Below are 57671 nucleotides of genomic sequence, written 5' to 3'. Positions count from 1 at the left end.
TTGCCTCCGGGGCGATGGAGCTGTCAATTGCCTATGCGAAAGAACGCAAAGCTTTTGGGAAAAGCATCGCTGAGCACCAGGCCATTCAGTTCAAACTTGCTGACATGGCTACTGAAATTGAAGCTGCCAGGTTGCTTTGTCTCAGGGCGGCGCAATTAAAAGATCAGAAGGCAGATTTTAGTCAGGCAAGTGCGATGGCCAAACTTTTTGCATCCGATGTAGCTATGAAGACGACGGTGGAAGCAGTGCAGATTCATGGCGGTTACGGTTACGTGAAAGAGTACCATGTGGAGCGGCTTATGAGGGACGCAAAAATCACGCAGATTTACGAAGGGACGTCAGAAATTCAGAAAATTGTAATTTCCAGAGGGTTGCTCAAAAAATGAGTTCCTTTTTAATTCATATTTGAGCTAGGTATTTTGTTATTAAATCATATTTGTATTAGTTTTATACAAATTCATTGTTAATTTTTTCTATTGCCACCCGCTCTCGCAAATTGTAAGATTCATGGAAGAGTATAATAAAATTATTGAATCTCTTAGTATCAGATTTATTAAGGCACGCCACACCAATGTAATTCAATCTGTTACAGTAGAGAATTTTTATGACGTTGAAAACACCATTTTTTTGGTTCACAAGGGGGTTTTGAAGTTTGGTAAGGACAAAGAAGAGGTGAATGCCGGCGAGGTGCTTTTCGTGCCGGGCGGTAAAATGGCGTCTATTACTTATGGCTCAGGAAAGGCCATCAGCTTGTCTAATGACGACTTTTTGAACAACAAAGAGAAGTACCTGGAGAGCGTGAAGGGTTATAGCCAGGAGGAAGAAACGAGAGATAATTTTAGCTACATCACTTTCGAAGCAAAAGTATTTGACACAGTCAACTTTTTTGCTTCACTTGACATACCGCCGTTTGTGATGAAAGACCCTATGATGGGTGCTTTGATCCAGGACATTGTTGTTGAGCACTTTTCCGGAAAGCTGGGCAGGGATAGAATTGTGAAGCTTGAAACGGATAGATTGGTGGTGCAGGCCATCAGATATATCATTCAACACAACCTGTATGTGGAGCAGCTGGCTACCAATAGCAATTACTTCAAGGATCCTCGCCTGATAGATATCTTTGCCTATATCAAGGATAATCTGGGTGACGACCTTTCCAATAAGATTTTGGCCAATGTTGCCAATGTTTCGGAGGATTATGTGGGGCAGTACTTCAAAATGCTGACCGGCATTAACCCGCAGGACTACATCGAGTACCAGCGAATGGAAAAGGCAGTTAACCTTTTGCGAACCTCAAAGAAAAGCATTAGAGAAATAGGTAAGGATGTGGGATATAAAGACACGGCGTATTTTTGCCGTCGTTTCAAAATGATGTTTGGAATCCCTGCAGGTAAAATGCGAAGGAGAGAGTCTTTAATTAATGTTTAAAGGCTTTTGATTGAGGTGATGAATTCTTTCCGATACTTCAATCAATAGATTTGGGTTTTCCTCCACACTGTTGCCCAGAATAAGCATGTCGGCTCCAGCCTGAAGGGCCTGTATGGCCAAATGAACCGAGCTGATTCCCCCACCGACGATTAAAGGCACATTAATATTTTTCTTGACGGCAGTAATTACTTTGGGTGGAATAGGTGCCTCTGCCCCGCTGCCAGCGTCCATATAAATTGTTTGTAAGCCGAGCATTTCGCCGGCCATTGCTGTAGAAACAGCGATGCTTACCTTGTCCGTGGGAATGGGCGTGGTGTTGCTGATGTAGCTCGCAGCCGTAGCATGGCCGCTGTTCACCAGCATATACCCTACTGGTATTACTTCAAGGTGTGTTCTTTTTAAAATGGGTGCAGCTATTACATGCTGGCCTATCAGATACTCCGGGTTCCTTCCTGAGATCAAAGAAAGAAAAAGAATGGCGTCGGCATTGGAGTCTATTTGATAGTAGTTGCCTGGAAAAATGATCACCGGAATGCTGGAATTCGCTTTGATGAGCTGGATGATCTGGCTAAAATTATTCTTGGTCATCAGGCTGCCACCCACAAGAATATAGTCAACCTTATTTTCTACACACATGTTAATCACCCTGAGGCAAGCGCTGTTGTCCGACACCTTGTCAGGGTCAATTAATATGCCCAGGGAACGTTTACCTTCGTTGCTCTTCTGTGTCAGTTGACTCAGTAGGTGGTTCATTCGTCAGTATTCTTTTTTGAATATAATTTAAGCCAAATTGAAGTAAAACTCCCCAAAGAGCCGCCATGCTTTTATTGAGTGTCAATTTTAAAAATGATTTTGGCGGTTTTTCAACTAGTTCTACAGGCTGGTCAGGGCTTTTTTTTTAAGATCCTCTGTTCTGGAAGAGGATGTGATAAGTCTGGCTACCTGGTAGCCTGCAAAAAGGACGCCGCCAATAATCAGCCCGGTTTTCAGTGCCCGGGATACATTTTGCTCAACAGAGTCGGTTCCGGTTTGGAGTTTCTTTTTTGCCTTTCGCTCCATCTCCTCAAGTTGTTCCTTCCGTTTGGTAATTGCCGCTTTACTCATCTTCTTCAATTGATTTTTCTGTGAGGGCCTCCTTCTCTTTCATCGCTTTGGTGATCTGATTTTCAACAGCGTCCTTCAATTTGCCGGATTGGAGCAGATACACGAAAAAAAGCAACGCAAGAAGATAGAAGCACGTAACTGCGCCATACCCAAGGTAGGCACTGCTCCAAAGATAGTTTAAAAAAGTGCTCAGCGTAATACTTCCAAAAAACATGAAGAACATAAACACCGTGAGAATCAGAAACAGAGCTATCAGCTGAGCGAGAATTCCGGAGAGCTCTTCGATCATATTGAGTTTGACAAGCTCTATTTTTATCCGCACATATTCAGTGACGGAATCTATCAATTCATCTATTTTCAAAAACTTTGACAAAAATACCTCCTTTGGACTAAGTGTTCAAGGTATGAAACTTTGATCAAACGGTTAAGGTTCCTCGATAGGCTTTTTGTCTATTAGCTCCACGGGAGGAGAAGCTGTTTGTGTAAACGATCTATGCGCCAGAATGAGGCTGTAGGGAATAATGAAGAATGTGAGCAGTATGTAGGCAAATCCCACGATGCGATACCTCAGCGTAAATTTTCCAAGGAGCTCAGCCATTTTAACAGGAATCCTTCGGATGACAGGGAAGGGCAGGAATATCAGGACACCGATTAAGTTGAACAACAGGTGGGCAATTGCCACGGCAATGGCTTCTTCCGACTTGAACAGCGCTGCAATAATGGCAGTAATGGTTGTGCCAACATTGGCGCCCAGGATGAAGTTGAAGGCTTTTTGTACGGAGATTTTGCGGGTAGCCGCCAAAGGAACAATAAGAGAAGTGGTGATAGAACTCGACTGGATACCTGCCGTGAGAAGAGTTCCCCAGCCAAAGGCCTTAAGGGGATTGTTAAAAACAATATTTTCAAAATTCACCTTTGACTGACCAATAAGTCTCTTGTAGATGATATTCGACAGCAGCTTGATGCAGCCTATCAGCACCAAAAATGAAAGAGTGAGAAGAATAATGGGCTGCGATATCCAAAGACTTACCCAGTGGCTAATGGGGTCAAACAGCAACGTGTTGATATTAAATATTGGGCCGCTCTTCGAAAACAAATCGCCAGCGCTCAGAGAGGAGGCTATTTCACGGGAGAGGCGGGAAAGTAGGTGGTATTTGAGCTCTAGTGGAAAAAGAATGATGGTGGTAAGGATGTTGAAAATATCGTGCACTGCCCCAGCAGCAATGGCTTTCCTGAACTCATTTCTTTTTGTGATATAACCAAGCGATACAATTGACGACGTAATAGTAGTGCCAATATTGGCCCCCATGATAATGGGAACGGCATCCTCAAATGAGATTGAGCCAACAGCTACGGCCGCCACAATCATGGTGGTGCTTGACGAACTGCTTTGTATAAGCGCCGTGATCAGAAGGCCAATAAACAGGCCAACGAAGGGGTCAGAAGTGGCGGCCAGGATGGATTGGGCGGCAGTTTCAGTAAGCTGGTTGAAGGCCTGCCCCATCATATTGATGGAGAGGAGAAAGATGAAAACGGTGATGAGGACGTACCCGATATTACGGTACAGGTTTTTCGCAGAAGTCTGCTTTCCCTCGTCTATGTTTAAAACTTTCTTGACGGTCATCCAATTGAAGAGTTGTTGCCAGAAGAAGCAAGCCGCAAAGTTATCAAAAACTAATTGTTCAATCAGTTAGCGATATGAAACTATTGTTAATTCACCTTTTGCCAAAATAGCCAAACCGAGGCTGTAAGGGAATTTGCGAATGACCGGATTCGCCTATATTTTATTGAAAACAGTAAATGTCTGGGTGGAGATATTAGCTGTCATTCAAAATAGGTCGGTTTCAACCATTTTATCAGTGACTTTGCTCCCCACTTGAGCAAGGGAGCTTTAGCATCAATCTTTGTTATGTTAAGAAAATGTTATTAATATTTCTAAATTGTTAACTAAACGACTGTTTGTTAATATATAGTTATCAATTTCTTAACATTGCAGCTCTTCCTTATTGAAAGCAACTGACCTAAGATTCATGCAGAGAGTGACCAACATTGTGTTAGCCTTCTTATTAGCCTTCTCGTTCATTTTATCAGATACTGCCAAAGCACAGAACATCACCGAAAGCAAATTCGGAAGTGGAATTTCAGTAGTTGCCAGAGACTCTTCATTTTCGATGAAGTTTAGCACGAGGTTTCAGACCTTGTATGAGGGAGTACATGACCTGGAGGCAGATAAATACAGAGACAATTTATTGATAAGAAGAGCAAGGTTGAAGTTTGATGGGTTTGTTCATAACCCAAAAATTCAATATAAGATTGAGCTTGGCCTGAGTGGTAGCGACATTGGAAATAAGGACGTTGTATCTGAATCAAATTATGCGCCGTTGCAGATTCTCGATGCCCTGGTAAGATACAACTTCTATGGTAACTGGAGCTTGTGGTTTGGGCAAACAAAGCTTCCTGGCAACATAGAGAGGGTGATTTCTTCGCAAGCACTTCAGTTTGTTGACAGGAGTTTTCTCAATTCACGCTACAACCTAGATAGGGATAGAGGTGTGCAGCTACACTACAGTGGTAAGCTTATTAACCTGAAAGGTGCCGTCAGCATTGGGGAGGGTAGGAATATTTCCGAAGACAATGCGGGGGGGTATGACTATACGTTGAGGGCGGAGTGGTTTCCGTTCGGGCAGTTCAATAAAAAGGGAGACTATATTGGAAGCGATTTGAGCAGAGAGTCAATACCTAGGCTAATGCTTGGTGTCTCCTACGATTTGAACGACCATACTAACAGGGAAAGAGGTCAGTTGGGTAAAGTTTTAGGCGATACACGGACATTGGAGGCTGTGTTTGCTGATTTGCATTTCAAGTACCGTGGGTGGTCGTTGATGTCGGAATACGTTGTTAAACGAGCACCTGAAGGAGCTGTGGTTATGGATGGGGCATTTTATACTGGCACCGGCTTTAATGTTCAAACGGGATATTTACTCGAAAATAACTTCGAACTGGCGCTTAGATTTACAGAAGTGTTGCCAGCAAAGGAAACGATGAGAGCTGACGTTCATCAATACACTCTCGGCGTCTCAAAATATATTGTTGGCCATTCTCTTAAAATACAGTCGGACTTGACAAGGATAGAAATTGAAGGAGAGGATGGTTCAATAATGTACCGTGCGCAGGTTGAGGTCTCCTTTTAGCCTGATAGCTTTCATCGTCAATGGCTTTCAAGATTCAAAAGGATTTGCAAATATCATAAAATAAAAGCCTTAACACTTTCTTAACAGTGGTAACAAAAACTATATTTAGCTTTGCCGGAACTTTCAAATTAAGCATACACCTGCGATGTCGTCCAAACCGTCTGATAGTATCACTACACAAAAGCTAGGCAAAGGAGCTTTTAAGCTGTTTAGTGTGTCAAAAAAGGAGAGAAACTATCTTTATTTTTTGCTGGCCATTACGTTTGTCTGCGGCATGGTGTATCCCTATCAGGAGGTGGCTATGTGGGTTGCTTTTGCTTTGGCTGGCTATTCAGCTATTGCTAACGATAGTATTCAAACCATTGGCACTTTTATTTCTTCAAATTCCCATAGGAAGTGGTATCATCTGTGGCTTTTCATGGGACTGATTTTCCTTGTTACCGTTACTTATAGCTGGATTACCTATGGGGGCGACGTATCCTATCAGCGGTTGAACACAAAAGGCCTTGAGGTAGCACCTACATCCTTTAGCTTTCTTCAGGTTGCCGCTCCGGTAATCCTGCTGGTTCTTACAAGGCTTCGCATGCCAGTGTCTACTTCGATTCTGCTATTGAGCGCCTTTTCAACTAAAGCCAGCTCCATCGGAGGTATATTGTCTAAAAGCCTTGTTGGTTATGCCCTGGCTTTCGTCATTGCTATTATTGTATGGACGCTAACGGCACAGCTATTTGATAAATATGCCAAGAAAAAGCCAGCTCACTGGTGGGCACCGCTACAATGGCTTACCAGCGGAGCGCTGTGGTCCGTCTGGATCATGCAGGATGCTGCAAACATTGCGGTTGTCTTGCCAAGGGCGTTGAACACGGTAGAGTTTGTTGCATTTGCGTCATTTATATTTCTTGGGCTAGGCGTGTTGTTTTACCTCAAAGGGGATAAAATACAGTCGATTGTGGAAGAAAAGGCTGACATTACTGATGTGAGGGCGGCTACCATAGTCGATCTTGTTTATGCGTGCTTGCTCTACTACCTGAAGGTTGTCAATACGATTCCAATAAGTACGACATGGGTATTCATCGGACTTTTAGGGGGTCGTGAGTTGGCGATCAACTACATGAAGAAAAGCAAGTCAAGCCGCAGAAAGGGAATAAGAAAGAGCTTGAAGCTAATAGGTAAAGATGCCCTTTATGCGGGTATTGGCCTGGTGATTTCGATCCTCCTCGCTTTGTCAATCAACGACGACATGAGGAAGGAGTTTTTTGACCTGATTGGCTGGTAACTTTAAACAGCCAGCTCTTTCAAAGCCAGCCAGGTCATAAGCCCCACACCAAGCTCTAGAGCACTTTCATCTATATCGAACGTGGGAGTGTGGACGCCGGAAGTGATGCCCTCAGCTTCATTTCTGGTGCCAAGCCGATAGAAACATGAATCGACGTGGTGGGAGTAGAAGGCAAAATCTTCGGCAGCCATCCAGATATCCAGGTCCACAACTTTGTCTTTTCCCAAAAATTCTTCTGCCCATGATTTAGAACGATTGGTTAGTTCCTCATCATTGGCAAGAAACGGGTAACCTTTCATGATATTAAAGTCGCAGGTGGCGCCCATTGACTCGGCAATTCCTTCGGCCATCTTTTTCATCTTCGCATGGGCTTCCATTCTCCATTCCTCATTGAGCGTTCTGAACGTCCCCTTTAGTTTGACCTCAGATGGAATAACATTGGTAGCCCCTTTGCCCTCAATATCGCCAAAAGAAAGTACCGAGGGTATCTTTGGGCTGGCCATTCTACTGACCACTTGCTGCAATGCTGTGATTATGTAAGCTGTTACTACAATAGGGTCTACCAAAGTTTCAGGCATGGCTGCATGACCCCCTTGTCCTGTCACTGTCACATATATTTCGTCAGCGCTGGCCATGTACATGCCAGGGCGAAAGCCTACCGTGCCCGCAGGCAACAAGGGCATCACATGCTGACCGAAAAGACTTTTTGGAGAAGGGTTGGTAAGCACGCCCTCCTTGATCATTAAGCTGGCGCCACCCGGTAGTTTCTCTTCTCCCGGCTGAAAAATCAGCTTAACGGTTCCCTCAAATTCACCTTTCAGCTCACAGAGGATTTTGGCAACGCCGAGGAGCGAGGAGGTATGCACATCGTGGCCGCAGGCATGCATAACACCTTCGTTTGTCGACTTATAGGACGCAGCGCTCTGTTCCAGGATCGGCAAAGCGTCAATGTCGGCCCTCAAGGCAACAACTTTTTTGTCGGGATTATTCCCCTTTATGATAGCCACAGTGCCAGTGGTAGCCATTTCGTCGAGCTGGTCGATAGGAAGCTTTCGAAGGAATTCTCTGATGTAGCCTGCTGTGTTGTACTCCTCAAAAGACAGTTCAGGATTGGCATGCAGGTGTCTTCGTGCGCCAATAACCTCTTTCGAAAGCTGACCACTGAGCGTTTTGATTCTGTCTTTTAGATCCATTTATTCTACGGGTATTTTTTCAGGAAGGAGGAGTGCGTTGGGGAATACCTCCCGAACCTGCGCATATACCTGATTGGCCTCTAACCTGGAATAAAACTTCCCTATTTTTACCTTAAAGTTGGGCTGGACGTAAACAACCTGGGAGGGAATGTCCAGTCCGATCGAATGAAGCTGTGCCCTTGCATTATTAGCCTGGTCTCTGTTTGGGCCTGAATACACCTGAACCGTAAAGCCGTCAATTACTCTCTTCTGGAGGTTTTTTTCGGCTATAAACATAACGACACTGTCGAGTTCTTGGGTGATGTCGTATTGTGTCTTCAGTGGTTCTGAAGAAATCGGCGATTTGCTTGTTTCTGTAGGTTTAAGTGGGCTTTCGTCAGTGGTAATGACCGGATGTAAAATAGACAAGTCTTCAGAATAAGAGTCAGTGGTGCCAGAAGAGGGAACCACCTTTTTTGAACACCCATACAGGATAAAAACTCCAAGTGCTAAAGAAACGACTCTATTCATAGCTGGTTAGTCTTCAATATTGATCACAACGCATTTGTTATTATTCACATCCTGTTCCACTGTTTTGTACTTCACCCCTTCTTTTAAAGTTCCATCAGTGTACTGCACAGTCACCCGATCGTTTCTTCCAGCCACTTTTTGCGACTTCATTGGTTCTGGTCGGGTAACGGCAGGCCTAGAGCCAACTGGTTGTCCTTCTTTTCCTTCCAGCAAAGAACGTGATTCTTCCTTACTTTCTTTGTAGTCACTTTTTGTGCGGGTTTGACGAGCTTCTCTTACCTGACTTGGATCCTGGCTTGGTATATCGGCTTTGATAAGGAATGACATAGTTTCCTCATTTACCTTGGCAAGGAATACTTTGAACAATTCGAAGGCTTCGAATTTGTAGATCAAAAGTGGGTCTTTTTGCTCGTATACCGCATTTTGAACAGATTGCTTCAAATCGTCCATCTCACGAAGGTGCTCCTTCCAGGTTTGGTCGATGAGTGCCAGCGTGATCATTTTCTCCATGGCGGCCACCATCTCCTTACCCTCAGTATCCACCGCTTTCTTTAAGTTCACCACAATGCCGAGTTGCTTCTTCCCGTCCGTAAATGGCACGAGAATATCCACCACGGTGGCTCCTTTATTATCAAGGGTATGCTTAAGAACCGGAAGCGCTTTTTCTCTTATAGTGTTTTTTCGGGCTGTATAGTGTGCCAACACTTCGTCGTAAAGTCTTGCAGCAAGTGCATCGCTTTTGATACCGGCAAACTCGTCCTGACTGATACGCATATCGAGGCCAAAGGTGCTAAGAACATTCAGTCTAAAGCCATCATAGTCTTGAGAGGCAGTGGCTGATATGGCCAGATCCTCAGACGTATCGTACATCATGTTGAGGATGTCAAGCTGTAGTCTTTCACCGAACAAGGCATTCTTCCTTCTTGTATAGATGACCTCTCTCTGCGAGTTCATTACGTCATCATATTCCAGGAGGCGCTTACGCATGGCAAAGTTGTTCTCTTCTACCTTCTTCTGCGCTCTTTCAATCGACTTGGTAATCATCGAATGCTGGATTACTTCACCTTCTTCCAATCCCATTCTGTCCATCCACTTGGCAATTCTGTCTGAGCCGAACAAACGCATCAGGTTGTCTTCAAGAGACACAAAGAACTGCGAAGACCCAGGGTCACCTTGTCGGCCTGATCGGCCTCTCAACTGCCTGTCTACCCTTCTTGATTCGTGTCTTTCCGTTCCTACAATAGCTAAACCTCCAGCCTTTTTCGACTCTTCGGTCAGTTTTATGTCCGTACCACGTCCCGCCATGTTGGTGGCAATCGTCACGGTAGAAGGATGGCCTGCTTCCGCCACAATTTCTGCTTCCCGTTGGTGTTGCTTGGCATTCAGTACGTTGTGTTTAATCTTGCGGATATTAAGCATGCGGCTTAGTACCTCCGAAATTTCAACAGAAGTAGTACCCACCAGCACGGGTCTGCCTGCCTCAGTCAGCGCAACAATTTCATCGATAACAGCATTGAACTTCTCACGCATGGTCTTGTAGACCTTGTCTTCCATGTCTTTCCGGACGATTGGCCTGTTGGTCGGAATAACGACCACGTCAAGTTTGTAAATCTCCCAAAGTTCACCAGCTTCGGTTTCGGCAGTACCAGTCATACCTGCCAGCTTGTGGTACATTCTGAAGTAGTTCTGTAGCGTGATGGTCGCATAAGTCTGCGTGGCATCTTCCACCGTCACATTTTCCTTGGCTTCGATTGCCTGGTGAAGACCGTCTGAATAGCGACGACCTTCCATCATGCGGCCGGTTTGCTCATCCACAATCTTTACTTTCCCATCAATCACCACATACTCAGTGTCTTTTTCGAAGAGCGTGTAGGCTTTTAGCAACTGGTTGACGGTGTGGATGCGCTGCGCTTTAATTTGGTAGTCTTTGATAACCGACTCTTTCTTCTTTAGAATATCGATTTCAGCAAGAGAGGTGTCACCCTCAAGCTTGGCAATTTCCATCCCAATGTCAGGCATAATGAAAAAATTGGGATCTTCACCATCGCCGGTAATCATATCGACGCCTTTTTCAGTCAGCTCGATAGAGTTATTTTTTTCCTCAATGGTAAAAAGCAAAGGCTCATCTGCTTCCGGCATCATTCTTTGATTGTCAGCCAGGTAGATATTCTCCGTTTTTTGAAGAACATTTCTTATGCCTGTTTCACTGAGGTATTTGATCAAAGGCTTGTATTTGGGAAGCCCTCTGTGAGCCCTGAACAGTGACAAGCCGCCATCTGTCTCGTTGCCCTCAGCAATTTGTTTTTTGGCGTCATTCAAAAACTGTGAACATAGCTTGCGTTGAGATTCAACCAGCTTAAATATTCTGGGCTTCAGTTCGTAAAACTCATGCTCATCTCCCTTAGGTATAGGACCGGAAATGATAAGTGGTGTTCTTGCTTCATCCACAAGAACAGAGTCAACCTCATCCACCATGGCGTAGTGGTGTTCCCGCTGAACCAATTCCTCCGGGCTTCTGGCCATGTTGTCCCGCAGGTAGTCAAAGCCAAATTCGTTGTTGGTGCCGTAGGTAATGTCGGCGAGATAAGCGTTTCTCCTTTCCTGTGAGTTGGGTTGGTGCCGGTCAACACAGTCAACCGTCAGCCCATGAAACTGGAACAAGGGAGCGTTCCACTCTGAGTCACGCTTGGCCAGGTAGTCGTTTACTGTAACAATATGTACGCCTTTGCCTGCAAGGGCGTTCAGGTAGGCAGGCAAAGTAGCCACAAGGGTCTTTCCCTCACCGGTCGTCATTTCGGCAATTTTACCTGAGTGCAGTACAACACCACCAATGAGCTGCACATCGTAGTGCACCATGTTCCACTCTACCTCAGTGCCTGCAGCGAGCCATTTATTGGACCACTCGGCAGTGTCTCCAGTGATTTTTATGTGGGGCTTGGTAGCCGCCATCTGCTTATCCATGAGAGTGGCCTTCACCACCAGCTTCTTGTTCTCAGCAAGTCGCCTGGAGGTTTCCTTCACTACGGCAAAAGCTTCCGGCAGCAGTTTAAGCAGCGAATCTTCAATTTTCTTGTTCTTGTCTTTTTCGAGTTGATCTATTCTTTTGAATACGTCATCTTTCTGGTCAATATCCAAATCCGGTTCGTCGATTATCCTCTGATGCAAATCGTCAATTTCCTTCTGGATAGTGGCATTCCCCTCTTTGATGAACGCTTTGAACTGACTGGTTTTGTCTCTCAACTCATCGTCAGAAATACTCTTAAGTTTCTCAAATTCTTTTTTGATTTGCTCAACAAGCGGAAGGACTTCCTTAATATCTCGCTCTGATTTTGTTCCAAAAAGTTTGGCTACCCCTTTGGTGAATATATTCAACATTTCGTCGTTTTTTAAAACCTTAAAATTAACCGCTTTTTCCTAATCGATACTAATTGCCAAGGTGTTTCTTGACAGATTTACACATCAATGAGGCCTGAGTAAACGGGTGTGGCCGGGCCCTTCAGGAAAATATCACTAAAGCCACCCTCCTTAACCGCAAAACTGACCTCGAGGGTTCCGCCCAGGGTGTGAACTATTACCGGGCTTTTATATCCTTTGAGTGATGCGGCGAGCGAACAAGCTGTGACTCCAGTGCCGCACGACAGCGTTTCGCCTTCTACCCCTCTTTCATAAGTCCTCACAAAGATTGCATTGCCATCCTCTAACTCTACGAAGTTAACATTGGTACCCTTGGGGGCATAGGCCTCGCTAAAGCGAATAGCTTTTCCTTCCGGCACAACAGGGAAGTTTTTAACATCTTCATGGAAGGCAATATGGTGTGGGGATCCCGTATTGATGAAAACGCCGTCAGTAAGTTCTTCAACGCTGTCCACATCATAAAGCTGCACAGAAACAATGTCTTCTTTGATGGTCGCTTCATGAGGCCCGTCGGTAGACATAAAAGTAGTTCTGTTGGTGGCCATGCCAAGAGACTTCGCAAAGTGCACTGCGCACCTGCTACCGTTCCCGCACATGCTCTGCGAGCCGTCGGAATTGTAGTAGACCATTTCAAAGTCGTACTCGGGATGATTGCGTATCAGAATGAGTCCGTCTGCGCCGATGCCAAACCTGCGATGGCAAAGGGTTTCTATAACGGTCAGGTCATCAGGAAATTGGAGCTCCCTGTCATCGATGAGAATGAAGTCGTTACCTGTGCCCTGATATTTGTGAAAACGAATTTCCATAGCATAAAACTAATAGCAAGTAAACGAAAAAAGCCAACCCGAGAGTTGGCTTTTCAGCTATTTTATTTAATCCCTTAGGACATTTTTTCTTTGATCCTTGCGGCTTTTCCTTTTCTACCACGAAGGTAGTAAAGACGGGCTCTGCGAACTGATCCCTGACGAACCAATTCAACTTTCTCAACGCTTGGAGACATAATCGGGAAAATTCTTTCCACACCAATACCTGAAGATACTTTTCTTACAGTAAAGGTTTCCCCATTCGTGCTGATATTCTTACGTTGGATAACGGTACCCTGAAACTGCTGGATACGCTCTTTGTTACCTTCCGTGATCTTCACGTGTACATTTATAGTATCACCAGCCTTAAATGCGGGCAGTGAATTTCTCTTCTCCTGGTACTCTGCTTCAACTAGTTTTATCAACTCGCTCATGACTGTCTATTTAAGCCGTATTCTGAAACGGACTGCAAATATACGACTATGTTTTTAAAGACAAATAATACAATCAAATAAAAATCTTCTTTTGGCAGTTATTGTGCGGCAAGTGCTGGCTTATAGCTGTCAATATTCTCCTTGGTGATAATTTCGAGGGGCAGAAGGGCCTCTTTGGGTGGTGTGGTCTTAAACACCAGGTGATTGATAAGGTGGCTGATAGACAAGGCAGCTTGCTTGCTTGGGTTTTGATTAATCAGGAAGTTGATATACCCCTCTTTCAGAAATTGAAGGTTCTTTTCCAGTAAATCATAGCCAACAATTCTACAGCCATTTTTGCCGGTCGCTTTCATAAATTCCACCACCTGATAGGCTTTGGAGGTGCTTATGTAAACCCCGTGCAACTGGGGGTCGCTAAAGAGTTTCCTGAGATCCGTTTCGAAGGAGGTGTTCTCCGGGGCCTCAAGGTTGATAGTGTTTACCTCCACATTCAATCCCGACATCGAAGCTACATATTCTCTGAAGCCTTTTTCCTTGTCCAAAAGGTGGGCAGAATTTGGCAAATCCTCGTGAATATGTAGGATCGCCAGTTTTTTGCCAGTGGCCAGTCCGGGCGAAATCAGTTCAGCGGCCAGCCGCCCGCTTTGATACAGATCTTGCCCGATGAATGACAAGGGGTGTGGATGCTCAATATGAGTGTTGAACAATATGTAAGGCACCCCATTTTCATGAAATTTTTGGAAAAAGGGCAGCGCTTCCTTATAGAACAGTGGCGCAACTACCGCTCCGTCAGGGTTTGAAGCAATGGCCTTTTCAAACGCTTGATTGTAAGATTCTTTATTGTGGAGGTCGTAAAAGTAGTAGTCAATAACAAGCCCTTGCTGCTGCCATTCCTGCTCGCTTTGTTGCAGTCCTTCATGCGATTGCACCCAGAAAGCGTCAAGCTTGGGGTCGGGTAGCACGGCGGCGACCCTAAACGTCCTGTTGAGACCAAGGCTTCTGGCGATGAGGTTGGGCTTGTAGTCAATATGGTCAAGGATAGCATGAACTTTCTCAAGTGCCTTATCGGATACTTTGCCTCGCTTATGCAACACCCTGTCCACAGTGCCCACTGACACTCCGGCAAGGCGGGCGATATCTTTGATCCGTATATTTTTGTTTTCCATAAAAAATCGAGACCTCTAAATAATCAAAAAAATAAAAGATTGTCTGTATTAATATGGGATAATGTGTTTGCGGGCGAATGTCTACAGTAGATTTGGTCTTCGCTCTTTCGTTCGCTGCACCGACTGCTCGTGCCTCCAGTCGTCGATAAGTGCGTCGTTTCCTGACAGCAATACATCCGGCACTTTCATGCCTTTGTAGTCGGCTGGTCTGCTGTAAACCGGCGGTGCAATCAGGTCATCCTGAAAGGAGTCGGTAAGTGCGGAGGTTTCGTCGTTTAGCACGCAAGGAATAAGCCTGATCACTGCGTCGCACACAATGGCGGCAGCAAGTTCTCCGCCCGACAGCACAAAATCGCCAACGCTGATTTCTCTTGTTATCAGGTGCTGACGCACTCTTTCGTCAACTCCTTTATAATGCCCGCAGAGCAAAATCATGTTCCCTTTCATAGCCAGGCCGTTGGCCAACCTTTGGGTAAGCAGCTCCCCATCAGGACTCATATATATAACGTCGTCGTAGGTTCGTTCGGATTTGAGGGCCTGGATGCAGCGGTCGATGGGCTCTATTTGCAGCACCATGCCAGCTCCGCCGCCGTAAGCGTAGTCGTCAACAGTTTTATGTTTGTTGACAGCGTAATCTCTCAGGTTGTGCACTTTAACTTCCGTGAGGCCCTTGTCGATGGCTCTTTTGAGAATGCTGTGTTCAAAAGGGCTTTTGAGCAGCTCAGGTACACATGAAATAATGTCGAATCTTACCATGACTGCCTAAGAGTCTAAGTATATATCAAGCAAACCGGGTGGAAGCTGCAGGGTCACCGATTTCGCTTTTAAATCCACCGCTTTAATAATATCGTCGCTGATTGGCACAAGCACTTCCTTTCCCTGGCAATCGATGGCTAGCACGTCGTGCCCCGGAAAGTTAAGGATGTTTGATATGGTGCCCAATACTTTGCCCTCTTCAACTGCCTCAAGTCCTACCAGATTGTGGAAGAAATATTGCCCTTCCGAAAGTTCCGGCAGGCTGCTTTCTGGTAGGTAGACCTCCGTGCCGGCAAGCTTCTCAGCCGCATCCAACGACCTCACTTCGTCGAACCGAGCAATGGCCTTTTTGCCATTGAGTGACCAATGCTCTAAAAAAAAAGGAACCAATTCGTTGTTGATCAACAACAGAACTGATTCCAGATTTTTGTAATGCCCAGGGTCGTCCGAATCGATCCAAACCTGAACATCGCCCTTTGTGCCATGGGTTTTGGTGATTACCCCAAGCTGAAAGCAATCATCCAAATGCATAAGGACTACTCTTCTTTTTTCTCGTCTGCTTCAGGAGCGTCGGCCTTAGGGGCCTCTTCTGCCGGAGCTTCTGCTTTAGGAGCTTCCTCTGCAGCAGGTGCTTCAGCCACTGGAGCCTCTTCAACTGGTGCTTCAGCAGCAGGTGTTTCCTCTACCACTGGTGCTGTTTCAGTTACTTCAGCAGCAGGTGCTTCTACCGCAACCGCAGCCTCTTCTACTGCAGCTTCTTCGCTGGCTTCGGGCGCAGCAGCAACCTCAGCCTTCTTACGAATAGCTTCAGCTCTTGCCTGGCTCACCTTGGTTTCAGCAGCAAGACGTGATTTTCTTTCGTCTTCTTTCTTCTTAGCCAGAGACTCAACTTTGCCAGTCACTTTGGCATCTTGTTGATTCTTCCACTCTTCGAACTTGGCATCAGCCTGTTCTTGCGTAATGGCTCCTTTGTTCACACCAATCTGAAGGTGTTTTTTCAAAAGAATTCCCCTGTAAGAAAGCATGGCTCTAACGGTATCAGAAGGTTGCGCACCTTTCATAACCCAGTCAAATGCCTTTTCATCATTCAAAACAATTGTTGCCGGATTGGTATTTGGATTGTACGTTCCCAATTTCTCGATGAACTTACCATCCCGTGGCGAAGTACTGTTAGCCACAACCACATCAAACATTGCAAGTTTTTTACGTCCTCGACGTGATAACCTGATTTTAACTGCCATTTTTTGTTCGTTTTATTTAATCTCTTCCGGAACCCGTCCGGAAAATTGGATCGCAAAGATAGAGATTTTTTTGCAAAACCTACTCATTCGCAGCAATTTGATAGTGGCTTCAGGAGCGAAAAATGCGAGCAAAGTACGTTGCCCGCCAACGGGGCTTAAAAAAAGTGCCCTGGAGTAGAAATAACCAATATATTCGTTAAAGCGAATATGCGATTTTAATAGATTTAATGTATTATTTACCTTTACCTGAATAAACGTCACCCAACAACATGGATAAATATTCCTATATCGCTAACGCACACTCGTCCTACATCGATGAACTATACCAAAGTTACAAACAAGATCCTGAGTCAGTAGACATTACCTGGCAGAAATTTTTCGAGGGTTTTGAGTTCTCTCAATCGAAGTATGGCGAAAATGGTCATGCCGCGGCTGCCTCAGGAGGAGTGTCGGACAAAGAGATCGCCGTTAGCAACCTTATTCATGCCTACAGAACACGTGGCCACCTTAAATCTAAAACTAATCCGGTAAGGGAAAGGAAGGATCGGAAGGCCCTGCTTGACCTTAGCGACTTTGGGTTGTCGGAAGCGGATCTTGATGTTGAATTTCAGTCAGGGGCGGCGATTGGTATTGGGAAAGCGACGTTAAGGAAAATTGTAGAATCTCTTAAACAGATTTACGAAGGTGCTGTTGGCTTCGAATATATGTATATCAGGGAGCCGGATATTTTGGAGTGGTACAAGAAGAAGGTCGAATTCGACGCTTTGAACTTTAATCCTTCTATTGATGAGAAAAAAAGGATACTCAGGAAGCTGAACGAGGCAGTTGTTTTCGAGAATTTCCTTCACACAAAATATGTTGGGCAGAAGAGGTTCTCTCTCGAGGGCGGCGAAACAACAATAGCAGCACTTGACGCCATAATTAATAAAGGAGCTGAGCTGGGTGTGCAGGAAGTGATGATTGGCATGGCTCACCGGGGTAGGCTGAACGTGCTGGCCAATATCATGGGGAAAACCTATGAGCAGATATTCAATGAGTTTGAAGGGAATGCAGCCACCGACCAGACCATGGGCGATGGTGATGTAAAATACCATATGGGCTACTCCAGCCAGATAGTAACTCCATCAGGTAATACAGTAGATCTAAGGTTGGCGCCCAACCCATCTCACCTTGAGGCGGTTGATCCGTTAGTGGAAGGGTTTCTGAGAGCAAAGGTCGACCGGGAATTCAAAAACGATGCGACCAAGGTGCTTCCTATCCTTATTCATGGAGATGCGGCGGTGGCTGGTCAGGGTATAGTATACGAAGTGGTTCAAATGAGTAAGCTGGATGGTTATACCACAGGCGGCACTATTCACTTTGTTATCAATAACCAGGTAGGCTTTACGACAGACTTTGACGACGCCAGGTCCAGTATCTACTGTACGGATGTGGCTAAAGTAATCGACTCGCCAGTGCTTCACGTAAATGGTGATCAGCCGGAGGCAGTTATTTTCTGTGTTAATCTGGCAGTGGAGTTCAGACAGAAATTCCAGAGAGACGTGTTTATTGACATGGTGTGCTACCGTCGGCACGGGCACAACGAAAGTGATGAGCCAAAGTTCACCCAGCCATCACTCTATAATATTATATCAAAACATCCTAACCCACGAGAGGTGTACAACAAGCACCTGATAGAAAGAGGAGATGTAGATGCGCAACTGGCTGACAAAATGGATTCGGAGTTCAGAGACCTTTTGCAGGACAGACTCAACATGGTGAAGCAAAAGCCACTCCCTTATCAGTACTCCCCGATGGAAAAAGAGTGGCAGGAGTTGAGGATTTCAAAACCTGATGATTTTGAAAATCCGCCTAAAACTTCTGTTGATCAAAAAGTAATCGATAAAGTAGGCAAGGCCCTCACAACTATTCCAAAGGGCTTCAAGCCACTGAAGCAGATTGACAAAGTGCTGAAGCAACGCACCGAGATGATTTTCGAAGATAAGTCGGTCAACTGGGCAACTGCTGAACTACTGGCTTATGGGTCGCTGCTTCTTGAGAAAAAGATTGTCAGAATGACTGGCCAGGATGTGCAAAGGGGCACTTTTTCTCACAGGCACTCTGTGTTGCGTGACAGTGTCACTAATAAGCCCCACAATAGTTTGGATCACATTGAGGAAGGTCAGGAAAAGTTCAGAATTTTCAACTCATTGCTTTCAGAGTTTGGTGTGCTGGGCTTTGAGTTTGGTTATGCCATGGCCAATCCAAATGCGCTGGTTATTTGGGAGGCTCAGTTTGGTGACTTTGCTAACGGCGCCCAGGTAATGACCGATCAGTTTATTGTGCCGTCGTATACCAAGTGGCAGCGAATGAACGGCCTTGTGCTGTTATTGCCACATGGCTATGAGGGGCAGGGCCCGGAACATTCCAACGCCCGCCCGGAAAGATTCCTGCAGATGTGCTCAGGCAACAACATGTTCTTCTGTAACCTGACTACACCTGCCAATTTCTTCCACATGCTCCGCCGTCAGCTGGTGATGCCGTTCCGCATGCCAGCCGTGCTAATGTCTCCAAAGTCTTTGTTCCGTCATCCGCTAGTGATGTCGCCGATAAGCGACTTGACCGATGGTAGTTTCCAGGAAGTGATTGGCGACACAGAGGTAAAAGCAAAGGATGTTAAAAAGCTTATCCTGTGCACTGGCAAGATTTATTTTGACTTACTGGATGAACGCCAGAAAAGTAATAGAAAGGACGTTGCGCTTGTTCGTGTGGAGCAGCTTCATCCTTTCCCGAGAAAGAAAATCCTCGCAGAAATCAATAAATACAAAGGAGCCAAACTCGTGTGGGCCCAGGAGGAACCCGAAAATATGGGTGCATGGACCTTCTTGTTAAGGATGTTCCCTGAAGTGAGAATGGAATTGGTTTCAAGAAAAGCAGCAGCCTCTCCTGCCACTGGCTACTACAAACTGCACAACAAAGAGCAGGAAGAGATTGTACAAAAAGCATTTGCATAATTAAACCCTAATAAATAATGAGCCTTGAAGTTAAAATCCCTGCAGTAGGGGAATCGATAACCGAAGTAACCATTGCCAAGTGGTTAAAGAATGATGGTGACATTGTGGAGAGGGACGAACTTCTGTGTGAGCTGGAATCTGACAAAGCCACTTTCGAGCTAAACGCTGAGTCAGCCGGAAAAATAAAGATTTTGGTCAAAGAGGGAGAGACTGTTGAGATTGGTGCTGTTATATGCAGTATTGACACCGACAGTGCAGCTCCAGCGAAAGAAGAGAAAAAAGAAGAAAAGTCAGCGCCGGCTAAAGAGGCGACATCGACTGGCGAGACAATCGAAATGCACGTGCCCACGGTTGGCGAGTCCATCAATGAGGTGACCATATCTTCGTGGGTCAAAAAAGACGGCGAAATTGTGCAGCTGGATGAAGTAATCGCTGAAATTGAATCTGACAAAGCCACTTTTGAACTCACCGCCGAGGCTACAGGCAAGCTTCAGGTGATTGCCAAGGAGGGTGAAACACTTGAGATAGGTGCTTTAATATGCAAAATTGAAGTAATGGAAGGTGCAGTTGCTAAAGAGGAGGCCAAAAGCCCTGCTCCGGCTGCTGCTCCTGCAACATCAAGCAGTTCATCTTATGCAGCTGGGCATGCCTCTCCCGCAGCGGCAAAGCTTATGGCAGAAAAAGGACTTTCTGCTTCCGATGTGAAAGCAACCGGAGTTGACGGTCGCATCACCAAGGAGGACGCTATGAAAGCGGAAAAATCGGCTGCTCCAAAAGCTGATGCTGGAAAGCCAGCGGCTCCATCCTATGCCGCACCTCAAATCGGTGGCGGTGTTTCAAGGGGACAGCGCAGAGAGAAGATGACTTCTCTTCGGAAGACTATTTCCAGAAGACTGGTTTCTGTGAAAAATGAAACAGCGATGCTCACCACCTTTAATGAGGTGAACATGGCGCCTGTGATGGAGTTGAGAAAAAAATACAAAGACAGCTTCAAGGAAAAATATGAAGTTGGTTTGGGCTTTATGTCATTCTTTACCAAGGCAGTTACGATGGCGTTGAAAGAGTGGCCTGCAGTAAATGCACAGATCGACGGAGAAGAAATTGTTTATAATGACTATGCTGATGTTTCGATTGCTGTATCCACGCCGAAAGGTCTTGTGGTGCCTGTGATAAGGAATGCCGAAGCACTCAGTTTCGATCAAATAGAAAAGGAAATAGTGAGGCTGGCATTGAAGGCCAGAGACGGAAAGTTGAGCATTGACGAAATGCAAGGCGGCACGTTCACCATCACCAATGGGGGTATTTTCGGCTCTATGCTTTCTACGCCTATTATTAATGCCCCCCAGGCAGCTATTTTGGGTATGCACAACATAGTAGAAAGGGCTGTCGTGGAAAACGGTCAGGTAGTGGTCAGGCCTATCATGTACGTGGCACTGTCCTACGACCACCGTATCATTGATGGTCGTGAGTCTGTTAGCTTCCTTGTACGAGTGAAGCAACTTCTCGAAGATCCAAGCAGGCTTCTTTTGGGAGTGTAAACCCTTTCACTATTTTTTCATTAAAACAAAAAACATGGATTATCAGGTAACAGTAATTGGTTCAGGACCCGGCGGATACGTGGCAGCCATCAGGTGTGCACAGCTGGGCCTAAAAACTGCGATTATTGAGAAATATGATAGCCTGGGCGGCACCTGCCTCAACGTCGGTTGCATTCCCTCAAAAGCGCTCCTTGATTCAAGCGAGCACTTCCACAATGCGGCACACACATTTAAGGAGCATGGGATTGACATTCCCCAGCCGAAAGTGAATTTGAAGCAGATGATTGCCAGGAAAACGGACGTGGTGAAACAAAACACCGACGGCATCAACTTTCTGATGAAGAAGAACAAGATCGATGTTTTTCATGGCATGGGTTCCTTTATAGACAAGAACACCATAAAAGTTTCCGGAAAAGAAGAAAAGAAAATTACCACCGAGAAAGTGATCATCGCTACTGGCTCTAAGCCCGCCAGCCTTCCTTTTATCAAAATCGATAAAAAAAGAGTTATTACCAGCACTGAAGCACTCGAATTGACCGAAGTACCCAAACACATGATAGTGATCGGCGGCGGCGTTATAGGCATGGAATTAGGCTCGGTTTACGCAAGGCTTGGGGCCAAAGTATCTGTGGTAGAGTTTCTCGACAGCATTATTCCTACCATGGATTCGACTATGGGTAAGGAGCTGCAGAAATCGCTAAAAGGGCTTGGCATGGACTTTTACCTGTCCCACAAAGTAACGGCAGTAGAGGCCAAGGGCAAAGAAGTGACCGTGACGGCAGAAACTCCGAAAGGAGAGAAGATAGACCTTAAAGGAGATTATTGCCTGGTGTCGATTGGCAGAAAGGCTTACACCGAAGGACTTGGTCTGGAGAAGGCCGGCGTAAAGGTAACTGACAGAGGGCTGGTTGAAGTGGACGGTCACCTGCGCACAAACGTGGACAATATTTGGGCAATTGGCGATGTCATCAAAGGTGCCATGCTTGCGCACAAAGCCGAAGAGGAAGGTGTGTTTGTAGCTGAAACCATTATGGGGCAGAAACCTCACATAAATTACAACCTGATCCCGGGTGTTGTATACACCTGGCCCGAAGTAGCTGCTGTTGGTTACACCGAAGAGCAACTCAAAGATCGGAAGAAGGAATATAAAGTCGGCAAGTTTCCGTTCAAGGCGCTGGGTAGAGCTCGGGCTTCGGGAGATACAGATGGACTAGTGAAAGTATTGGCCGACAAGCAAACTGACGAGATACTGGGCATCCATATTATTGGTGCCAGAGCGGCCGATATGATTGCTGCCGGCGTCACAGCCATGGAATTCAGGGCCTCTGCTGAGGATGTGTCACGCATGTCGCACGCACACCCCACTTACATGGAGGCCGTGAAAGAAGCGTGTTTGGCAGCAACGGACAACCGACCAATTCACATGTAAAAAACAATTGCTTGAAATCAAAAGCCACCCTGCAAAGGCGGCTTTTTTATTGTTACACAATCGATAAATGAGAATCTGTTAGCGAACAGGGCTCGGTTCTCGGTCATCTTGATTTTTCTTGCCCATCTTTCCGAAATCTCTTTTGATAATCGGGCGGTGGCATATAACTTTGCCGGGATTTGTGAATTGCTAACCCTCCTTTCAATACATTCTAAAGATGCCTAAAGACCCCAGTATCAAATCAATTCTCATCATTGGAAGCGGCCCTATTGTCATCGGACAAGCCTGTGAATTCGACTATGCCGGTTCACAAGCGTCAAGATCGCTTCGTGAAGAAGGAATAGAAGTAATACTGATAAATTCGAACCCAGCCACGATCATGACCGATAAGGTCACTGCTGATCACGTGTACCTGTTGCCGCTGGAGAAGAAATACATCAAACAGATTCTTGAAAAGCACAAAATTGACGCCGTATTGCCCACGATGGGCGGACAGACAGCCCTTAACCTCGCTATCGACTGCGATAAAGCCGGGCTTTGGGAGAAATATGGTGTCAGGATCATAGGCGTGGACATTGCCGCCATCGAGACCACCGAAGACCGGGAGAAATTCCGGTTGAAAATGCACGAGTTGAATGTAAATGTATGTAAAGGGGCGACGGCTACGTCATTCCTTCAGGGAAAGGAAATAGCACAGGAAATAGGCTTCCCCTTGGTTATCCGCCCTTCTTACACACTTGGTGGAAGCGGTGGGGGGTTTGTTGAAAAGCCGGAAGAGTTTGATCAGGCATTGAACAACGGCCTACACGCTTCACCCATTCACGAAGTGCTGGTGGAGCAAAGTATCCTTGGCTGGAAAGAATACGAGGTGGAGTTACTGCGGGACAATATTGGGAACGTAATCATCATTTGCTCCATTGAGAATTTTGACCCCATGGGTGTGCATACTGGTGATTCGATCACTGTGGCACCGGCCATGACCTTGCCCGACACCATATACCAGCAAATGCGTGACCTGGCCATCAGGATGATGAATGGCATTGGTATGTTTGCCGGAGGATGCAACGTGCAGTTTGCAGTTAACCCCGAAGACGACATGATCGTGGGCATCGAGATCAACCCAAGGGTATCTCGTTCTTCGGCCCTTGCTTCAAAGGCTACCGGTTATCCGATTGCTAAAATAGCGGCTAAGCTAGCCATTGGCTATAACCTTGATGAACTCAAAAACCAAATTACGGGCAGCACTTCGGCATTTTTCGAGCCGGCGCTCGACTATGTAATCGTAAAAATTCCACGCTGGAACTTTGATAAGTTTAAGGGTGCCGACCGTCGCCTTGGCCTTCAGATGAAGTCGGTGGGCGAAGTAATGGGCATCGGCCGCAACTTTCAGGAAGCCCTTCAAAAGGCTTGCCAGTCGCTTGAAATAAAAAGAAACGGTTTGGGTGCCGATGGCAAGGAAGTCACTAATCAGGAGCAAATCCTGGAGAGCCTCCGCCATCCCAGCTGGAACAGGCTTTTCCATGTATATGATGCCATTAAGCTGGGCATTCCGCTGAAGACCATTCATAAGCTCAGCAAAATTGATATGTGGTTCCTCGACCAGATTGAGGAACTCTTGAAACTGGAGAATGAGATCGAATCGTTTACAATAGAAACCATTCCAGCGGAAATTCTTCGGATAGCAAAAACCAAAGGTTACGCCGACAGGCAAATCGCCCATCTTTTGGGCTGCCTGGAAAGCGAAGTGCACACCAAGCGTCATGCATTGGGAATAAAGCGGGTATATAAACTGGTCGACACTTGTGCTGCGGAGTTTGAAGCGAAAACGCCTTATTACTACAGCACTTTTGATGATGAGAACGAGTCGGTAAGAAGCGACAGGAAGAAAGTTGTCATTCTGGGATCAGGGCCCAACCGAATTGGTCAGGGAATTGAGTTTGATTACTCTTGCGTGCATGGTGTGCTGGCTGCTAAGGAATGCGGCTACGAAACCATCATGATCAATTGCAATCCAGAAACTGTTTCTACCGACTTTGATATTGCTGACAAGCTGTACTTTGAGCCGGTTTTCTGGGAGCATATCTACGACATCATTTTGCATGAGCAGCCTGAGGGCGTTATTGTGCAGCTGGGTGGGCAGACAGCACTTAAGCTGGCGGAAAAGCTTGAAAGATATGGCATCAAGATTATCGGAACCGACTATAAATCTCTTGACCTTGCCGAGGACAGAGGCAGCTTTTCTTCCCTTTTAAAAGATAACAATATCCCATATCCGCAGTTTGGCGTGATCGAAGATGCTGACCAGGCCATTGAATTGTCGAAGGAGCTTGGGTTTCCTCTACTGGTGCGACCCTCCTACGTTTTGGGAGGTCAGAGCATGAAAATTGTGATCAACGAGCAGGAGCTGGAGTCTCATGTAATCGATTTACTAAAGGATATTCCGGGTAACAAAGTGCTTCTCGATCACTTCCTCGATGGGGCTATTGAGGCTGAGGCGGACGCCATCTGCGATGGTGAAGATGTATACATCATAGGGATCATGCAGCACATTGAGCCGGCGGGCATTCACTCAGGTGATTCCTATGCAGTGCTTCCTCCTTACAACCTGGGCGACTTTATTATTCGCCAGATTGAGCAGCACACCAAAACCATCGCTTTGGCATTGAAAACTGTTGGTCTGATCAACATTCAGTTTGCAATAAAAGACGACCAGGTGTATATTATTGAGGCAAACCCGAGGGCATCACGTACTGTGCCTTTTATATGCAAGGCCTACGATGAGCCTTACGTAAACTATGCCACAAAGGTGATGTTGGGGGAGAAGAAAGTGAAGGATTTCAAATTTTCACCTAAAAAGCAAGGGTATGCGATCAAGGTTCCTGTGTTTTCATTCAACAAGTTTCCAAATGTGAACAAGGAGCTTGGGCCTGAAATGAAGTCGACGGGTGAGGCCATTTATTTCATTGACGATCTGATGGATGACTACTTCTTAAAGATTTATTCAGAACGAAATCTTTATTTGAGTCGTTAAACAGTAGGACTTAAAAATTTAAAGCAGATGTTTAAATTCATTCTCATACTCCTCATATTCTTTTATGTCTTCTATAAAGTAGGCGGCTTCATCATGCGGGCACTTTATTTTGGTTCGGGCAGGCAGTACCAACAGCGGCAGCAGCAACAGTACAGGAGCAGAACAACGACCAACGCCCGCCACGAGGAAATTAGGGTGGATTACATACCCGAAGACGAGGTGAAAAAAAGGAAATCTTCATCAGGAAAGAAAGGTGGAGAGTATGTTGACTATGAGGAAGTAAAATAACCCACGAACAATATTTTGATTTTATAGTGAAAAGCGCTTCAATTGAGGCGCTTTTGTTTTTTTGAGGGTGGAATAGGGCTTCGGCGGCGTAACTGCTTGGAAATAGCATTATTTTTATGATAATTTAGCTTATATGAATAATAAGATACTCTACTACCTGCTTGCAGCTTCATTTTTTGTTTTTGTCGCAGCACCCTTAGTTGCCCAGGAACAGGAAGCTGAAGACCCTTTTGCTGACTATTCGTACCTGTGGGAGAACACAAAAAAGAAGAAAAAGAAAAAAGATAAGAAGGCTGGGAAGGTCGATCAGCCACAGGCAATCGTTGACACGCTTGTTGCCGAGCCGGCATCCCTAGCCGACACACTCATGCCGCCAACCCAACCACTTGACTCAATAACACCTGTTACTACTTACCAGGCTGATACAATTCCAGCAACAGACAGCCTGCAGGCTCCCGTTGAGAAACAAATATTTGATAGTGAGCCGGAAGAAAATATAAAGGAGCCGAAAGAAGAACGAGAAAAAAGAGACATAGCACCGGTTCCTGAAGATTTCAGGGCTGGGCCGCCCGACAGTGAATCCGGAGGTTCTTTTACCGGAGGCGTGACCTACACCAAGATTGGAGATGAGAATTTTGTAGGCTTGGTACTCGCTCCGGAATTCAAAATTTGGAAAATAGGCCTCGGCCTCAATGTGCCCGTACTGTACGGGCTCGAGAGCCAGGCAATACGAACAGAGATTTTCAAAGGTGGTGTTGGTGCGGCAAGGTTGATCAGGTACATCAGGTACGGTTCACAAAAGAGAGACCCGGTTTATGTCCGTGTTGGTGAGCTAAACAATACCATGATCGGTTTTGGAGGGTTGATTAACAACTACACTAACACAACCAGCTACGAAAAGCGGAAGCTTGGGCTTCACTACGACCTGAATTTTAAAGGTCTGTTTGGGCTTGAAGGGATGTACAGCGATTTTGACCCCGCCTCGCTCAATTTGCTGGCTATGCGCCCTTATGTGCGTCCAATGGCATGGACGATTATACCGATTGTGAGGACGCTGGAGATTGGAGCCACTGTCATTAAGGACAAAGACCAGACCAAGCGGCCAACCAGCGACAGCACTTTTGTGGTGAATCAATTTACCGCTGAAGGTGTGGGTGCTTTTGGCCTGGATGCAGGTATCAATTTGCTGAGGATTCCTTTTATTCAGATTGACGCATTCTTCAACTATTCGAAACTAAACGCCGGAACCACTGCCCTAGCCGATTCGATAGCCACAATATATGCCGCACAGGGCGATACAAAAGAATTTACCGACGGACATGGAATCAGCGGTGGGATCAATTTTCGTTTCAATTTCATCGCCGACCTTCTCAGCACTGACATGAGAATTGAGCGTCTTACCTATACTGATAATTATTTGCCTCAGTTTTTTGACGCCTCCTATGAACTGAACAAGGATGCCCGGTTGCTTTCGCTAGCCAATGCTGGGAAAATGAGTGGCATATATGGTAGCCTCACAGGGCACATATTGCAGAAAGTGCAACTTGGCGGCAGCATTTTGTTGCCCGACGACGTTTCCGAAACAGCACCTGCCGTGGTGAGGCTAAATGCTGATGTGGACAGGCTTGGCGACAAGGTGTCGATTCATGGAAGCTATGTGAAAGGCAACCTGTCCACCCTGAAAGACGCATTTAAGCTCGACGAAAGATCCCTGGCCAAGGTTCGCTTCATTTATCACCTCAATAGGTTTTTGGCGGCTGGCGTTGACTATTACTGGGCCTTTGCACCAACAGCTGACGGCTCCTACAAGGCTACCCAGTATATCTCGCCCTATTTTGGGGTGAGCATTAAGTTTTAGGGGCTAAGGGGCTGTCGCAAATTTGCATCAGCAATGGCAGGTTATCATTGTGAGCGGGAACTTAGCATCTGCTTAATTCGTCGTTACTTTTAAAGAATATCTAATATCTTTGCAGTCCAACAATTGGAAACAGTATGGCGTGGTTTAAGAGACAGGACAAGGGAATATTAACACCGACAGACGAGAAGAGAGAGGCACCTGACGGACTATGGTACAAGACGCCAAGTGGTAATATCATTCATATCAGGGAGCTGAAAAACAACGCTTACGTTTGCCCTGACGACGACTTTCACGTGCGTATTGGCTCAAAAGAGTATTTTGAAATACTTTTTGATAACAATAAGTTTCAGGAGCTCGATGCCAACATGAAGTCGGCTGATCCGCTCAAGTTCACTGACTCGGCCCCTTACCCAAAGCGCATTGAGGCCTCCATTAAGAAGACTGGGTTGAATGATGCTGTAAGATCGGCAGTTGGCAAAATGAACGGCTCCGAAATAGTGATTGCCTGTATGGATTTCACCTTTATTGGCGGCTCAATGGGTTCAGTGGTCGGGGAGAAAATCGCCCGGGCAATTGATCACAGCCTTAAGCATAAGATTCCCTTTCTTATGATTTCTAAATCAGGTGGTGCCAGAATGATGGAAGCAGGCTTTTCTCTGATGCAGATGGCAAAGACCTCAGCCAAACTTGCACTTTTGTCAGAAGCTAAAATACCCTATATATCATTATTGACAGACCCGACCACCGGTGGGGTAACAGCGTCGTTTGCTATGTTGGGCGACTTCAATATAGCTGAGCCGGGTGCTTTGATCGGCTTTGCCGGCCCAAGGGTTATCCGTGAAACCATTGGAAAAGACCTTCCCAAAGGCTTTCAAAGTGCTGAATTTGTGCTTGATCACGGTTTTCTGGACTTTATAGTCGACAGAAGGAATCTGAAGACAAAACTTACCAATCTGTTGAAGCTTCTCAATAATTAATTTCTAAAAGCTGATAACTAAACCGGGCACAGAAGGTTAAACCATGGCACTTGCTAATAATATTCAAATTTTCAGTGTTTGGTTAATGGAAAACCCGTGTTATAGATATATTTGTGTCTGTTAAGTAAGAACCAAAAATCTTTCATAGTCAATGACATCTATTGTTCTAACTTCTATTGTAGCCTTTACCGTCATCATTCTTTTGTTGGTGGTAATTCTTCTGGTGGCTCAGGCCAAGCTGGTTCAGCAAGGCGACGTAAAGATCATTGTTAACGGGGACGAGAAGAATCCCCTGATAGCGGCGGCTGGCACAAGCCTTCTGTCAACGTTGTCCGGTCAGAAAATATTTCTTCCATCCGCTTGTGGTGGAGGTGGCACTTGCGCCATGTGTAAGTGCAAAGTACTGGAAGGTGGAGGCGATGTCCTTCCTACAGAAGTTGGTCATTTGAGCAGAAGCGAGCAGAAAGAGCACGTTAGACTTGGATGCCAGGTGAAAGTGAAGCAAGACATGAGAATAGAGATACCCGAAGAAATCTTCGGTATCAAGAAATGGGAAGCGACTGTTGTTAGAAACTACAACGTGGCCTCATTTATTAAAGAATTTGTTGTTGAAATACCTGAAGATATGGACTACCAGGCCGGTGGTTATATTCAGATTGAGGTTCCCAAATGTGCAGTTGATTTCAAGGACATGGATATTACTGCCCACCCTAAGGAGCATGATGATCCAATGAAATTTCAGAAGGAGTGGGACAAATTTGGTCTTTGGGATTTGAAAATGGTTAACCCTGAACCAGCTGAAAGAGCTTACTCTATGGCGTCTTATCCTGCTGAGGGCAGGGAAATCATGCTAAACGTGAGGATCGCTACACCTCCATGGGACAGAGCAAATAATGGCTGGATGAAAGTTAATCCGGGCTTAGCTTCTTCGTACATCTTTTCAAGAAAGCCAGGCGACAAGGTAACAATTTCAGGCCCTTACGGAGAGTTCTTCATTAACCCTTCTGACGCAGAAATGCTGTACGTGGGCGGAGGAGCTGGCATGGCGCCAATGAGATCACATCTTTATCAGCTTTTCAAAACTTTGAAAACGGGCAGAACCGTTACTTTCTGGTATGGTGGCCGGTCGAAAAGAGAGCTATTTTACCTTGATCATTTTTATCAACTGGAAAAGGCTTTTTCTAACTTCAAATTCTTTGTAGTGCTTTCTGAGCCATTGCCAGAAGACAATTGGAAAGTGAAGAAGGATGTAAACGACAAGGAGGGAGACGGATTCCTGGGCTTTGTACACCAGGCGGTAATAGACCAGTACCTTAGCAAGCACGAGTCTCCTGAAGAAATAGAGCTTTACTTCTGCGGACCTCCTATGATGAACTCAGCAGTTCAGAAAATGGGCGAGGATTTTGGTATCCCGGATGAAAATATTCGATTTGATGACTTCGGAGGATAATCTCTGAATCAAGACACTGTAAAAGGGAAAAATGAAAATTTTTCCCTTTTTTTATGATTCAATCTCAAGCGAGCAAATGGACTTCAAGCTTTTTTTCGACCCGGTTTCTTCAGATGTCACCAAAGCATTGCCGAAGTCTGCATTTCTAAAGAGCATCAGGATCTTCTCCAACAAGATGCCTGACCTGAAAAACACCGACATAGCAATTGTTGGAATCAAGGAGCACAGAGGCGAAAACAGTGGTGAAGGCATTGAACAATCGGCTGATGCAATTCGGAAAAAGCTTTATGGGCTGAGCAAAGGGCTTGGCAAAAACAACATCGTTGATCTGGGTAATTTGCGAAATGGGCCAACCGCTGAAGACACTGTTCTGAGACTGAAAGAGGTGGTGCAATCGCTGCTGGAAAAGGATATTCTGCCAATTATTATCGGAGGCTCGCACGATATCGACTATGGCCAGTACATGGCATATGAGGCTTTCGACAAGATGATTTCAGTGCTTGGCGTAGATAGTTCATTTGACCTGGAGGATGACAAAAAGGCTGCCGAGGCTGATCGTAGGCTGCATAGAATTCTTGTTCATCAGCCCAATTACCTTTTTAACTATACTCATCTTGCTTTCCAAACCTATCTGGTTGACCAGCAGGCTTTGAACATTGTTGAGAAATTTTATTTCGAAGCAGTGAGGCTTGGTGTGTTGAGAGAGAGTATTGACGAAATGGAGCCGTCTATCCGGCAGGCTGATATGCTGAGCTTCGACATGTCGGCACTGAGCTCTATTTATGCACCAGGAGGGCAACATGCACAGGTTTTCGGCCTTACTGGTGAGGAGGCTTGCCAGGTTTGCTGGTATGCGGGCAACAGCGAGAAGCTAAGTTCGGCTGGCTTCTACGGTTACAATCCGCTGAAGGATGATGTGCGCAGCTCAACGGCCATGGTAACAGCCACGATGATCTGGTACTTTATAGAGGGATATTATCACAGGAAAGACGACAGACACTTTAGGGAGAAAGACTACACTAAGTACGTGGTGTCGATGAACAACCAGCCCTCAACCATCACTTTTTTTAAGAGCCAGTCGTCGGAAAAGTGGTGGATGGAAGTACCTTATCCTGGCGGGAAAGCCAAGTACAGCCGAAATAGCATTGTGCCATGCAGTTACAAAGACTATGAAACGGCTACCAAAGGTGAGATTCCGGAAAGGTGGATGACCACCCATGCCAAGCTGAATTAACTTTCTGGCACCACTATCCACATAATAATATAGACAAGTATCCCTGGAAAAGCAGCGCTGAGTACAGATAGAACAACATAGCCAAGACGAACCATGGTGGGATCCCACCCAAAGTAGTTGGCAATTCCTGCGCAAACACCGCCCAGCATTTTATCTCTTGATCTTGTTAGTCTTTGAGTCATGTTAAATAAGGTTTATGGAATATAGGCGAAGGCAATTATTTATCCAATTGATAAATGGTTGTATTATCGCTCGAAAACATAAGATCACATACTTTCAGCAATCTACTGAGGTGCTCCTTTTCATAGACAGAAATTGACGTCAGATTGGCAGATAAAATAAGGTCAAGGTTCCTGTCATAAATAATCACTTCAGGCGTAGTTTCAACGTCAAGAAAATCCGAGCCCACAACTATGACGCTGGAGCTTACTGTCTTCGGATCAATAGCAAACTCACCCATTGCATTGGGCCGAGCGTGCAAAGTGAAGAAGCCTACGAGAAGGGCTACGGCTATCCCCAGAATGATAACAATGTTTTTAAAGGCAGGCAGAGAGACGACTTTGAATATGGCTCCCTTTATTTGAGTTTTCGACCGCATGCCAAAAAGCTTGCAATTCGAATGCCAAACAATATAATTAATTGATAACCAGAATATTAAATAATAAATAAAAGATAAGGGTTGTAACAAAAACGAACACTTTTAGTCCGGCGATTGTTCACCTTTGTTCGGACTGCCTTTGCCTTTTTAGCATTTACTTGTCGACAATAACCTTCTTTACCTTTTGAAATTCTGTAGAAGCATCGATCATTTTAGTCCAGTGGACTTTGGTTCCGCTTGCTTCTGACTGGTAGTAGAGCCCATCTTCTTCCTGGATCAATATGCTTATGCCAAGATCATACCTCAGAGACTCCACTTTGTCGCCAACCGCAAGGGGCTGCTGCTCCAGATCAACCAGCTCAAGCTTTTTCTCTTTCCTGGGGGATTCTTTTTTTCTTTTGAATATGCCAAACATCCTCGGAGTAATTAATACATGAGAAAAATAGAGCAAACGCCGACGAAAGCGAAAAGTTTTTTTATGAATGCGAATATTTACGGTTTATGATCATTTCCCAATCAAAATATTCGGAAATTAACTACCCAAATATTGTTGAAACTACTTTTAACATACCTACTCATATGAAACCTATCTATTTTAATGTGGCTATTGCCATATTGATGAGCGGCTGTGGGCCGCAGAAACCTCAGACCGAAGAAACTAGCAATGAAGAAGCATCGAAGCCACAGGTAGTGGAGCGGCTGGATCCTGCTATTGACAAACTAATTGATAAAGAGGCAAAGCTCGAAATACTTGGAGAGGGTTACACCTGGGCAGAGGGTCCTGTGTGGGTGCCCTCGCAGCAAATGGTGCTTTTTACTGACGTGCCTAACAATGTGGCTTACAAATGGAAGGAAGGTGAGGGTGTTAGCGTATTCCTGAAGCCTTCGGGCTATACTGCGGAAGCAGGAAAAGAGGAAAGGGAGCCTGGAGCCAACGGCCTTATTCTGGACGACCAGGGCAGGCTGTTGCTGTGCCAGCACGGCGATAGAAGGGTGGCCAGGATGGATGCGCCCTTGGATGCACCTGCCTCCAAATTTGTTACGTTGGTTGATAGGTTCGAGGGCAAGCGTTTGAATAGCCCCAATGACCTCATTTTGAGCAGTTGGGGGGATATTTACTTTACGGATCCTCCGTACGGTCTTACCGGCCTGGACGCCAGCCCTATCAAAGAGATTCCCTTCAACGGCGTTTACCGGCTAAAGAAAAGTGGAGAAATCGAACTTGTGACGGATAAAATGTCCAAGCCCAACGGCATAGCCCTGTCTCCCGACGAGAAAACATTGTATGTTGCCAACTCTGACCCTGAAAGGTCAATTTGGATGGCTTTTCCGGTGAATGAAGATGGCTCTGTTGAAGAAGGGAAGGTCTTCTTTGATGCTACTGAATTGACGAAAGTAACACCCGGAAATCCCGATGGGATGAAGGTAGATTCCAAAGGAAACATTTTTGCCACTGGCCCCGGTGGAGTAGTTGTTTTAAGTCCTTCCGGAAAGCATCTGGGCACAATAATCACGGGAGCACCGACAGCCAATATTGCTTTCGGAGGTGACGAGAAGGTTGTTTTTATTACTTCCGAAAGTCGATTGCTAAGGATGAAGTTAAGGGACTAAACCCGTATTGGCTAGTAAAGCCAAAGAATGAGGTCTTTGGCATATTTTACGAAAAGGGTGAGAATAATGCCCCAAAAAATGGCACTCACCCACATCGGGCCAATGATCTGCTCCTTTTTCACACCAAGCGTATTGAGTATCAGCGCACCGCCTATCGGTGTGATAAATAGCGGGGAAAAGAACGACACTCCGTAGACACCGTATTTTTTCCAGAGCGTCACGAAAAGCCGTTTCTTTTTTGTGAATTTCTTTTCGTTGGGCTTTGGTTTGAAAAAGCGGCTGGTGAGGAACCTCACCTGCTCACCAAAGTAGGTGACCAGGTAAACCATGGTCATCATGCCTGCTACGGAAAGCCCGAAGGTGACAAAAATATTTAGCCCTGAAGAAATACCAATGGTGGGGCCTACAATGAACTTAAACATGCTAAGAACATAAACGCCCAGGTATTTCAGGAGTTCGGCTACGAAATTGATCTGCATATATACAGGCTGAAAGCAATATTAAAAAGTTGGAGTTATCACTTTCCAAATCAACACCAATCGTCAGTGAATCATTCTTTGGTACCGAAAGATAAGTCGCCGGCATCGCCAAGGCCGGGCACGATATAGGCCATTTCATTTAAATGGCTATCTTTTGCCCAGGTCCATATACTTCCCGGGTGATCGATTGATTCTTCCAGATAGCTGATACCTTCAGGAGCGCTTATCACCGACATGATATGAACGGCTTTCGGGTGGCCATATTTCAGGCACTGCTTGAAAGCCTTCACTAGCGATTTTCCGGTAGCCAGCATCGGATCAATTAATACGAGTTGTTTGTTGTCAAGGTTGGGTAAAGCAGAATAATTAAGTGTTATCATTAAATCCTTTGCAGAACCCTCTTCCCTGTAGGCGCCAATAAAGCCGGATTCTGCCTTGTCAAAAATGTTCAGAAACCCCTGATAGAAGGGAATGCCTGCCCTTAGCACCGTCACCATTACCAGATCGTTAACTGGTACTTCTGCTTGTGAAGTCCCCAGAGGAGTAGCTACCTCACATTTTTTCGCCAGCAGCGTTTTCGAAAACTCGTAGGCCATCAGCTCGCCCAGCCGCTCCAAATTGGTACGGAAACGAAGCCTGTCCGTCTGTACCGACGTGTCCCGCAATTCACATAAAAACTGGTTGGCGATTGAGGTTTGCTGATTTAAAATATGAATCTTCATGGCGATGCTTTTGAGATGTTTCAATTTCATAAATTTAACCGCCATTAAAAAGCATCCGATGACCATGGGGTTGATTCTCCAGGGTTGACATTTAAGAAAACTGGAAAACCCATGAAGCTATTGAAAGACCTCTGTGCAGTGCATGCGCCCTCAGGCGATGAAGCTCCTATGAAGGAGTTTTTGCTTTCCTATATAAGTAAGCAGCAAAAAACATGGAAGGTGAAGCCGGAGCTTATACATGGGCCAGAGTTTCAGGATTGCCTCATCCTGGCCTTTGGCAATCCCAGGACGGCGATTTTTGCGCACATGGACTCCATTGGGTTTACTGTCAGATACGACAATCAACTGGTGCCTATTGGCGGGCCAGATGCCGATACGGGTACGTTGCTGGTAGGGGAAGACAGCCTGGGGCCAATCGAATGCAAGCTTGTATTAAATGAAGAAGGCCGTGCCTTTTATGAATTTGGCAGAGCCATTGATAGAGGCACCGGGCTTACCTACAAGTGCAACTTTCGACTACATGACGACATGGTAAGCACTTGTTATCTTGATAACCGTTTGGGCGTTTATAATGCCTTGAAAGTAGCGGAAACACTAGAGCACGGAGTGATCGTCTTCAGCGCCTGGGAAGAGCATGGAGGTGGTTCGGTGCAATACCTAACAAAGTACTTGTACGAGCGCTGGCAGATAAAACAGGCACTGGTTTCCGACATTACCTGGGTAACTGACGGAGTGCATCATGGCAAAGGTGTGGTGGTATCGATGAGAGATAAAAATATTCCACGAAAATCGTATGTGGATAGGATCATAGCTATCTCTCAGTCGTCAGGTGTGCCTTTTCAGCTGGAAGTAGAGGGGAGCGGGTCTTCTGATGGTCGGGATGTGCAAATTTCTCCCTACCCGATCGACTGGTGTTTTGTGGGGGCCCCTGAAAGCAACGTGCACTCGCCAAACGAAACCGTGCACAAAGATGACATTACGGCTATGGTGAGTCTGTACGAGGTGCTGATGGCTGAATTGTAGCCAGGCAGCATTGCAATGCGAATGCTCAGGTAATTCAACCAGCTGGTTGAATTAAAAATACTGAAGAGGTATGACGATTAACAACAAAGAATTTGAGCGATACATAGGGCGAAATCAGATCAGCGACAGACTCAATGAGCTCGCTGGGCAAATTGATATGGATTATGCTGGTAAAAGCCTGGTGATGCTTGCTGTGTTGAACGGGGCCTTCATTTTTGCCGGTGATCTTATTCGTTTGCTCAAGGTTGATGCCGAGGTTTCCTTTGTAAAGCTGAAGTCTTACAGAGGGACGGCCTCAACCGGTGAAGTGCAAACCCTGATTGGACTCATGCATGAATTGAAAGACAGAGAAGTGTTGATTGTAGAGGATATTATAGACACTGGGCGCACGATGAGCAAACTTTTGGAAATGGTTTGGGAGCAGTCGCCAGCATCAGTTAAAGTCTGCACGCTACTGGTAAAACCTGATGTTTTCAAGAACAAATATCAGCTTGATTACGTTGGTTTCAGCATTCCTGATAAGTTTGTTGTGGGCTACGGACTTGACTATGACGAGCTTGGCAGGCAACTGCCAGACATCTATAAAATTAAAGACTGAAGTTTGTAATTCTTTTTTTGATAAGTATTTCGGATTTTTGACCCTTTGTAAAAGAAACGAAACCTAATGTAATGCTGAATATTGTTTTGTTTGGCCCTCCGGGTGCCGGTAAAGGAACCCAGAGTGAGAAGCTAATTAGCAAATATCACCTGACTCATATATCGACTGGCGACTTATTTCGTAAACACCTGACTGAAGGCACCGAGCTCGGAAAGCTAGCTCAAAAGTACATGGATGATGGCAAGCTGGTTCCGGACGAGGTGGTGATTGGCATGGTGGACGATAAGCTGAAATCTACCAATGGATCGTCGGGGGTTATCTTTGATGGCTTTCCCCGCACTGTTAATCAGGCTGAGGCTTTGGACAAGCTGCTCAATGGCATGGGCGAACCTATCAAAGGGATGATAGCGCTCAATGTTCCGGAAGCCGAGCTAAGGATCAGGATAAAAGAAAGAGGTAAGACTTCTGGGCGAGTGGATGACCAGGACGAGGCAAAAATTACCACCCGGATAAAAGTTTATCAGGATGAGACGATGCCGGTAGCTAATTACTACAAGTCGCAAAGTAAATACCATCAAATAGAGGGAGTTGGTGAAATAGAAGAGATATTTCACGACATTTGCAGCGTAATAGACTCTTTCTAAGAGCAAAGAAATAAGGAGGGGGATGCTTTTCCATGGCGAAAAGCGTCCTCATTTATTATATGGCTGACAATAACTTCATTGACTACGTAAAAATTAGCTGTAAGTCGGGCAACGGCGGGGCTGGTTCAGTTCACTTTCATCAGGAAAAATTTATTGATAAAGGAGGGCCCGACGGCGGTGATGGTGGCCGGGGTGGTCACATTATTCTAAAGGGAAACTCTCAACTGTGGACTTTGCTGCACCTCAAATACCGAAAGCACATCATTGCGGAAAATGGTGTGGCAGGTGCAGGCGATAAATGTACGGGAGCTCAGGGCAAGGACATTATTCTCGATGTGCCCCTTGGGACGGTAGCAAGGGACGCCGAGACTGGCAAAAAGTTACTGGAGATTGTTGAAGACGGGCAGAAAGTCATTTTAAAAAAGGGCGGACTCGGAGGGCTGGGTAACGACCACTTTAAATCACCTACCAATCAAGTGCCTACCTACGCCCAGCCAGGTACACCTGGTGAGGAGGGTTGGGTGATCCTGGAGCTGAAGCTTTTGGCCGATGTGGGTCTTGTTGGCTTTCCAAATGCCGGGAAGTCGACGCTTCTGTCCGTTATTTCTGCGGCAAGACCCGAAATAGCCGACTATCCCTTTACCACCCTCACACCCAATTTGGGGGTTGTGCCCTACCGTGACTTTAAGTCGTTCGTTGTGGCCGACATACCAGGTATCATCGAAGGCGCTGCTGAGGGGAAAGGTCTCGGCGTACGCTTCCTGCGTCATATCGAGCGAAATTCAATTCTCTTGTTTATGCTGCCAGCCGATGCATCTGATATCAAAAAAGAATACTACATCCTTCTAAACGAGCTCAAAAAATTCAACCCGGAACTACTGGATAAGCAACGGCTGCTGGCGATCACAAAGTCGGATATGCTCGATGAAGAGCTCATGACGGAGATGAAAGCAGAGCTGCCCGACGATGTAGAAGCTATATTTATTTCAAGCGTAACCCAACAAGGCATACAGGAATTGAAGGATAAGATTTGGCAAACCATTAACAGCTAGTGCCATCTTGTCAGTCAGAAGTGGTTTGGCAAAGTAATTGACTCTTGCTGGCAGGAATTAATGTTTCTTGAAATGGCAAAAAAAAACGTGGAAGAGAACAAAGAAACTATTGAGAATAGTGTAGAAGAGCAGGTTTTGGATGGCGAAAATGCCAATGCCTCTGAGGAGAGTACTGACAATGGGTCAGACGTCGCCGAAGACGAAGTGACTGTGCTTAAGAGAGAATTGGAAGAGTCGAAAGATAAATACCTGAGACTTTATTCTGAGTTTGATAACTATAGAAGAAGGACTGCCAAAGAAAGAGTGGAGCTTATCAAAACCGCTGGTGAGGACGTACTGGCCGTTCTTATTCCGGTAGTTGACGATTTTGAAAGAGCAAAAAAATCGATAGATGGGCAAGAAATCGAGGCTTCAGTAAAAGAAGGTGTCGATCTTATTTATAACAAATTAATTAAAGTGCTTGACCAAAAAGGACTGAAGGCCATGGAAGTTGAAACCGGCCATGAGTTCAACCCCGAATTGCACGAAGCAGTGACTCAGTTTCCTGCACCTGACGATTCGCTGAAGGGAAGGGTGATAGATGTTGTTGAGAAGGGATATGTTTTAGGTGACAAGGTCATCAGGTTTGCAAAAGTGGTAACAGGGGCATAATCGATTATGGCGAAAAGAGACTTTTACGAAATCCTAGGAGTAGAAAAGGGTGCACCACAGGAAGAAATAAAGAAGGCTTACAGAAAAATAGCCATCAAATTTCACCCTGACAAAAACCCTAATGACCCTACGGCTGAGGAAAAATTCAAAGAAGCAGCCGAAGCTTATGAAGTGCTAAGCAATGCTGAGAAACGCCAGCGGTATGATCGTTACGGCCATCAGGGTGTTGGCGGCGCTCCGGGCGGCGGCTTCAGTGGCGGTGGCATGTCAATGGACGACATCTTTGACCAGTTCGGCGATATTTTCGGCGGTGGTGGCGGCAGCCCTTTCGAAAGTTTTTTTGGTGGTGGGCGCTCCGGTCGTGGAGGTGGTCGTAAAGGATCTAACCTTCGTATTAAGCTGAAGCTTACCCTTGCAGAAATAGCAAATGGAGTTGAAAAGAAAATAAAAGTGACCAGGCTGGTGACAGCTCCCGGAGTGACTTACGCTACCTGTTCTACCTGTGGTGGAGCTGGTCAGGTGAGAAAAGTTGTCAACACCATGCTTGGCCAAATGGTATCGAGCAGCACCTGTAGTGCTTGCGGTGGCTCTGGCCAAAGAGTCGACAAACGCCCACCCGGCGTAGATAGCTCCGGCTTGCAACCTCAGGAAGAAGTGATCAGCATCAAAATCCCGGCTGGTGTTTCTGATGGCATTCAATTGTCGATGTCAGGCAAAGGTAACGTTGCTCCCGGCGGCGGAACACCTGGCGACCTGCTGATTGTGGTGGAAGAGATTGAAGATGAGTTGCTGAAAAGAGATGGCAACAATGTCATTTTTGATTTGTACCTCAACTTCGCCGACGCCGCCCTTGGTACTTCGCTGGAAGTGCCTACTATCGATGGCAACGTCAAGATAAAGATTGAGCCAGGCACCCAGAGTGGCAAGTTACTAAGACTGAGAAGCAAAGGTATTCCTGATCTGAACGGCTATGGCCGGGGCGACCAGCTGATCCACGTCAATGTTTGGACGCCCAAAACACTTGACAAAGAAGAGAGAGAAATACTCGAAAGATTCAGAGAATCTGACAATTTCAGCCCTAATCCGGGTAAATCGGAAAAAGGATTCTTCGATAAAATGAAAGAATTCTTTTAAAAGTTATATCGGAATGCAGTTTCGTCGAAATGAACTGCATTTTTTATTATTTTCTTTCAACATTCGCAACTCTCTCTGCTGTATATCGTTGATAGCCACTATGCGGAGATTGGTTTTATTGAGTTTTAGTCTTTTAGCAAGTTTTTCGTCATTTAGTCAGTTAAAAAAGTTTTACTCTGTGAGCAACGACTCTGCCTTTCAAAAGGTAGATTTTTGTTTGAGTGCAACTTCTGGCTCTTGCTATATCCGGCCTGTGAAAGCAGCCCAGCCAGTCAATATTTATGGCAATCCTGACTTCGAAACCATCAACCCATCGTTCAAGACTTACATAAAGAACAGCGTCAAGCATGTTAATCTTGACCTTGAAAACTATCAGTCCTCGACCATAAGCAAAAGTCTGACGTCGAGCATTTTTGGAGACAGCAAAAAGGACGACAAGAATTACTGGAAGATTCTCCTTACCGAGGATAAAGTATACTCTCTGCAGCTAGCTTATGGTATCGGTAATGCGGATGTGGATCTTTCGGGCATTCCTGTAGAAAAACTAAAGATTAACACCGGAAGTGCTGATGTTATTGTCGATTATGCCGATGGCAAAGGAAACCTGGTGGCAATGGACACCTTTTTTGTGAAAGTTGACCTGGGGTCGCTGATCGCCAATCATATCAACCTTACTAACTCAAAAGTAATTGTGGCCGAAGTGGGGTTTGGAACAGCAGTGCTCGACTTTAGTGATAAAAGCCAACAATCGTCCAAAATCAGGGCCAGCGTAGGGGCCGGCCGATTGGAAATGATCATGCCAAAGGAAAATGTTCCGGTGATTATATACCTGCACAACTCGCCACTTTGCAGTGTTAAAATGCCAGCTGAGTTTACACAGATACGGAAAAATGTGTACACCAGCTCCAGCTACCATCCCGATGCCCTCGACTTGATGGAGTTCAACATAGACGTTGCGCTCGGCAACGTAGAGTTCGTCAGCAAGAAGTAAATAGATTTTCAGTTCATTCATTTTGCCTTTTTGGAGTAGCCATTGTTCCACCTGGTTAGGCAAGCAATAGCTTATTTTATAAAGCGAAATTCTTGAACAAATAGCGGATCAATCTGTATTTCTGAGGATTGAATGTTTCGTTTGTGGTTAAATTAAAAAGCAAAACTGGTTCAATGCGTCTCGCCCGGCCGGGCTTCTCCAGTCGGATAGGCTTGGCCCTTTTGCTTTTCTATGACCACTTGGGATATTTGGTTTAAAGGGTAATCCCCCAGGTTTTCCGCTTGATCCCAAATAGCCAAGTGCAGAAAGAGGGTTAACACTTAGTTTGAATTACCCTTTTTTTTAAATAATTATGCATAGGCTATGGTGTTTTTGTTGCTAATTGCTCTTCTCCAAGATGATGATTCCGAGGTGTTTGGTGCTGATTTTCCTGCTTTTTGCTTCCTATTTTTCTTCCGGGCAATCAAGCCTTGACTCACTTCTCAATGATTGGAAACTAAGGAAAACGACGGACCCGGACACAACCACCGTTAATCTTCTAATTGATATCGCCACAGCGTATCAGTACGACAACACTGACAGTGCGCTTTACTATTGCAGTTTGGCAGAGGACTATTCCAGAGATTTGGATTTTACACGTGGACTCGCCAGTAGCCTGACCAAGAAGGGCGTTTGCTACTACATCAGAGGTGTTTACGATCTGTCGCTCGATGCTCACTCAAGTGCTCTGGTGTTACATCGGCAAATTGGCAATGGAAAGGGGATGGCACTAAGCCTGAACGGGATCAGTTTGGTGTATCTCGGCAAGGACGACATGATCAGAACGATTGAGTATCAGAGGCAGTCAATTTGGTACAGTAAAAACAGCACTGACTCCTCCCTCCTGGCGAATAATTATTTTAACCTTGGCGTCGCTTTCGACGAGTTGCGACAGTTTGACAGCGCCTACCACTATCTCAATGCTTCTGTCAGGGTTTGCAATGTTTACAAAAATGAAAGGGTCAAGCTCATGGTAAACAATCGCCTGGCGCTTACTTATTTTCACGAGGGCAGGTATAGGGATGCCATCGAGCAATACAAAAAGGTGCTTAATGCGGGTTACTACCAAAGTAATTGGGAGAGCACATTTGCACATGCCGGTATGGCCGAGGCTTATATTAAGCTTGGCGAGCCCGTTATGGCTATCAGCCACGGACGTACCGCTTTGGACTATGCAGAGAGAGTGGGGGCAATGTGGGACAAGCAAAGAGCCTACGAGGTGCTGGCAGAGGCTTATGCTCAAAGCGGTGATTTTGAAAACGCCTTCGAAACACATAAGAAATACAAGCAGTTAAGTGACTCAATTCTTAGCGAAGCGAAAGAAAAAGAAATAAACTTGCTGATGGTTAAATACCATGAAGCGGAGAATCAAAAACTTGCTCAGGCGAACAAGGTTCAGGAAAAAGAGCTTCGGGTTACCTTTTTGGCTAGTATTATTTTTGCAGTGGTGCTGGTATTCACAATGGCCGTTGCTTTTCTCTTATCGAGAAATAGCAAGACAAAGACGAGACTCAACATAAAACTCACGCAGCAAAATGATGACATTGCCAGGCAAAAGGAGCAGATAGAAAGGCAAAACGAAAGGCTTGAGGCATTGAATAGCACTAATTCACTGATACTTTCCATTATAAGCCATGACATGCGAAGTCCGATAGCTTCGATGCAGTCAACGATAGAATTGATGAAGGGAAAGTTTGGAACAGCGTTCAAAGACTACGCAGTATTTGACGAACTCGGTAAACGAGTTGATAATGTAGCTACCATGCTCAACAACCTGCTCACTTGGGCAGGAGCGCAGTTTTCTGGCATTCAAACAACTATTGAGGAAGTTAATGCCACTGCTGTTGTGCGGGATTTGGTGGCTGTTTATGGTTTTCAGGCCGGGGAAAAAGATATAAGCCTGGTTCACCAGCCGCAAGCCGATATTTTTTTGCGGGCGGATGTTTCCCAACTTAAAATCATTGTGCAAAACTTATTGAGCAACGCTATCAAATTCACGAGAAGAGGTGGTGAAGTGAGGATTCATTATTCGGAAAACAGCTCAATGACTTCGATACACATAGTGGACAATGGTGTTGGGATGACCGAAAAAAAACTAAATCTTATTCAAAATAAAGTAAGCAAAAGACTGACCGAGCCCGGAACCAGCAATGAGCCGGGTACTGGCCTTGGTATTTTACTGGTCAAGCAATTCATTGCGAGCAACGAGGGCTCTATGGAAATCAAAAGTGAAGTAGGCAAAGGAACGGAGTTCATCATAAGCTTCAAGAAGGTATAGTATTTTACTTCTTTGCCCAACCCTTAATTTCGGTTGTCTAAAGATTTGGCGTCTATGTCCCCCACTGCCCCCGCTTGGTCGAAATCACACATCGGCCATAGCAATTGATTCGTTGTAATAGTGATCTTTGTATCATCACTCTCTTCCATTACTCACAACATTATTAATTATTTATTGTTGCAATCCTTCAAAATGACGAAAGGATTATGAGTTGTTTGCTATGGAAAAAATAAAAGTTTTGCTGAGGGGAACTTACCTCCCCATGAAGTCGCTTCTGGCGTTTGTTTTTATTGCATTGGCGTTGGTATCGGTCAACGATTTTCTCGTTTCTGAATATATACTAACGCATACACAAGCCTCACTTCTGCTATTGACAGGCGCAATGATCGCTATTTACGTGTACGTGCACATCACTAAAGCGTCATATACTAAACACCAGCGTGATAGCTATGCTTGGAATATAATGAACAACAGCCCTGAGATGGTTTGGGCTGTTAATGTGGAATACAAATTACTTTTTTTCAATGAGGCATTCCGATCTTCCATAAAGCTATTTTCCGGGCACGATTGCCGCCTCGGAGATGATGTGCTAGCCATAGATATGGCTGAGGACAACAGTAAATGGAGGGAGCTGTATAATAAAGCATTAAGAGGGATTTCTTTTACATTCCGGGATAGCATATCGGAGGCTATCGGCAATGCAAGCTATGAAAATTCATTTCAACCTTTAAGGAGCCCAAAGAGCGGCAAAATTGAAGGAGTAACATGTGTAAGCCGGGACATAACCTGGAAAGTTGTTCAGGAAAAGAGGCTCCGGGAAAGCAACGAAAAATTACAGATGGTGGTGGATGGAGCCAAACTGGGCATTTGGGATCTTGATGTAAAAACCTGGAAGGCTCAATACAACGACCTGTTAAAAGGAATGTTAGGTTACCCTCCAAAAGAATCCGATAGGTCTCAGGTCGCCTGGCAGAATTTGTTTCATCCGGATGATCGGGATGAAGCGCTGGATTTGATGAAAAAACACTTCAAAGGCGAAATTGATATGATTGATCTGGAATACCGGATGCAACATAAAGATGGCCGTTGGATATGGATACATAATAGGGGCAAGGTGATGGAAAGGGATAGTGATGGCAGCGCCGTTAGAGCCTTGGGCACACACACTGATATTACACAGCGAAAACTGGCCGAATCTGAGCTTCAAAAGCTCTCTTTGGTGGCAAGTAAAACACATAACGGAGTAGTTATAACAGATGCCAATGCGAGGGTGGCATGGGTGAACGAAGCATATGAAAAGATGACGGGATTTACCCTTGCCGAAATAGTCGGTAAATACCCTGCGGATGTTGTTAGTGGGCCCGATACCGATAGTGAGGCTGTCAGGAGGATTAAGGAGAAGCTTGCTGGAAACCAAATCATTAGGGAAGAGGTTGTCTACTACAAAAAGAATGGTGAGAAAATATGGGTGTCGCTTGAGATTACTCCGATTTTTGATGCAAAAGGAAAACTTGAGCGATTCATCTCAATCGAGACAGATAATACCGAACGGAGGAAACAAGACAATCAGCGTATGATTCTGGAGGCAGCTGTTAAAAACATTGCGGAAGCAGTTTTGATTATAAACAAGCCATGCGGAAAAAATGACACAATGTACAGGGTTGTCTACTCCAATGACGCATTCTCTAAAATGACTGGATTTAGTCCGGAAGAGGTGGAGCAGAGGAATCCCATTAGTTTGCTAAGGGGCCCAAAATCTGATAGCGGGAAATTGACAAAAGTGTTTGATGCTATTACCAGCGAAAGCTATATCCAGGAGGATTTGGTTTCCTACAAAAAGAATGGAGAATCGTTTTGGATCAATTTGGCGGTGTCGCCTGTCGGGGATTTGAGCAACAACAACCAGCATTATTTCGTCGCCATAATAAAAAATATAAGCGAAAGAAAAGAAGCGCAAAGCGAGGCCTTGGGCCTAACCAATGAGCTTGTTGCCCGGAACAAGGAGCTGCAGGAATTTACACAAATTGTTTCTCACAACCTGAGAGCTCCGGTAGTCAATATTCTTGGGCTGACTCAAATATTTGATAGGTCGCAGGCTTTCAATCAATACAACCTGAAGATACTGAAGCATCTTACCGAGTCTGCACAACAACTGGACACAATCCTTATCGATCTGAATGACATTCTTCAGGTAAGAGAATCGTCTACTCAAGCGAAGCAGAAGTTTATCTTAAAAGACCTGGTTCAGCAAGTGCTTTCATCGTTCATACTTCAAATCGAGGAGTCTGGGGCTAAGATTAGTTTGCAAGTCGATGATTCTATTCAGCTTGAAGCAATCAGGGGGTACGTTCACTCTGTGGTTCATAATCTTACCACCAATGCGCTTAAATACAGGAACCCAAGGCGACCATTGGAGCTTGACGTTACTGCCTATACGACCAAAAATGATTTGGTTCTTTGGGTGAAGGACAATGGCTTGGGTATGGATACGAAGCTGATTGAGGGTAAGCTATTTAAGCTTTATAAGCGCTTTCATAGCCACGTTGAAGGAAAAGGAATGGGATTATTCCTGGTAAAAACTCAGGTGGAGAGAATGGGTGGCACGATCAAGGTGTTTAGCACACTTGGCAAGGGCACTGCCTTCAGGGTGACTATTCCAAAGGAGAACTGCCTGGTGGAACGGGAGGAAATGCAATATGCCCTGGAGGTAAAGTAAGACTTGGTAATGCACTGCAATGTGTAAACTCTCTCTTTCCATTATTAAATAAAGGTTGCATCTTGGCGGTTTAACTTCTAATAAGTTATTCCGCCTTGAAGCTTAAACTCAATATATGGCTCACACTTTGCCTCTTTGTTTTCAGCACCATTTTTATTCTGGTGGTGTTCAATATTACCTATTCGAGCCTTGAAGAGGAGCTTGTTTTAAGAGCAAAAGACAAATTAAACGCCGTTAATATTCTTAAAAGACGGCTCATAGAGCTTCACCTGCGGGACAAAAAGCAAGAAGCGGATCACATTTTGTCAAACGCCGACCTACATGGCGTAAATGAGGCAGACCTGGTCGAAAACTTACAGTCGATATCCGAAATAAAACGAATAGAGGTTTTGCACGAATTTGACCCTAATCAGGTTCGGTTTGTAGCTAGCCTCGACTCGGACTCCACCTACTATAATTTTCTTTTCACGAGTGAGAAAAGGCAAGTCCGCCTGGTTTTTGGCTTGCAGGACATCCAGGATATTCTACTGGAGCGTACCGGGCTTGGTGTGACAGGCGAGTCGTACGTAGTTAATGAGCGGCATCGCCTTATGTCGGCCTCTCTCTTTCACCCTCAGGAGTACCCTACTAACATTTCCAGCCCGAGCCACGGTGTGTTGTCGGCTATTGGCGGCAAAGAGGACGTCACGATTTACACCGACTACAGAGATGTGGGCGTGATGGGAGCTTTTCGGCCCGTTGATTTTTATGGGATAAAAATGGCCCTCTTAACAGAAATTGACCTCGACGAGCTCATGAGGCCTATCTATTCAATTAGAGAGAAGATGGTCATAGTTGTGGGGATTTTGATGGCGGTGTCGTTAGCCATTTCTGTTTTTCTTGGTAAAATTCTATCGAACCCCATTGTGCAACTTCGAAGAGTGGCTGACCAACTGTCGCTTGGAACCTTACCTTCCGACATCCGACCTTCTGGTCCTGTGCTGGAAATGCAGCAGATCACACAGTCAATGGACAAGCTTATTCATTCTCTGAAGCAGATTGCATCATTCGCCTCCGATATTGGTGAAGGCAAGATGGAGTCGACCTATGTAATGCTGAGCAGGCACGATGAATTGGGGAAAGCCATTCTCCAAATGCGGGATCAGCTGGTTACGCTAAACAATGAAAAAAATGCGCTTGAGCTCAACTCGAAGCGAGTATTAATTGAAGCCCAGGAAAAGGATCGGGAAAGGATTTCCAGGGATTTACACGATGGGCTCGGAGCATTGCTAACCACGCTGAAGCTAAGGATGGAAAAGAGCGGCCTGTTGGTTGAAAATGCTGACATGCGAGATTTGATTGAAAGAACTATTTCGGAAACCAGAAGCCTGGCAAGGAACCTGATGCCGGCAGTGCTTCGTGATTTTGGACTAAGCGAGGCCCTTGAACAGCTTATTTCGGACATTGAAGACAGTACTCAGATCAAAGTTCTATTTTTTAATGAGCTGGAGAACTCCAACTATAGACTTGAGAAGGACAAGCAAGTATATATTTACCGGGTGGTACAAGAGGCGATCAACAATGCCATCAAGCATGCGCAGTGCGACGAAATTCAACTTTCAATCACTGTTTTCGATGACCACCTGGCGTTGTATATTAAAGACAATGGCATTGGTTTTGAGGTTGGTCAGAAAGATGGATTCACGGGTCTTGGACTCAGAAATATTGAGGAGAGGATAAGATTAATGGGAGGTGTTTTTTACATAGAGTCAGGAAAAGCCGGAACGGGCATAGAGATAGAAATACCAATATCATGAGTACTATTAAAGTCATAATTGCCGACGATCACCAGCTATTTCGGAATGGTCTCAGGGCTTTGTTGCAGGCGCAGGAAAGCGTTGAAATTGTTGGTGAGGCAGAAACTGGTGAGGCTCTTCTGAACCAGCTGACAACCACCAGGGCGGACATCATTCTGCTGGACATTTCTCTGCCAGACAAATCTGGGCTCGATATTCTCCCGCTGGTAAGAGAAAAATACCCTGACACAAAATGTATCATGCTTACCATGCATGAGGAGCTTCAGTATGTAAAGGAGAGCCTCAAGAAGGGGGCGTCGGGATACTTGCTTAAAGACACAAGCGAAAGTGAATTGCGGGAAGCTATACGTGGAGTATACCTCGGAAAGCGGCACTTTAAGAATAAGATATCGGAGCTTCTGCTGGAGGATATGTCCGGGCCGGGAAGCCCGTCACCTATACTTTCCGAAAGGGAAATTGAGATTGTGAAAATGGTGGCCGAGGGCAAAATCACCAAAGAAATAGCCGACAAGCTGTTCATTAGTGTTCGCACAGTAGAAACACACCGGTCACGCATCATGAAAAAGCTCGGTGCCGCTAACGCTTCTGAGATGATCAACGCTGCTTATCGCCGTAAGCTCATTTAGCGTTACGTATTTTCCACATCTGATTACGTATTTTCCACATATCCGATTACCCATTTTTTGCGAAGGCCGGGGGTGCCGTTAGTTCGTTTATTTGTATGAACATTAAACGCACCCTAATTATGTTAAAGGCAGCAACAACAACCCTTATTCTTGGCCTGGCTATATGTTTCAGTGCCAATGCACAAAGCAAGTCTTTGAAAGGCCCGGCGTATAAAAATGCCAGCCCGACTGAAAAGTATAAAGGAAGCAGCACCTTGCTGGTAAGAGGAAAAGCTCCCAAACCCAAGGGACCCGAGGCGAAAAATCAAAAGCCCTGGGATATTGACAAGTCGGAGTTTGTAGTGGTTAGGCTTGATGAATTAAAAGGAAAAAACACGAAGGGACTTAAAGGCCCAGCGTACAAAAACTATAAGCCTGAAGTGAATAACTAATGCAGGAACATTGGTTGGTAGGTTGATTAGACCGGCAGAAGGCCGGTCTTTTTTTACCTCTTCAGTAAGCTTCTAGGGAAATAAAGGCAGTCGCTACGATTGCCCGGGCAGCCTTTGGCGAAAAGGTGGATAGGTTCTTCGGTTGGTAGAGGTTGCCCAATTTCCCGTCCATTTTTTACTCTTCTCTTAATGTATCTGCCGGATTGTTGGCAGCAGTTTTTATAGTTTGCAGGGCCACCGTGGCCATAAGCAGCAGACAGATGCCCGCCAAAGTCATCAAATAGCTTATCACAGAGATATCAATCCTATAGGCGAAGTTCTCCAGCCACTTACTTACCCAGAAATAGCTCAAAGGAATGGCCAGCGCTGCGCCAGCAAGCATCACCATCAGGTATTCTTTGCCAATTAATCGGATAAGCGAGGTAAAATTGGCTCCCATCACCTTCCTGATAGCCATCTCTTTTACTCTTGTTTTCAGCGAGTAAGCAATCAACCCAAACAACCCAATAAAGGCGATAGTAATAGCCAGCCCGCTTAGCAGATAAAGCAACTGGAGCTGCTGCCTTTCATTTTTATAGAGGTTGTTATAAAGGTCATCAAGAAACTGGTATTCGAAAGGGTACTTTGGGAAAAGCTCATTCCAGGCACCTTCTATAACGGACATTGTTGAAGCTACATCATTGGTTTCAAGTTTTACCAAAAACGTGCGCAGCCATAAAGGTTCAAAAACCATAATGATAGGATCCACTTTGTTCTTCAGGGTTTCCTGATGAAAATCTTTCACCACTCCTACAACGGGGCCTTTTGCAAGCTTATAGGTGCCCTGGTTCCAATCTACATTTTTACCAATAGCCTCTTCTGGGGTTTGCCAACCAATAGCATGCATGGCAGTTTCGTTGAGGATGTAGGCCCTTCTTTTGCTTAGCAGGTATTCTTCAACATCGTTGTTGGCGCCGGTTAGCTGAGGAAGTGGTTCGTAGGCCAGGCTTTTTGGCAACGGCTCGCCTGCCAGCAGATCCATTCCCATTACGTCGATAAAGTCGTGATCGATTACCTGAATATCCATCGACGGGGCATCATCGGCGTTTTCCTGAATACCTTCCGCAGTCACTGTTCCTCCATCCCGTATTTCTCTGGAAGGTACTTCAAGACAGGCGCTGACTCCTTTGATGCCAGGTTGCCCATCGAGCTTATCTTTGAACAATTTGAACTTGTCTTTTACGGTATCCGGCACGCCAGGCAGGGCAATTACCTGGTCTTTTTCCATACCAAGGTTTTTCTCGTTCAGAAATACGAACTGCTGACGGGCTATCATGGCGCTGGCGATGAGCAGAATAGATATGCCGAACTGCAGGCTAATGAGTACTCTTTTTATACTAAACCGTCCTGTTTTTTTACCGATCGAAAAGGCTTTGCTGGTTTTGATAATGTTCACAGGCTTGAAAGAAGAAAGCACAAAAGCCGGGTAGAAACCGCCAAGCAGCCCGGTAACTACTGCCAGGCCGAACAATACGGCAACGAGTACTAAAGACGACAAAAGGTTCTCGGTTCCTGTTAGCTCCTTGAAAACAGGTAAAGCCAAAAAGGCCAGGGCCAACCCAAGCCCTGCGGCAGCCGTGCTGAACAATACCGATTCAGTTAAAGAATAGAACACAATCTGTTGACTTCCGGCACCAAGTATTTTACGCACGCCAATTTCCTTTGACCGGGCAATGGACATGGCGCTGGTCAGGTTCATGAAGTTGATGATAGCTAAGGCCAAAATGAGGATGGCTACCAGCAAGAATATTTTAACATAAGCAATGGAGCCGTTGGGCTTTATTTCCCGGGCGAGATTTGAATGGAGGTGGATGTCGCTCAAAGGCTGAAAGACAAACTCTGTGCCCTGAAGTGCCTGGTCTCCGTTTATCTTGATAGCCATTGCTTCCAGCTTTTCCTGAACAGACTCCATGTTGGTGCCTTGCTGAAACAATACATAGGTATACGCCCACCATGATCTTTCAGCTTCGTTTCGAAAAGAAATCAACATGTCGATGGGAAGATGAGTGTTGGCGGGAAGGTTTTTCATTACGCCGGTAACCTTATAGACGGTTTCGTCGGTAGACCAGTAGCCAGTGATGAATATTTCTTTGCCCATCGGGTCTTCGTTTGCAAAGTACTTTTCGGCAACAGCTTCCGATATCACGATGGAAAGCGGCTCGGCCAGGGCCGTTTTTGCATCGCCTTTTGTAAGAGGGAAATCGAAAACTTCGAAGACATCTTTGTCTGTTACAAAAGCATTGTCCTGCCTGAATTTTTCTTCTCCGATACGAATAAACTTGGGCTCATGGTTCTGAAAGCGGATGAGCTTCTCTGCTTCAGGAATTTCTTCGGGAATTCCGTTGATCCAGTCGGTATCTACTCTGGCGAAGTGTGTGTCGTAGCCGCTGGGTGATGTGTAGTGGACTGTAAGCCTGTAGATCTGACCCGACTTTGTGTGAAAGTTTTCAAAACTTGTTTCGAAATGCAGGTAAATCGCAATTAGAATAAAGGCCGCAAACCCAATAGCCAGGCCGCTGATATTAAGCAGGGCATGGGCTCTTTGCTTGGAGAAGTTTCGGCGAATGACTTTCAGGTAGTTGGTTAGCATGGAATAGGTATTTGTTGAACGATAAGTGGCCGAACGTTTAAATGCATAGCTTCGAAAGCACCTGATCACGTTCCACCAATAGATCAGCTTGGCCAGCCCGGGCGCTTTGCCAGCATGCAGCATGGCATAAAAGCTTTCCTCCAGGTCGCCCTCCAGCTCCTCCAGCCTGTCTTTGCGGCAGTACCAGCGAAAAAACTTCAGAGCTAGTGGTGGCGGGAAATGTTTTTCGTGACTCATGGCCTGAGAAACTATTGTATGGAAATGGCTGGAATTTGACTACGCAGTTGCTCCCGGAGCGAAGCAATTTCTTCCAGGGCCTTTCGTGCATATGGAGTCAGGTAAAACAGTCTCTTGCGCTTGCCACCTCTAAAGTCACCTGCCTCCCCTAGTTTCGACTCCAGGAAACCCTTCTCTTCCAGCCGGTACAATACCGTGTGGATGGCGCTTATATTGATGCTCTTGCCAGTTTGTTTCTTGTACTCTTCTACAATGGCAACGGAGTAGGCGCCATTATACAGCACCCCGACGAGCAGCAGCACGATCTCTTCAAAATTACCCAACCTTAGATTTTCCATATTTTATTCAGTATTGTAAGTAATATACCGAATCGGCGATAATATGTTTCACTTTTGTAAGGAAAAAGTGAGAGTGGGTCTATTATGAAAGCGACAACACCTCCAAAATCAATTTCCTGGCGCTGCTTGCAACAGAATTCTGGCTAGCTGTTACTCATGCCTTAGCGACTTGGCAGGGTCAAGCTTGGCTGCCCGAATGGTTTGCGATGCTGAGGCAAGTAGCGCAACGGCTGCGACGGCGAGGCCCGGGACTAGCAATAGCCAGGGAGAAAGGTCAATCCTGTTGGCGAAGTTGTCCAGCCAGCCCTGGTAAACTAGCCAGGAAAGGGGTATAGCCAGCACAGAACTAATTACAATCAACAGTAGAAACTCCCGGGTTAGCAGGCCAAGGATTGTCCGCTCCGATGCGCCCAGCACCTTTCTTATGCCTATTTCTTTGGTACGCATGCTAGCCGAAAATGAGGTAAGTCCAATCAGCCCAAGGCAAGCAACGAAAATGGATAGGCCTGAAAATAGGGCGACTACTTTGCCAAATGTTTGCTCGCTGGCGTATTGTTGATTGAAGTAATCATCGAGGAAAAAGTATTCAAAGACATTGCCAGGGAATGAAGACAGGTACTCCTCTTTTACCATTTCAATATTTGACTGGAGATTGGCTGTGTTAAGTTTGATAGAGTAGAATTGTCCGGCATCGGGTATGAGCCGGAAAATAAGGGGTTCGTGGCTCTCTTTAAGTGACTGCTGGTAATAATCTTTGGCAATGCCGATTACGGTGTATTGGTCTCCCCAGAATTCAATTTTGTTTCCGAGCAAGTCTTCCGGGTCGTCGAAACCAATCCACCTGAGGGCAGTTTCATTGAAAATGACATTGGTGGTTTCGGTACCAAATTCCTTGGAAAACTTTCTGCCAGCTACTATTTCAAGGCCGTAGGCATCAATAAAATCGTAATCCATCCCTACAATTCTATATTGTTTTGCCTCGCTGTCAGCTTGCGTTACCAAGCGAATTCCTCCGGCGTTCCAGTTGGGCTGCCGACCTGGCACCGAACTCGACGCCGTCATACTTTTGACAGTGGTTTGAGCGAGCAGTGTGTTCTTGAATGCTGTCAAGCGTTCGGTATATGTAGAGTCGGTTACATTGGGCCCTTTGATCACCAGTGTTTGATCAATGTCGACACCCAAATCCTGGCTTTTCATGAAGCCAAGCTGCTTTGTTACAATCAAAGTGCCGGCCATTAGAAACACTGATGCTGTCATTTGTAAAATAACGAGCCCCTTTCTTAGTAAGATGCCTCTTGGGGAAGTGCTCATTTTTCCTTTTAATACGCTTGCTGGCTGGAATCTGGCAAGCACAAACGACGGATACAGACCCGACAAAATGCTGCCTCCAGCGAAGAAGGCAAGCAACACAAACCAGAAGTAGGCGTCAGCTAAAAATGCATAGGAGACTTGCTGGCCTGTTAGTTCACTGAAGTAGGGGGTAGCGGCTAACACTATTACCAATGCAATGGCAACAGCCACTAAATTAGTGAGGGCGGACTCCAGCATAAATTGACCCACAAGCTGTCTTTTGTAGGAGCCCATTACCTTTCTTACACCTACTTCCCTCGCCCGGTTGATTGACCTTGCCGTTGCAAGGTTAACATAGTTGATCCAGGCAATGAGGATAATAAAAAAGCCAATACCCAGCAGCGCATACACCGTGTCACCGTCGCCACCTTGCTCAGTTTCATGCATCAGGTGAGAGTAAAGGTGAATGTCGGCCAGGGGTTGCAGGCTGAAGATCATCTCATGGTTGACCTCTCTGTTTCTTTCTCCAATTCTAGCCTCGACGAGGGTTGGGATTTTAGCCTCAAAGGCCGAAGCGCTTGTTCCTTCTTCCAGCTTAACATAGTTGAGAAAGCCATCCCACCACCAGGCATCATCTACCTCTGGTTGCCACGAAATGTAAGTAGCAAAAGAAACAAGCACACCAAACTTCAGGTGGGTATTGCGGGGTTGATCCTCAATTACTGCTGTCACCTTGAATCCTTGCCCACTATTAACGGTAATTATCTTGCCAACAGCTTCTTCTTCGCCAAAATATTTGCTGGCTGTTGATTGAGTGATTATGGAGGTGAATGGCTCTTTTAATGCATTTTCTCCACTTCCTGCGACTACCTTGTAGGGAAAAACCTTCAAGAAGTCATCGGACGCAAAGAAGGAGTTTTCTTCTTTGAAAACCTTGTCGCCAATCTTTACTGTAAAGCCCCAGTGGCTCAGCCTGGCGTAGCTCACCACTTCGGGGAATTCTTCTTTCAATGCTTTGCCTATAGCTGACGCACCTGCTGCCCATTGCGACCCGAGCTCCCCATTGTTATATCTGTCGAGCCTTAGCCGGTACACGTTTTGGTAACCTGGGAGAAATTTTTCATAGCTCAGTTCGAATCTTGCGTATTGAATAATTAGCAGGCAAGCGGCCAGGCCAATGGCCAGACCGATGATGTTGATAAAGGAGAAAGCCTTTTGTCTCAAGAGACTTCTAAGGGCCGTAACCAGGTAGTTGCGAAACATGGCGGTAGATTTAAGGTGGTACTGTTAAAAAGGACAAAAGTTACAGGCGAAGGTTGCTTTACAGATGATCCGGGAGTTTTAAACAGTGTGAGCGACGGTGGAGAATCACCGAATTTATGCCTGGTTTGCAGCTGAGTTCGCTGCGAATTCTGCTGGCAGATGCGTACCTTTACTTACACATCAATCAATAACTATGGATAGATTTAATCCCTGGCACCACGTAAGTCTTGGCCAAAAGGCACCGGAAATTATTAATGGCATTATAGAGATACCAAAAAACAGCCGAGCCAAGTATGAGCTCGATAAGGACAGCGGCTTGCTCATGCTGGACAGGGTGCTCTATTCTTCTGTTTACTATCCCGCCAACTACGGATTCATCCCTCAAACCTACTGCGACGACAAAGATCCGCTGGATATTCTGGTGTTGTCGCAAATCGAAGTGGTGCCTCTTTGCATAGTGCCTGCCAAAGTAATTGGCGTGATGCGCATGCTCGACCAGGGCGAGGCGGATGATAAAATCATTGCCGTTGCTCAGCACGACATGAGCTGGAACCATTACAATGATATCAGTGAGTTGCCTGATCACTTCAAAAATGAGATTCAAAACTTTTTCGAAGACTACAAAAAGCTCGAACACAAGACTGTGGTGGTGCACGACTTTATGGACAGAGTGGTTGCCATGGAAATTGTAGAAAAAGCTATTGAGGACTACAAAATCAAATTCAAGAAAGCCTAAACGAATTACACTAAGCGCTTCGTTTAGTTAATAGGCTTTCATACTAATCGTCATAGAAAATACCTATAGTCAGATTGATAATAACAATCAATTCGAGTGATCTATTGTGTGGTTTTGAATGTTATCTGATGGTAAAAGGATAACAATTTAAACCAATAGTATCATGAACTACATAGGAATAGATGAAGATGTGGCTGCGAGCGAAGTAAAAGCTTTGAATAGTTTGCTTGCCAGCTATCAGGTGTTTTACCAAAACCTGCGGGGCTTTCATTGGAACATCAAAGGAGAGAAATTCTTTGGGTTGCATGAAAAGTTTGAGGAATACTACTCAGCTGCCGCAGAAGACATAGACGCAATTGCTGAAAGAATTCTCACAATTGGCGGTGTGCCTTTGCATTCTATCAGTCAGTATCTGAAGGAGAGCAAAATCAGAGAGGTGACTGAAGTAAGCGAGGCAAGGACAGCTGTTGAGAGCATTCTTGAGCAGTATATAGAGCTTTTGAATTTGGAAAGACCTATTCTGGATCAAAGTGCCGAAGCGAATGATGAAGGCACTAACTCCCTCATATCAGACTTGCTGGCCAAGCAGGAAAAGACCATTTGGATGCTAAGCAGCTGGTTGAAGTGAAGGAGCCCGGAACACATGTAAAACAAAAAAGGGTTCATACAGTATGAACCCTTTTTTGTTTATAAGATAGTTTCTCGCTGCTACCAGCCTATGCCATAGAAAGCCTCCGTTCCATCGGGATAAACACCTTCAATCAGCGTTCCACCTCTTTTGTTGGCCATCACTCTTGCCAAGTCCTGAATATTTCTGATGGTGGTTTTGTCGATATTGGTGATGATGAAACCAGCACGAACACCAGCTTCTTTCCATTTACCGTCGTTTACCTCGGTGGCTTTTGCACCGCCTTCAATTTGCAGTTTCTGTAGCTCTTCCCTGCTCACATCTGTAAAGCTGCTGCCTTCAATGGAGAATGAACTTCTGGCCTCGACAACTTCAATAGAATCGGAAGTGCTTTTCAGCGTCACTTTCACGGTATTTTCTTTACCATCTCTTATGTAACCAACTTCCACTTTGTCGCCAGGCCTTTTAACGGCTATTTTTTCCTGCAGCTTGGCCACGTTGTCAACGGTCTTCCCGTCAATGGCGATAATTACGTCGCCTTTTTCCAGACCGGCATCAGCAGCGCCGCTGTTCGGATTAACGTTTTCTATGGAGATTCCTTTCAATACATTGAGTCCCCTTGCTTCGGCCAGCGCAGAATTCACATCCACTATGTTCACCCCTAACAGGGCTCTCTGAACCACACCAAACTCCTTCAAGTCATCCATCACTTTTTTCACAAGTGTGGTAGGCACAGCAAAAGAGTAGCCTGAATAAGAGCCGGTGTGGGTGGCGATCGCTGTATTGATACCAACAAGCTCTCCCCTAAGGTTGACCAATGCCCCTCCACTATTGCCGGGATTAACGGCGGCATCTGTCTGGATGAACGACTCAATTTGCAGGTTTCTGTTGCTGGGGTCACGCAGTATATTGATGTTTCTGCCCGTAGCACTCACAATACCAGCCGTTACAGTCGACCTGAACTCGAATGGATTACCAATGGCCAGTACCCACTCGCCGACGTTGATATGCTCCGAGCTTCCAAACTTTACGAAGGGAAGATTTTTACCATCAATTTTCAATAGCGCAAGGTCAGTTGTTGGGTCAGTGCCCACCACCTTAGCATCAAAAGTTCTGTTGTCATTCATAAGCACTTCCACCTCTGAGGCATTTTCCACCACGTGGTTGTTGGTTACTATATAGCCATTGTCGGCTATGATCACACCTGAGCCGCTGGCACCTGATGGAGCCCTTTGCCCCCTGTTACCAAAGAAGTCCTGGAAGTACTGATCAAATTGATTGTTGCTGGCAGTAGGTGTGGAGGTGTATTTTGACCTGATGTGCACCACGCCTGGTGTAGCTGCTTTGGCAGCGTATACAAAATTAAGTCCTTCTGGCACCACCACACTGGTTGTGTCGAGGAAATTGGAGAACCTTACATTCTGACGGTCTTCGAATGATGAAAACTCATCATTCTGGTTGTTTAGCAGTTGATACCCGCCTATAGCTATCATCGCACTCAAAAGAGAGGAGAATAGCATCGCTACATAAATCTGTCTTTTATTCATAACTCGGTTTTTTTTAGTCAGTTAACACCAGTGTAACGAAATAGGATCGTCTGTGATGCTACATTAACGTTTTTTAACAGGCATTGTGTTCCGCTAGCTAAAATAGCAGATTGTTGGCACAAAAAATTATGGTCGTGAATAAGGAAAATATGGCCGCTGTTTTTGCACAATTAAAATGAACCTGCTAATATTGCATTCCCATTTGACGAGCCTCTCTTTTGGCAAGTCATTCGGAACCAGAAAATTCCTCCTTAGCTCAGCTGGTTAGAGCATCTGACTGTTAATCAGAGGGTCCTTGGT

Annotated in this window: 50 protein-coding genes (1 of these 50 running past the window's edge); 28 read left to right on the top strand and 22 right to left on the bottom strand. The window is 45.5% G+C overall.

Features of this window, described 5'->3' with window-relative positions:
* Positions 1 to 386: the 3' end of an acyl-CoA dehydrogenase gene (locus AAC052_RS25645; RefSeq protein ID WP_317492394.1), read on the top strand. 757 nt of this gene lie to the left of the window's left edge; 386 of the gene's 1143 nt are visible here — the last part of the coding sequence; its start codon lies beyond the left edge, outside the window; it ends in the stop codon at positions 384 to 386.
* Positions 387 to 507: 121 nt separating this feature from the next.
* Complete coding sequence (locus AAC052_RS25640; protein ID WP_317489436.1) at positions 508 to 1428, top strand: AraC family transcriptional regulator; 921 nt, start codon at positions 508 to 510, stop codon at positions 1426 to 1428.
* Here AAC052_RS25640 and AAC052_RS25635 read toward each other — a convergent pair.
* From AAC052_RS25635 to AAC052_RS25620, 4 genes are all read right to left on the bottom strand, one after another.
* The gene (locus AAC052_RS25635) at positions 1414 to 2181 is read right to left on the bottom strand and encodes a geranylgeranylglyceryl/heptaprenylglyceryl phosphate synthase (RefSeq protein WP_339784777.1); all 768 of its coding nucleotides are present in this window, start codon (positions 2179 to 2181) and stop codon (positions 1414 to 1416) included. The genes AAC052_RS25640 and AAC052_RS25635 overlap by 15 nt on opposite strands.
* Positions 2182 to 2301: 120 nt before the next feature.
* Entirely contained in the window at positions 2302 to 2532 is a 231-nt protein-coding gene (locus tag AAC052_RS25630; RefSeq protein WP_339816023.1) for a hypothetical protein, read from the bottom strand.
* A complete protein-coding gene (locus tag AAC052_RS25625) occupies positions 2525 to 2905 on the bottom strand; it encodes a phage holin family protein (protein WP_339816022.1) in 381 nt (126 codons plus the stop codon). The genes AAC052_RS25630 and AAC052_RS25625 overlap by 8 nt, the downstream gene beginning before the upstream one ends.
* Before the next feature lie 51 nt (positions 2906 to 2956).
* On the bottom strand, positions 2957 to 4156 hold the full coding sequence (locus AAC052_RS25620; protein ID WP_317489440.1) for a Na/Pi symporter: 1200 nt from the start codon (positions 4154 to 4156) through the stop codon (positions 2957 to 2959).
* A gap of 406 nt (positions 4157 to 4562) precedes the next feature.
* On the opposite strand from AAC052_RS25620, the gene AAC052_RS25615 reads away from it, so the two are divergent.
* Together AAC052_RS25615 and AAC052_RS25610 are read left to right on the top strand one after the other, a co-directional pair.
* Positions 4563 to 5723, top strand: coding sequence for a porin (locus AAC052_RS25615; RefSeq protein ID WP_317489441.1), 1161 nt, complete (start codon positions 4563 to 4565; stop codon positions 5721 to 5723).
* A 145-nt stretch (positions 5724 to 5868) separates the two neighbouring features.
* The gene (locus AAC052_RS25610) at positions 5869 to 6999 is read left to right on the top strand and encodes a hypothetical protein (protein WP_317489442.1); all 1131 of its coding nucleotides are present in this window, start codon (positions 5869 to 5871) and stop codon (positions 6997 to 6999) included.
* Between the two features lie 2 nt (positions 7000 to 7001).
* On the opposite strand, the gene AAC052_RS25605 is transcribed toward AAC052_RS25610, so the two are convergent.
* From AAC052_RS25605 to AAC052_RS25565, 9 genes are all read right to left on the bottom strand, one after another.
* Positions 7002 to 8192: a M20 family metallopeptidase gene (locus tag AAC052_RS25605; RefSeq protein WP_339816021.1), complete on the bottom strand. Its 1191-nt coding sequence runs from the start codon at positions 8190 to 8192 to the stop codon at positions 7002 to 7004.
* Positions 8193 to 8702, bottom strand: a complete 510-nt coding sequence (locus tag AAC052_RS25600) for an SPOR domain-containing protein (protein WP_339816020.1) — start codon at positions 8700 to 8702, stop codon at positions 8193 to 8195.
* A gap of 6 nt (positions 8703 to 8708) precedes the next feature.
* Positions 8709 to 12077: a preprotein translocase subunit SecA gene (gene secA, locus AAC052_RS25595; protein WP_339816019.1), complete on the bottom strand. Its 3369-nt coding sequence runs from the start codon at positions 12075 to 12077 to the stop codon at positions 8709 to 8711.
* 77 nt (positions 12078 to 12154) lie between these two features.
* Positions 12155 to 12922 (bottom strand): diaminopimelate epimerase, encoded by a 768-nt coding sequence (gene dapF, locus AAC052_RS25590; protein WP_339816018.1) that lies wholly within the window; start codon positions 12920 to 12922, stop codon positions 12155 to 12157.
* Between the two features lie 74 nt (positions 12923 to 12996).
* A complete protein-coding gene (gene rplS, locus AAC052_RS25585; RefSeq protein WP_151996269.1) occupies positions 12997 to 13353 on the bottom strand; it encodes a 50S ribosomal protein L19 in 357 nt (118 codons plus the stop codon).
* A gap of 98 nt (positions 13354 to 13451) precedes the next feature.
* Positions 13452 to 14519, bottom strand: a complete 1068-nt coding sequence (locus AAC052_RS25580; protein ID WP_339816017.1) for a LacI family DNA-binding transcriptional regulator — start codon at positions 14517 to 14519, stop codon at positions 13452 to 13454.
* Positions 14520 to 14600: 81 nt separating this feature from the next.
* Positions 14601 to 15275, bottom strand: coding sequence for a tRNA (guanosine(37)-N1)-methyltransferase TrmD (trmD, locus tag AAC052_RS25575; RefSeq protein ID WP_339816016.1), 675 nt, complete (start codon positions 15273 to 15275; stop codon positions 14601 to 14603).
* Positions 15276 to 15281: 6 nt separating this feature from the next.
* Positions 15282 to 15806 (bottom strand): ribosome maturation factor RimM, encoded by a 525-nt coding sequence (gene rimM, locus AAC052_RS25570; protein ID WP_339816015.1) that lies wholly within the window; start codon positions 15804 to 15806, stop codon positions 15282 to 15284.
* A gap of 5 nt (positions 15807 to 15811) precedes the next feature.
* Positions 15812 to 16516 (bottom strand): 30S ribosomal protein S16, encoded by a 705-nt coding sequence (locus AAC052_RS25565; RefSeq protein ID WP_339816014.1) that lies wholly within the window; start codon positions 16514 to 16516, stop codon positions 15812 to 15814.
* Between the two features lie 269 nt (positions 16517 to 16785).
* Here AAC052_RS25565 and AAC052_RS25560 point away from each other — a divergent pair, with 269 nt between their 5' ends.
* The 9 genes from AAC052_RS25560 (at position 16786) to AAC052_RS25520 (ending at position 31314) form a co-directional block, all read left to right on the top strand.
* Positions 16786 to 19509 (top strand): 2-oxoglutarate dehydrogenase E1 component, encoded by a 2724-nt coding sequence (locus tag AAC052_RS25560; RefSeq protein ID WP_317489451.1) that lies wholly within the window; start codon positions 16786 to 16788, stop codon positions 19507 to 19509.
* Positions 19510 to 19526: 17 nt separating this feature from the next.
* Entirely contained in the window at positions 19527 to 21047 is a 1521-nt protein-coding gene (odhB, locus tag AAC052_RS25555) for a 2-oxoglutarate dehydrogenase complex dihydrolipoyllysine-residue succinyltransferase (protein WP_317489452.1), read from the top strand.
* A 34-nt stretch (positions 21048 to 21081) separates the two neighbouring features.
* Positions 21082 to 22476, top strand: coding sequence for a dihydrolipoyl dehydrogenase (gene lpdA, locus AAC052_RS25550; protein WP_339816013.1), 1395 nt, complete (start codon positions 21082 to 21084; stop codon positions 22474 to 22476).
* Positions 22477 to 22693: 217 nt separating this feature from the next.
* Positions 22694 to 25507: a carbamoyl-phosphate synthase large subunit gene (carB, locus tag AAC052_RS25545; protein ID WP_317489454.1), complete on the top strand. Its 2814-nt coding sequence runs from the start codon at positions 22694 to 22696 to the stop codon at positions 25505 to 25507.
* A 27-nt stretch (positions 25508 to 25534) separates the two neighbouring features.
* On the top strand, positions 25535 to 25795 hold the full coding sequence (locus AAC052_RS25540) for a DUF4834 family protein (RefSeq protein ID WP_317489455.1): 261 nt from the start codon (positions 25535 to 25537) through the stop codon (positions 25793 to 25795).
* 133 nt (positions 25796 to 25928) lie between these two features.
* Entirely contained in the window at positions 25929 to 27653 is a 1725-nt protein-coding gene (locus AAC052_RS25535; RefSeq protein WP_339816012.1) for a hypothetical protein, read from the top strand.
* A 134-nt stretch (positions 27654 to 27787) separates the two neighbouring features.
* A complete protein-coding gene (gene accD / locus AAC052_RS25530; RefSeq protein WP_317489457.1) occupies positions 27788 to 28630 on the top strand; it encodes an acetyl-CoA carboxylase, carboxyltransferase subunit beta in 843 nt (280 codons plus the stop codon).
* Positions 28631 to 28781: 151 nt separating this feature from the next.
* On the top strand, positions 28782 to 30080 hold the full coding sequence (gene nqrF / locus AAC052_RS25525) for an NADH:ubiquinone reductase (Na(+)-transporting) subunit F (protein ID WP_339816011.1): 1299 nt from the start codon (positions 28782 to 28784) through the stop codon (positions 30078 to 30080).
* Between the two features lie 31 nt (positions 30081 to 30111).
* Positions 30112 to 31314, top strand: a complete 1203-nt coding sequence (locus AAC052_RS25520) for a formimidoylglutamase (RefSeq protein WP_317489459.1) — start codon at positions 30112 to 30114, stop codon at positions 31312 to 31314.
* On the opposite strand, the gene AAC052_RS25515 is transcribed toward AAC052_RS25520, so the two are convergent.
* The 3 genes from AAC052_RS25515 to AAC052_RS25505 form a co-directional block, all read right to left on the bottom strand.
* The gene (locus AAC052_RS25515; protein ID WP_317489460.1) at positions 31311 to 31496 is read right to left on the bottom strand and encodes a PspC domain-containing protein; all 186 of its coding nucleotides are present in this window, start codon (positions 31494 to 31496) and stop codon (positions 31311 to 31313) included. The genes AAC052_RS25520 and AAC052_RS25515 overlap by 4 nt on opposite strands.
* A 35-nt stretch (positions 31497 to 31531) precedes the next feature.
* On the bottom strand, positions 31532 to 31912 hold the full coding sequence (locus tag AAC052_RS25510; protein ID WP_339816010.1) for a hypothetical protein: 381 nt from the start codon (positions 31910 to 31912) through the stop codon (positions 31532 to 31534).
* A 154-nt stretch (positions 31913 to 32066) separates the two neighbouring features.
* Entirely contained in the window at positions 32067 to 32327 is a 261-nt protein-coding gene (locus AAC052_RS25505; RefSeq protein ID WP_339816009.1) for a hypothetical protein, read from the bottom strand.
* A 164-nt stretch (positions 32328 to 32491) separates the two neighbouring features.
* Between AAC052_RS25505 and AAC052_RS25500 the strand changes: the two genes are divergently transcribed.
* Positions 32492 to 33523, top strand: coding sequence for an SMP-30/gluconolactonase/LRE family protein (locus AAC052_RS25500; RefSeq protein ID WP_339816008.1), 1032 nt, complete (start codon positions 32492 to 32494; stop codon positions 33521 to 33523).
* A gap of 11 nt (positions 33524 to 33534) precedes the next feature.
* On the opposite strand, the gene AAC052_RS25495 is transcribed toward AAC052_RS25500, so the two are convergent.
* Together AAC052_RS25495 and upp are read right to left on the bottom strand one after the other, a co-directional pair.
* Complete coding sequence (locus tag AAC052_RS25495) at positions 33535 to 34002, bottom strand: hypothetical protein (RefSeq protein WP_151996285.1); 468 nt, start codon at positions 34000 to 34002, stop codon at positions 33535 to 33537.
* Between the two features lie 71 nt (positions 34003 to 34073).
* Positions 34074 to 34754, bottom strand: coding sequence for a uracil phosphoribosyltransferase (gene upp, locus AAC052_RS25490; RefSeq protein ID WP_317489464.1), 681 nt, complete (start codon positions 34752 to 34754; stop codon positions 34074 to 34076).
* 81 nt (positions 34755 to 34835) lie between these two features.
* On the opposite strand from upp, the gene AAC052_RS25485 reads away from it, so the two are divergent.
* The 12 genes from AAC052_RS25485 to AAC052_RS25430 all read left to right on the top strand — a co-directional run bounded on the left by AAC052_RS25485 (position 34836) and on the right by AAC052_RS25430 (position 48703).
* Positions 34836 to 35747 carry an aminopeptidase gene (locus AAC052_RS25485; protein ID WP_339816007.1) on the top strand — a complete coding sequence of 304 codons (912 nt, stop codon included), beginning with the start codon at positions 34836 to 34838 and terminating at the stop codon, positions 35745 to 35747.
* 70 nt (positions 35748 to 35817) lie between these two features.
* Entirely contained in the window at positions 35818 to 36345 is a 528-nt protein-coding gene (gene hpt / locus AAC052_RS25480; protein ID WP_339816006.1) for a hypoxanthine phosphoribosyltransferase, read from the top strand.
* A gap of 71 nt (positions 36346 to 36416) precedes the next feature.
* Entirely contained in the window at positions 36417 to 36989 is a 573-nt protein-coding gene (locus AAC052_RS25475) for an adenylate kinase (RefSeq protein ID WP_317489467.1), read from the top strand.
* Positions 36990 to 37048: 59 nt separating this feature from the next.
* Positions 37049 to 38041, top strand: coding sequence for a GTPase ObgE (gene obgE / locus AAC052_RS25470; RefSeq protein ID WP_317492395.1), 993 nt, complete (start codon positions 37049 to 37051; stop codon positions 38039 to 38041).
* Between the two features lie 72 nt (positions 38042 to 38113).
* Positions 38114 to 38692, top strand: a complete 579-nt coding sequence (locus tag AAC052_RS25465; protein WP_317489468.1) for a nucleotide exchange factor GrpE — start codon at positions 38114 to 38116, stop codon at positions 38690 to 38692.
* A gap of 6 nt (positions 38693 to 38698) precedes the next feature.
* Entirely contained in the window at positions 38699 to 39826 is a 1128-nt protein-coding gene (gene dnaJ / locus AAC052_RS25460; RefSeq protein ID WP_317489469.1) for a molecular chaperone DnaJ, read from the top strand.
* Positions 39827 to 40004: 178 nt separating this feature from the next.
* Positions 40005 to 40817, top strand: coding sequence for a hypothetical protein (locus AAC052_RS25455; protein WP_151996291.1), 813 nt, complete (start codon positions 40005 to 40007; stop codon positions 40815 to 40817).
* Between the two features lie 397 nt (positions 40818 to 41214).
* Positions 41215 to 43134 (top strand): ATP-binding protein, encoded by a 1920-nt coding sequence (locus AAC052_RS25450; RefSeq protein WP_339816005.1) that lies wholly within the window; start codon positions 41215 to 41217, stop codon positions 43132 to 43134.
* A 220-nt stretch (positions 43135 to 43354) separates the two neighbouring features.
* Positions 43355 to 45850, top strand: coding sequence for a PAS domain S-box protein (locus AAC052_RS25445; RefSeq protein WP_339816004.1), 2496 nt, complete (start codon positions 43355 to 43357; stop codon positions 45848 to 45850).
* Positions 45851 to 45945: 95 nt separating this feature from the next.
* On the top strand, positions 45946 to 47646 hold the full coding sequence (locus AAC052_RS25440) for a sensor histidine kinase (protein WP_339816003.1): 1701 nt from the start codon (positions 45946 to 45948) through the stop codon (positions 47644 to 47646).
* Positions 47643 to 48272, top strand: a complete 630-nt coding sequence (locus tag AAC052_RS25435; RefSeq protein WP_317489473.1) for a response regulator transcription factor — start codon at positions 47643 to 47645, stop codon at positions 48270 to 48272. The genes AAC052_RS25440 and AAC052_RS25435 overlap by 4 nt, the downstream gene beginning before the upstream one ends.
* A 119-nt stretch (positions 48273 to 48391) precedes the next feature.
* The gene (locus AAC052_RS25430; protein WP_317489474.1) at positions 48392 to 48703 is read left to right on the top strand and encodes a hypothetical protein; all 312 of its coding nucleotides are present in this window, start codon (positions 48392 to 48394) and stop codon (positions 48701 to 48703) included.
* A 175-nt stretch (positions 48704 to 48878) separates the two neighbouring features.
* Here AAC052_RS25430 and AAC052_RS25425 read toward each other — a convergent pair whose 3' ends face one another.
* From AAC052_RS25425 to AAC052_RS25415, 3 genes are all read right to left on the bottom strand, one after another.
* Positions 48879 to 51569: an ABC transporter permease gene (locus AAC052_RS25425; protein ID WP_339816002.1), complete on the bottom strand. Its 2691-nt coding sequence runs from the start codon at positions 51567 to 51569 to the stop codon at positions 48879 to 48881.
* An 11-nt stretch (positions 51570 to 51580) separates the two neighbouring features.
* Positions 51581 to 51907 carry a PadR family transcriptional regulator gene (locus AAC052_RS25420; RefSeq protein WP_317489476.1) on the bottom strand — a complete coding sequence of 109 codons (327 nt, stop codon included), beginning with the start codon at positions 51905 to 51907 and terminating at the stop codon, positions 51581 to 51583.
* A 150-nt stretch (positions 51908 to 52057) separates the two neighbouring features.
* A complete protein-coding gene (locus tag AAC052_RS25415; RefSeq protein WP_339816001.1) occupies positions 52058 to 54460 on the bottom strand; it encodes an FtsX-like permease family protein in 2403 nt (800 codons plus the stop codon).
* Positions 54461 to 54653: 193 nt separating this feature from the next.
* Between AAC052_RS25415 and AAC052_RS25410 the strand changes: the two genes are divergently transcribed.
* A complete protein-coding gene (locus AAC052_RS25410; protein ID WP_317489478.1) occupies positions 54654 to 55196 on the top strand; it encodes an inorganic diphosphatase in 543 nt (180 codons plus the stop codon).
* Between the two features lie 163 nt (positions 55197 to 55359).
* The gene (locus tag AAC052_RS25405) at positions 55360 to 55824 is read left to right on the top strand and encodes a Dps family protein (protein ID WP_339816000.1); all 465 of its coding nucleotides are present in this window, start codon (positions 55360 to 55362) and stop codon (positions 55822 to 55824) included.
* Between the two features lie 80 nt (positions 55825 to 55904).
* Here the strand turns inward: AAC052_RS25405 and AAC052_RS25400 are convergent, their stop codons facing one another.
* Positions 55905 to 57371, bottom strand: coding sequence for a Do family serine endopeptidase (locus AAC052_RS25400; protein WP_339815999.1), 1467 nt, complete (start codon positions 57369 to 57371; stop codon positions 55905 to 55907).
* Between the last annotated feature and the right edge of the window lie 300 nt (positions 57372 to 57671).

The organism is uncultured Imperialibacter sp. (assembly GCF_963974565.1).
In the GTDB taxonomy this organism is placed as follows: Bacteria; Bacteroidota; Bacteroidia; order Cytophagales; family Cyclobacteriaceae; genus Imperialibacter; species Imperialibacter roseus.
This window is presented reverse-complemented; position numbering and strand designations above follow the sequence as displayed.

What these genes read in the sequence shown, in the direction of transcription:
- AAC052_RS25620 (WP_317489440.1), bottom strand. Translation starts at nt 4,156, where the DNA reads ATGACCGTCAAGAAAGTTTTAAACATAGACGAGGGAAAGCAGACTTCT.
- AAC052_RS25410 (WP_317489478.1), top strand. Translation starts at nt 54,654, where the DNA reads ATGGATAGATTTAATCCCTGGCACCACGTAAGTCTTGGCCAAAAGGCA.
- AAC052_RS25420 (WP_317489476.1), bottom strand. Translation starts at nt 51,907, where the DNA reads ATGGAAAATCTAAGGTTGGGTAATTTTGAAGAGATCGTGCTGCTGCTC.
- AAC052_RS25640 (WP_317489436.1), top strand. Translation starts at nt 508, where the DNA reads ATGGAAGAGTATAATAAAATTATTGAATCTCTTAGTATCAGATTTATT.
- odhB (WP_317489452.1), top strand. Translation starts at nt 19,527, where the DNA reads ATGAGCCTTGAAGTTAAAATCCCTGCAGTAGGGGAATCGATAACCGAA.
- AAC052_RS25510 (WP_339816010.1), bottom strand. Translation starts at nt 31,912, where the DNA reads ATGCGGTCGAAAACTCAAATAAAGGGAGCCATATTCAAAGTCGTCTCT.
- dapF (WP_339816018.1), bottom strand. Translation starts at nt 12,922, where the DNA reads ATGGAAATTCGTTTTCACAAATATCAGGGCACAGGTAACGACTTCATT.
- AAC052_RS25495 (WP_151996285.1), bottom strand. Translation starts at nt 34,002, where the DNA reads ATGCAGATCAATTTCGTAGCCGAACTCCTGAAATACCTGGGCGTTTAT.
- AAC052_RS25580 (WP_339816017.1), bottom strand. Translation starts at nt 14,519, where the DNA reads ATGGAAAACAAAAATATACGGATCAAAGATATCGCCCGCCTTGCCGGA.
- AAC052_RS25500 (WP_339816008.1), top strand. Translation starts at nt 32,492, where the DNA reads ATGAAACCTATCTATTTTAATGTGGCTATTGCCATATTGATGAGCGGC.
- AAC052_RS25600 (WP_339816020.1), bottom strand. Translation starts at nt 8,702, where the DNA reads ATGAATAGAGTCGTTTCTTTAGCACTTGGAGTTTTTATCCTGTATGGG.
- nqrF (WP_339816011.1), top strand. Translation starts at nt 28,782, where the DNA reads ATGACATCTATTGTTCTAACTTCTATTGTAGCCTTTACCGTCATCATT.
- AAC052_RS25560 (WP_317489451.1), top strand. Translation starts at nt 16,786, where the DNA reads ATGGATAAATATTCCTATATCGCTAACGCACACTCGTCCTACATCGAT.
- AAC052_RS25400 (WP_339815999.1), bottom strand. Translation starts at nt 57,371, where the DNA reads ATGAATAAAAGACAGATTTATGTAGCGATGCTATTCTCCTCTCTTTTG.
- AAC052_RS25610 (WP_317489442.1), top strand. Translation starts at nt 5,869, where the DNA reads ATGTCGTCCAAACCGTCTGATAGTATCACTACACAAAAGCTAGGCAAA.
- AAC052_RS25475 (WP_317489467.1), top strand. Translation starts at nt 36,417, where the DNA reads ATGCTGAATATTGTTTTGTTTGGCCCTCCGGGTGCCGGTAAAGGAACC.
- AAC052_RS25405 (WP_339816000.1), top strand. Translation starts at nt 55,360, where the DNA reads ATGAACTACATAGGAATAGATGAAGATGTGGCTGCGAGCGAAGTAAAA.
- AAC052_RS25430 (WP_317489474.1), top strand. Translation starts at nt 48,392, where the DNA reads ATGTTAAAGGCAGCAACAACAACCCTTATTCTTGGCCTGGCTATATGT.
- upp (WP_317489464.1), bottom strand. Translation starts at nt 34,754, where the DNA reads ATGAAATTGAAACATCTCAAAAGCATCGCCATGAAGATTCATATTTTA.
- AAC052_RS25605 (WP_339816021.1), bottom strand. Translation starts at nt 8,192, where the DNA reads ATGGATCTAAAAGACAGAATCAAAACGCTCAGTGGTCAGCTTTCGAAA.
- AAC052_RS25520 (WP_317489459.1), top strand. Translation starts at nt 30,112, where the DNA reads ATGAAAATTTTTCCCTTTTTTTATGATTCAATCTCAAGCGAGCAAATG.
- carB (WP_317489454.1), top strand. Translation starts at nt 22,694, where the DNA reads ATGCCTAAAGACCCCAGTATCAAATCAATTCTCATCATTGGAAGCGGC.
- AAC052_RS25485 (WP_339816007.1), top strand. Translation starts at nt 34,836, where the DNA reads ATGAAGCTATTGAAAGACCTCTGTGCAGTGCATGCGCCCTCAGGCGAT.
- AAC052_RS25635 (WP_339784777.1), bottom strand. Translation starts at nt 2,181, where the DNA reads ATGAACCACCTACTGAGTCAACTGACACAGAAGAGCAACGAAGGTAAA.
- AAC052_RS25540 (WP_317489455.1), top strand. Translation starts at nt 25,535, where the DNA reads ATGTTTAAATTCATTCTCATACTCCTCATATTCTTTTATGTCTTCTAT.
- AAC052_RS25415 (WP_339816001.1), bottom strand. Translation starts at nt 54,460, where the DNA reads ATGTTTCGCAACTACCTGGTTACGGCCCTTAGAAGTCTCTTGAGACAA.
- secA (WP_339816019.1), bottom strand. Translation starts at nt 12,077, where the DNA reads ATGTTGAATATATTCACCAAAGGGGTAGCCAAACTTTTTGGAACAAAA.
- AAC052_RS25535 (WP_339816012.1), top strand. Translation starts at nt 25,929, where the DNA reads ATGAATAATAAGATACTCTACTACCTGCTTGCAGCTTCATTTTTTGTT.
- rplS (WP_151996269.1), bottom strand. Translation starts at nt 13,353, where the DNA reads ATGAGCGAGTTGATAAAACTAGTTGAAGCAGAGTACCAGGAGAAGAGA.
- rimM (WP_339816015.1), bottom strand. Translation starts at nt 15,806, where the DNA reads ATGCATTTGGATGATTGCTTTCAGCTTGGGGTAATCACCAAAACCCAT.
- AAC052_RS25450 (WP_339816005.1), top strand. Translation starts at nt 41,215, where the DNA reads ATGATGATTCCGAGGTGTTTGGTGCTGATTTTCCTGCTTTTTGCTTCC.
- AAC052_RS25565 (WP_339816014.1), bottom strand. Translation starts at nt 16,516, where the DNA reads ATGGCAGTTAAAATCAGGTTATCACGTCGAGGACGTAAAAAACTTGCA.
- obgE (WP_317492395.1), top strand. Translation starts at nt 37,049, where the DNA reads ATGGCTGACAATAACTTCATTGACTACGTAAAAATTAGCTGTAAGTCG.
- AAC052_RS25445 (WP_339816004.1), top strand. Translation starts at nt 43,355, where the DNA reads ATGGAAAAAATAAAAGTTTTGCTGAGGGGAACTTACCTCCCCATGAAG.
- AAC052_RS25615 (WP_317489441.1), top strand. Translation starts at nt 4,563, where the DNA reads ATGCAGAGAGTGACCAACATTGTGTTAGCCTTCTTATTAGCCTTCTCG.
- AAC052_RS25515 (WP_317489460.1), bottom strand. Translation starts at nt 31,496, where the DNA reads ATGACTCAAAGACTAACAAGATCAAGAGATAAAATGCTGGGCGGTGTT.
- hpt (WP_339816006.1), top strand. Translation starts at nt 35,818, where the DNA reads ATGACGATTAACAACAAAGAATTTGAGCGATACATAGGGCGAAATCAG.
- AAC052_RS25630 (WP_339816023.1), bottom strand. Translation starts at nt 2,532, where the DNA reads ATGAGTAAAGCGGCAATTACCAAACGGAAGGAACAACTTGAGGAGATG.
- accD (WP_317489457.1), top strand. Translation starts at nt 27,788, where the DNA reads ATGGCGTGGTTTAAGAGACAGGACAAGGGAATATTAACACCGACAGAC.
- dnaJ (WP_317489469.1), top strand. Translation starts at nt 38,699, where the DNA reads ATGGCGAAAAGAGACTTTTACGAAATCCTAGGAGTAGAAAAGGGTGCA.
- AAC052_RS25435 (WP_317489473.1), top strand. Translation starts at nt 47,643, where the DNA reads ATGAGTACTATTAAAGTCATAATTGCCGACGATCACCAGCTATTTCGG.
- AAC052_RS25505 (WP_339816009.1), bottom strand. Translation starts at nt 32,327, where the DNA reads ATGTTTGGCATATTCAAAAGAAAAAAAGAATCCCCCAGGAAAGAGAAA.
- lpdA (WP_339816013.1), top strand. Translation starts at nt 21,082, where the DNA reads ATGGATTATCAGGTAACAGTAATTGGTTCAGGACCCGGCGGATACGTG.
- AAC052_RS25425 (WP_339816002.1), bottom strand. Translation starts at nt 51,569, where the DNA reads ATGAGTCACGAAAAACATTTCCCGCCACCACTAGCTCTGAAGTTTTTT.
- AAC052_RS25465 (WP_317489468.1), top strand. Translation starts at nt 38,114, where the DNA reads ATGGCAAAAAAAAACGTGGAAGAGAACAAAGAAACTATTGAGAATAGT.
- trmD (WP_339816016.1), bottom strand. Translation starts at nt 15,275, where the DNA reads ATGGTAAGATTCGACATTATTTCATGTGTACCTGAGCTGCTCAAAAGC.